This is a genomic window from Levilactobacillus brevis ATCC 14869 = DSM 20054, from assembly GCF_001433855.1.
Lineage (GTDB): Bacteria > Bacillota > Bacilli > Lactobacillales > Lactobacillaceae > Levilactobacillus > Levilactobacillus brevis.
On the sequence record NZ_AZCP01000007.1, the window covers coordinates 1 to 57,671 of the forward strand.

Genomic DNA, 57,671 nt, shown 5'->3' on the forward strand with positions numbered 1-57,671 from the left:
CCGATAGTAGTTGGGGGATCGCCCCCTGCGAGGATAGGACGTTGCCACGCGAGTTGTGGAACCCAGTGATTGGGTTCCACTTTTTTATTGCCATTGTTTTTAAAATCGGTGATAATAGACTTATGCCGCTTTAGCTCAGAAGGTAGAGCGTTTCCATGGTAAGGAAGAGGTCGTTGGTTCAAATCCAATAAGCGGCTTAATGGAAAAACCAGTCTAAATGAAACTGACAGCTGGCAAAGCCAAGTGACAGTTGTTCAGGAGACTAAAGAAAACAACGTAAGTGAAAGGCACCCACACGAACCTAGTGCGAGTGCCTTTTACTTACGTTGTTGCAGATGGGTCCAAGCCCGCTCCAATTCTAAGTGATAATTGTTAAAGCCAATCTGGGTTAAGTGGCGTTCAGCGACATCTGGAGTAAAGTAAGCGATACGTTGTAACTCGGCATGCTGGGGTGTCAGATCGCTAAGTGACTGTGTTGTTTGAAAAGCAAACCACGCCTCGACCCAATGACTGTACGAGCGAATCCAGAAGTTATCCGCAGAAGTAACAGTTCGGTGAAAACCCAATTCTTCCGCCAGTTCACGTTGCATGCCTGCTTCAATCGTTTCGCCCGCCAAAACCGAGCCACCCGCTGAACAGTCCCAATAATTCGGAAAGTTTATTTTATCGGCAACCCGTTGTTGCAAGAGTACCGACCCAGCCGCGTTAAAAATAAAGGCGTCAACCACTAGATGAAACTCACCCGCAGCTAATGTTTCATGGCGCTGGCGGTCATCAATTCGCTGGAACTGGTGATTATAGATATCCCAATGTTCCGTTAACCGATCTGCCACCATACCGCTCATCTCCTACGTTAAGCCTACCACGTTTAGGCTTCATCGTAGCGCGTTATTTCAAATTGATGATTCTCGTATTTAGCCATATAAACGTCACGGATGTTATTGACGCCATGCTGTTTGAGTTGTTGCATTAGCCAATCTTCATCGTGATTCATTAGCTCTAATACATCTGCGTCAATTTGCCCATCCACGATAATGGGATAGCGGATAGATCCATCACCCTGACGTAGAATTGTGAGACTCCCATTCTGCTCGACAATTGCGCGTTTAACGTCATCAATCTGATAAACGCCCGCTGTTCGAAGCTTAAAGTCAATTTCTTTAGCGGATAGGTTTGCTTTTAAACAGTTATGGACGAGCAGGTGACCATTACGAATCACTGTAATCGGGCCACCATCAATGAATTTACCGACGGGGTGCACATGAATTTTGAGATAGCGCATGACTAGAATTAACAGTGACCAAATTAATAGAACAATGACGAACTGAATTAACGTAATTGAACTGTTGTAAATGACCCCACCGATGATTCCCCCTAATACATAGTTCTGAACTTGATCGATCGCTGAAGTTGGGGCTAAATTACCCTTACCAGTGAAGTTGATCAGAACGGTCATAAAAATAAAACCAACCACTAACTTAATGGCAACATCTGAATAATCGAACATGGGCTACTCCTTTACAAGCTTTATTTTAGGTTGATGTAACGTGACTTTCTCTATAAGGTATGCGGAATTATCGGAATTATAATCTAAGCGATAGTACCCGTCCGGCGCCTTAATCAGCAGATTGGTATTACTAGTCGTCGCATTGACTGCTAACTTTTTAGGGCTGACGCGCAGTTGCTGAGCGACATTAGTAACAATTCCCGTGATTTCGCCGGTTTGTTCACTGGCCGATCGCAAGGAGACCAGGCTGTTGATTTGCAATCCCAAAACGAGTAGTAGTAAGGTCCCGGTGATGATACTCAAATCCTTATATTTAACATTCCATCGGTGACGCAAGTAATAGAAGAATAACCCCATGAACGCGACTAACAGGGCAATTAGTAGCGCAATACGTAAATATTGCCACGTGCTGTGCTGTGTCGTGAGGTAATGATACGTATAAAATGTCATTATGTACTCCCTTCAATAGTTTCTAGGATATAGTTTATCACGAATTTTGCGTTTGACGATAGTGCTTGGCTCGAGGAAGCCAGGAGTTGAGCAGGCTATGAATACCTGGTTGGTAGCGAGATAACGGTAATGTTTTAAGGCGGGAGGCTAAGTCGTTGGCTTGTTCAAAGTCTCCAAAGTAGGCATTCCAAATGCATAAGCATAACTGCTGTGCAAGGGCACCGTCAGTGCTGAGATGATTCAGATAGCCAGCCTCGACTTGGTTTCTAAATGCCCGGGCAGCCGCATATTCTTGATGAACCAGTAAAACCTGTAGGGCAACGAGGTCAAAGCTCGAGCGACCATCCATGACATCAAATTGATCGGTGGTTGCGGTCACGTAGCGTTCACACGTGACGTGAAAGCGGCGAATGATTGCGGGCAGTGGTTCGTGTTTAAACCCTGCCAGTGCTAATAACACGGGCCCCATCTTCAGGTCTTGCAGCGTCCACGTTTTGGTGAACGTGAATTGCTGCCAAAGATGCGCCATGGCGGGACTGAGAACGACATGCTCGTGATCGAAAGCCACCAGTAACGTGGCTGCCATCACCGCCATCCGTTGTTCAGTGGGGTTATCACTGGCTTGGTAGCGCTGGGCTAAATGACTGAGCAACGGAAAGTTTTGTTGATCGTAAGCTAACATAATTTGACTGTTGAGATCGGTTGCGGTGTCGGGTTGATAGTCGTTTTGGATGAACCGAAACTCACCGGCACTAACGCCTAGCCGATCTAAGATTAAGAATAACTTGCTGGCCCCCAGATCATGCTGGCCGCTTTCTAAACGAATGGCAAATGATCGTGAAACGATGCCCTGGTAAATTTCCTTTTGCGTGAAGCCCTTAGCTAAACGGATTTGTTTAAGTGTACAACCGATTGTCTGCATCATGCAGTCCTCCTAACGATGGTACGTGGCAAATTTGCCACATATTATACGTCACATTTTTGATAAATACCAATACAATTAACCTTAACTTAAGCGCCAATACCGATTGGGCGGTGTTGACTGAGGAGGCGTATCAGATGGATACACAAGTTTCCAATCGTCAATCGGTTATACAAATTGTTAAGGCTGCCAGCAGTGATATTATGACGACACTAGGTGGAGACACATTTGGTTTTGCACTGGGGCTGATGCTACTACACACAACGCACTCGGCCATGAGTTTTGGGTTAGGCTCGATTATTTATCCGTTGGTCGGCCTATTGTTAGTGATCCCAGTAGGTAACCTAGTCGATCACCAGCCCCACCGACTACTAATTTTAGGGAGTAAATTAGCCGGTATCCTAGCATTCGCGTTATATGCACTACTGGTGCCATGGCTCAGCATGCCAATGTTATTAGCAGTAATGATGTTAACGATCGTTGCTTGTTGTGATAAGGTGACGACAACAGCTTTTACGGCAGCTGTACGGGAGCTAGTTAATCCGGCTCATATTAAGACCTTGGCGACTATTGAGCAGGCGGCGACTGCTACCATTCAGTTGGTTTCACCCATTATTGCAGCTGCTTTATACGCATGGATTGGGTTTGCTGGTATCGTGTGGATAGAATTGGGGATGGAAATTATTTCGGCCTTAATCGTACTAACTATGCGTTTTCATCCGGTTACTCGTTTGCTGGCAGATGACCACGCTAAGTCGCAATGGCAACAATTTCGGGTGGGATTATGCTATATTCGTGATCGCTTCACGTTGCGGACTATTGTTCTAGTGGGTATTTTACTGAATTTCTTATTCAGCTCAATTGATATTGGGTTGCCTTATGCGATTGTGCAAACTCGGCATCTTAGCAGTGCCCAATTAAGTTGGGTACTGAGTGCATTTGCCGCAGGTATCTTATTAGGTAATCTATTGTTAATGGTGCTGCCAACATTCAAACGGATCTTACGGCTGGTCTTAGGACTTGGGGCTGTCATTGGTCTACTCGTTGTTTTATTAGGAAGTGTCTTTTTAAGCGCGCTAAACGGTCAGTGGTTGATTGGACTACTAATCGGGTGGTCACTGCTGGTTGGGATTGTGTTAGCATTCATCAATACACCGATGTCAGTGTACATGCAGCTGACAGTTCCCACGGAGCTACTAGGTCGTGTGGATGCCACCTTTAGTACGCTCATGCAGTTGGCCTTACCACTTGGGACGCTGGTTTACGGTAGCCTATTTCAAGCCTGTGCGGCCGGGCCAGTCTATTTGGTAACGGGACTCGTCATTATCGGCTATCTCAGTTACAACATGTGGCGGATCCATCACAGCGTGGCAACCGAGCAAATTGGTAACGACGAGTGACGGGTCGTGCTAAACTGAACTTATGAAAGTCAAAGAAGGAGGACATTTCGGATGGCAGACTTTGATTGCATTGTGATTGGTGGTGGCCCCGGTGGGTTGGCCGCAGCGTATGGCTTACACGAACGTGGCCTGAAGATTGCTGTGGTTGAAAAAGATTTATGGGGCGGAACATGTCCCAATCGCGGGTGCGACCCGAAGAAAATTTTGATGGCGGCAGTTGAAGCTCAAGGACGAAGTGAAGCGTTGCAAGGTCATGGCTTAACCGGTGTACCACAAATTGACTGGTCGTCGTTGATGGCAACGAAACGGGCGTATACGGAGAAGATTCCAACGGGCACTCAGGGTGGCTTACAATCAGCTGGTATCGCCAACTATCATGGTGAAGCTAGTTTTGAGGCGGATGGTCACCTGACAGTGGGGGACACCCAACTGTCAGCGACGAATTTCATTATCGCAACGGGACAAGCTCCACGTATTCCCAATATTACGGGACAGGAATGGTTGCGTACCAGTAATGATTTCTTGGACCTAGATACACTGCCCGCAGATATTACGTTGATGGGGGCCGGATACGTTGGTATTGAATTGGCGGCCATTGCCAATGCTGCTGGTAGTCAGGTCCATCTAATCCATCATAGTGATCGGCCATTACGGGGGTTCGATGGTGAATTAGTAGCGGCTTTGTTGAAACGCTTAACGGCTGATGGCATAGATGTGCAATTGGACACGGATATCACGGCGGTAACGCCAGCTGATGATCAATATCAAGTGACCACCGCGAGTGGAAAGACCTGGGCAACTGGACTTGTATTTGCCACAGCTGGACGGCTTCCCGTAACGGCGGGATTGCATTTGGAACGTGTGAATGTGACGACCACGGCTCATGGTATTCAGGTGAATGATCATCTACAGACGACTAATCCACGGGTCTTTGCCTTGGGGGATGTCGTGGATCGTCCCCAGCCTAAGCTCACCCCAGTGGCGGGTTTTGAAGGACGTTATTTGACGCAAACGCTGGCCAAACAAGACCAACCAGCCATCACCTATCCTGTGATTCCAGCGGTCGTTTATGGTAAAACGCAATTGGCCCAACTGGGTGTCACACCAGCAACGGCGACTCAGCAGCCAGAGACCTATGCCGTTAGTGATTTGGATCTAACGTCATGGTATAGTTATCGACGAATTCAAGACGCTGATGCGCGAATCAAGATCGTGACAGAACGATCCACCCAACGGATTGTTGGGGCAACAATGTTGAGCAGTGAAGCAGAACAAGTCATCAACTACTTGGATTTTGTGATTCAAAATCAACTCACACCAACGGATATTGAGCAGGCTATTTTGGCTTACCCGACGTTGGCGTCTGACCTCACTTATTTTGGATAGTCATCATTAACTTTGGAGCCTGGGACAAAAGTCTCAGGCTTTTTTGCGTTCCCCAATATTGGATGTCAAAAGGTATGCCAGCTAATCACCAGTTGTCCCACTTATAAGGGCTTTAGTGAGCAAAACAAAAATGATAGGTCTATAATTTTAGTTAACCAGTGATTATCATCTGAATAACGGTAATGACTTTGAGAGGGGATGATATGTTATTCAATTTGATAACTTTAATTATGCTAAGAGAATTAGGCATGTTTCCGGATTACATAAACGTGAGGTCCATCTATGGGGAGAATTAGCTGTGGTTCTGTGTATTTTGATGTATGTCGCGTACATTCCAGAAATCGTGGCGAATTTTATGGGTCATCCAGTATCACCGTTGCAGCCATTTACGGCCGCAATTTGTGCCTTTGCCTGGGTGGAATATGGCTGGCACCGTGCGCATAAGGATTGGCCAATTATTATTTCAAATATTCCCGGAGTTGTTTTGGGGATCATTACGGTGGTAACGGTCTACATACATTAGATTATTTCCGAGAAATTAAAAGCGGTATCGACAAGGTGTCCATCCATTGTCGATGCCGCTTTTAATTTAGATTGACTGCTGGCAACTTGTAATGTCGCTAATACTAGAAGTTATATAAGTGGATGAGGTTACTAGAGTGAATTGAAATGCTCATATAGTAGTTATCTTTAGCTGGTATAAACGATTGATCTTTAATTTTAAAAGTTAGTATTTATGTTTCAGAATGGCTGGTTGTCAGGGGCTTACTGCGTGAAAGCACCTGAAAAATATAACAATATTAGTCCAGGAATTAATAAAATTATTCCCCAAATATATTGTTTAATCATGCTCGTATCACCAAAGAATAATCGAGTTTTTACAAAAAATTTAGCGAAAGTTATGCAGATAAGTGACAGTACCACAAATATTATACCTAATATTCTCATTTTATTTCCCCCTTATTAATAAAGGCAGTATACAGAAATTTGCTAGCGATGTATAACTCTTTTTGTGGAAAATATGGAAAATTACTTTTTAAAATAAGAAACATCGGTTTAGAAATTTTAGGCTGGTTAATTGTCATGTACTCTGTTGTCGGTGTCTGTTTTAGCGTATGATAGAACGTATCAATTTCAAAAGGAGGGGTCCGGATGACATTTCTGGGTGTGTTATGTTTAATTCTGGTGCTAACCACATTGGCAGGCCATTTGGCTAATCGATTGGGTGTGCCGGCGGTTATCGGCGAACTGGTTGTAGGGATCATCTTAGGTCCGGCCATGCTGAATTGGATTCAGCTAAATAGCCTAGTAAGTTTATTTGCCAATATTGGTGTTGTAATTTTAATGTTTCTGGGAGGGCTGGAGAGTAATCTACAGTTATTGATGAAGTATTTGCGCCCAGCAATCATCGTGGCGACCTCCGGTGTTATTTTTCCGGTTGTATTAATGGGAGCGGCCGCCTGGTGGTGGGGCTTTTCACCATTGGAGGCATTGTTCATCGGGGTGATTTTCTCGGCGACGTCCGTTTCGATCTCAGTGGCGGTACTCAAGGAATATCATGCATTGACCAGTCGAGAAGGGGCGACAATTTTAGGGGCCGCAGTGGCTGATGACATCATTGGCGTCGTTTTATTGTCACTGATGATTAGTCTACTGGCCAGTCAGGGTATCCAAACGGCCGGACATCATCCAGCCCTAGCCATTGTGTTGTTAGAGCAGGTGGCCTTTTTCGGTGGCACTTATATTCTCGTAAAATGGTTAGCTCCGTATCTGATGCATTTAAGCGAGCGACTGGTGATGGCGTCCAGTGTGACTATTATGTCGATGGTCATTTGTCTCGGGATGGCTTGGATTGCGGACTTAGTGGGACTAAGTGGCGCAATTGGTGCGTTTTTTGCCGGCATTGCGGTGGCCCACACCCCATATCGAGCGGTGTTGGCCGATCACGTTGAACCCTTGGGAAATGCTATTTTTATTCCAGTTTTTTTCGTCAGTGTAGGGTTGAACATGACCTTGGATCACTTTGCTGAAAATCTGGGACTGATTCTTATTTTGACTTTATTAGCGTGTCTTAGCAAGTTGGTTGGTTGCGGTTTGGGAGCCCGACTCAGCGGATTCACGGGAACGAGTAGTACGGTCATTGGTACGGGGATGATTGCCCGTGGTGAGATGGGGTTAATTACCGCTCAGATTGGTCATCAGGCGGGATTACTACAAGGCAGCGACTATTCCGCAATGATTTTAGTCATCATTTTGGCGACCGTGTTAGCACCGTTATTGTTAAAGCAAACGTTAAAACGATTACCACAGAAACCATTACAATCGATTAACTAATTAGTGATGTAGCTAGAGAGACTCCTATTGGAGGCTCTCTTTTTTTATAGCAAAGTTGTCGACTATTGAAAAAATATTTTTAGGTTAACGTTTTCCCAACCGATACACCGCTGTCAATGGCTTTATGGAACTTCGTTGCTTTTGTTTGCCTTAAAAACGTAATGAAAGCGTTTGACAATTATTGGGAAAACGTTTACCATAACATCGTGAAATCACCAACTGGATTTTAGTGAATGACAGGATGATGGAGGCTTGAAAATGGCAGATAGAACCGTAATTGATGCAGCAGTTTTTGCCCAAGCATTTGCCAGTGCGGCAGCTCAGGCAGGGATTGAGACGAAACAGGTGACTCCCGCGGCTAAAAAATATTTATTAAGTTATCTAACCGCCTTTTACTTGGCTAATGATTTTAATCAAGCGGAAGCTCAAAATTTTGCGACGACTTCAGAGGTTAAATTTAAAGATATGAGTTTTGAACAGCTACTCGAGCGTATCAGTCAGCTTAATCAATATTAGGGGGAAGCTCACATGACAGTTATTTTAAACACATGGATTTTTGAGGCATTGGTCAAACAGGGAATCTCTCAGACAGCACTGATGCAACGGGTCGCTGACCTTGGCGCCGATGGCATTGAGGTACGTCGTGAATATTTCCGGGATTTACCACACGAAACAGCGGCCATTGGTCGGCTAGCACAGCGGCTGGGATTAACGGTGAACTACAGTGTCCCCGATGATGTATTTACGGCTACTGGTGCATTCAATCCACAATTAGCCACTTACTTTGCTGAGGGTCAGACCATGGGAATTAGTAAAATCAAATTCAACACAGGACACTTCGACCGGTTTACTGGAGATTTAGCTGCTGAATTGTCAGCGCTTCCACTCGACCAAATTGAAATGAATGTGGAAAATGACCAGACAACGGTTTCTGGAACGGTACCAGCCATCACAGCTTTTCTCAAAGCAGCGCAGCAGGCAACACCGGCCAATATTGGCTATGTCTATGACTTGGGTAATTGGGCATTCACGCATGGTGATGCCGCAGCTAGCGCCCAGGCTCTAGAGCCATATACGAACTACATTCATTTGAAAAACACCGAGGATCAGGCTGGTCAGTTAGTAACGACGGCGGATTTGGATACGGGAATGTATGATTGGCGACAATTATTGACGCTTTTACCCCATGATGTGCCAGTTGCTTTGGAGTATCCAATGGAGACGGATGCGGCAATTACCCAACAACTCCAGCTACTACGTGCGGAAGTGGGTGATTAAGATGGCCTCCACGATGAGCGCGGTTTTGCTGTTATTGACCTTTGTTGGATTTATTTACTACATCGTCAAAGGGGGAAACCTGATGATTGGTTTCTTCGTGATGGCGATTCTCTGGGCCGTGATTGGTCAAATTCCGGCCGACCAAGTGATTCAAAAAGTTTTTGCCGAGCCAGCCTTAAATTATGGTCCCACGATTATTTACATTATCTTTGGTTCCTGGTTCGGTCGAGTCTTAGTTGATAGTGGCATTGCCCCAGCAATCTCTGAAGCAACGAATAGGGTAGGCAAAAAGCGGCCATTACTTGCCGTCTTATTGGTCTTAATCGTGACGGCTTTTATCTTTGTGAGTGCTTATGGTGTGGGGTCGGTGATTGCTATTGGTGTTATCCTACTGCCGATCATGTTGTCAGTGGGATTGCCACGAGACATTGCACTATCAGCATTTTCGATGGCCATTGGGGCGCCAATGTATTTAAACGTGGTGCTGTATAACCAGATCAAGGCTTTCTTTCCCAAAGCACAATACGGCGGGACCTATTTGATCTTTGGTGTTTGTGCAACATTGGTCCAATTACTGGCGGTGATGCTCTTTATCTTCTGGCATCGTAAAAAAATCGATCCGTCAAAAGCCGATGAGAATCTAAAAATCATTGGTGCCGAAACGCAGCAAGCCACCGATGTTCGGGTGCCTAAGCTCGCTTTTGTTGTGCCGATTATCCCCGTATTGATGAACATGCTATTCAAATGGGATGCGATTCCAGCCTTAACCTTAGCGACGCTACTAGCGATGTTATTAACCGGTAAGTTTAAGGGGTATCAGAAGTTTGTCACTTTTTTAAACGATACGATTAAACAAGCAATCAGCGATATTGCCGGATTGATTATGTTCTTAATGGCGTTAATCATGTTCAGCGGTGCTGCTTCAATGGATGCTGTACGGTTTAGGCCCTTATTTGAGGCTGTCTTACCACACAATATGCTGATTCTCGCGTTGGCCTTTGGTGTCTTGGCGCCGTTGGCCTTATTCCGGGGACCATTTCACGTGTGGGGTGCCGGAGCAGCGACCGCAGCCGTTTTATCTGGAATTGGCTTGTTCTCAGATGCGTTCTTGTTACCGCTACTTTATGTACCAACACTATTAGCGGTCTCAACAGATATTACACAATCTTGGAATGTCTGGGGACTGGATTACATGAAAGTTCAAACCCGGGATTTCTTAAAACACGGGGTACCCATCATGTGGGGCGTGTCGATTATTAATGAACTACTAGTTTATTGCTTCTTTGGTTAAACATGGTAGAAAAGGAGAACACAACGATGAGTGAAATATTAACGATTGGCGAACCGATTGTCACGTTCGCTTCTAAAGAACCGGATGTTTCTTTGCGTGATGCTTTAGAATTCCACAAAATTTTGGGCGGAGCCGAATTAAACGTTGCCATTGGGGCACAACGATTAGGCCATTCCGTCGATTACATTTCTCAAGTGGGTGAAGAACCCCTTGGCGATTACGTCATTAAGACCATTAAGGAGCATCACGTGGGAACGCGCTACATTACTCGGGATGCGGATTACTGGACGGCGTTTCAATTGAAAGATCGAGTGACGCAAGGTAATCCTACGACGCAGAATTATCGACGGGGGTCAGCGGCTGCACATTTAACGCCAGCGGTGGTCGATCAAATTGACTTGACCGATGTGCGGGCAGCCCATATGTCCGGGATTTTCCCAGCTATTTCGGCAACTGCTGAAGCGGCGTTTCGCACATTACTTAAGCGATTAGAGGCGGCTAATATCTTAACCACCTTCGACCCCAATCTCCGACCAACGCTGTGGCCTAGTCGTGACAAGATGGTGACAACGCTAAATGAATTGGCTGGACATGCCGAGATTGTTTTGCCAGGGGTTGAAGAGGGGAAAATCTTGATGGGATCGACCGATCCAGAAAAGATTGCCGACTTTTACCTGCGGGGGGCGCGAACTAAAGTGGTTATTGTCAAGGTGGGCCCAGCCGGAGCCTACGTCAAGCAGCAATCGGGTGAAAGCTATACGGTCACCGGATTTAAGGTTGCTCAGGTTGCTGACACCGTTGGTGCGGGTGATGGGTTTGCCATGGGCGTCTTGACGGCGCTTCTAGAACATAAATCATTACGTTCGGCAGTGATGCGAGGAAACGCAGTAGGTGCCTTACAGGTCCAAACGTATGGTGATAACGATGGCTACCCGACACCAGCTGGCTTACAAGCATTTTATCAACAAGAAGGAGTTGTCGAAGACTAATGGATTTACAAGTTGCAATTGATCGGGTCACGTTGGATAAGGCGATTGACCTGGCTAAACAGTTAGACACACAGGTTGATGTGATTGAGTTTGGCACATCATTGATTAAGGATTATGGTTTGGTACAGATTCACGCGCAGCTCCCTAAGCTCCAGCATGCCAAACTATTACTCGACCTAAAGACCATTGATGAGGGTGAGTATGAATTTGACAAGGGATTTGCAACGGGAGATATTCTCACGGCGATGGGCGCTGCTTCAGCCGATACGCTGACAAAAGTATACGCATTGTCCCAGTCACGAGGAAAGCAATTGTTTATTGATATGATGGAGATTACGGCCGATAAGACGGCTCAGATCGTGAATCATCCGGCGGCAATTTATGGCATTCATCATGCCAAGGATTCTAAAGCGGGGTTTGATGCGGCTGCTACCGTTGCTGCCTTTCATGAAGACTATCCGATGGTTCAGCACATCTCTGTAGCCGGTGGAATTGATTTAGCTATGGCCCAGAAGTTAGCGACTCAAGGAATTGCTGAATCGGTTATTGTGGGAAGCGCGATTGTTAAGACAGCCGATCCAGTGGCTGCCGCGCAAAAATTTATGGAGGTTATGCACAAATGACATTGATTGATCAGGTTACCCAAGAAGTGAATGAAGTTATGGGCATGATTGACGAAAGTCAGTTAGATCAAGCGGAAAAATTGATTCAAAAGGATCGGCGAATCTTTGTGCTGGGGGCCGGTCGCTCTGGCTTAATGGCAAAAGGGTTTGCGATGCGGCTGATGCATATTGGCTATACGGTGTTTGTAATTGGTGAAACGATTACGCCGTCAATTCAAGCTGGGGATGTATTATTGGCAGTTTCCGGTTCCGGGAAGACAGCCAGCATTTTGGAACTGGCTGAAAAGGCTGCCGCGAGTGGCGTGACGGTGATTGCGGTTACCAGCCATGCAGATTCGCCGTTAGGAAAGGTGGGCCAAGCGGTGATTGTGGTTCCCGGTGCAACCAAGACTGGGGACGGTGTTAAATCGATTCAGCTATTGAGCACGTTATTTGATCAGAGTGTTCACTTAACGTTAGATGTTTTATGTTTGAAGTTAAGTCGGCGTGATAAGGTATCTAATGACGCGGCGGCCGCCACACATAGTAATATGGAATAATATCTGACTAACAGGCAACGCATACGGGGGCGTTGCCTGTTTTTTGTCGTTAAGAAACTTTTCCAGCGGCGCCTTTTTCTGGTAGACTAAAACAATAAGCTGATGAACGGTTCAGCTATAAATCCGGGTTAATGGGGCGAATGAAACGATGGCACGTAAAGCGAATAAAAATGCAAATATTAAGGATGTTGCGGCGTTGGCCGGCGTTTCGATTGCGACCGTCTCACGGTTTTTGAATGGCAATCTTGGTCGAATGTCGGCAGCGACAGCCACTAAAGTGCAAGAGGCCATTACGAAGCTCAACTACGTGCCCAACTCAGTGGCGCGACAGATGATTACCCAATCCAGCAAACTGATTGCGGTCATTGTTGCTAACATTGATGATTACTTTTCTACAGAGTTGTTTAAGGGAATTAGTTCTATCTTGGAAAGTAGAGGGTATATTGGGGTATTGTTCGATGCCAATGCCGATATTGAACGGGAAAAGACACTTCTACGGGCGATTGGGTCGCGGGGGTTTGATGGGTTAATCTTACAATCGTTTAGTAATCCCCAGACGGTTCAAGAAATTTTGCATCAGCAGATGCCGGTTGTGAGTGTCGACCGGGAAATGGATGCTTGTCCTTGGCCGCAAGTGGTGACGGATAATTTTGAAGCGGCTAAGGCGGCGACAACGGCCTTTCGACAGCAAGGCTATCAGCACGTGGTCGTGTTGACTTCTGAATTGGAACTTAGTCGCACCCGACAGGAACGGTATCGGGGCATTCTGGCGGCGGCCCAGGATGTGGATGTCTTGGAAGTCTCGGAATCCTCGTACAACCATAGTGAGGTGCATCAGCGGTTAACCCAGTTGATTACTCAAAATGATCAGAAAACAGTGGCATTTGCGCTGAAGGAACGCTGGTTATTGGAATTTTTCCCGAATTTAATTATTTCCGGACTGATTGATAATCAAACTGTGACAGCCACGGGTTTTGCCGATACGGACTTTATTCGGCGAATGGAACCGAAGTTGACGCTGATTACGCAGAATCCCTTTCTCATGGGTGCCAGCTCGGCTGAAATAATGTTGCGACAATTGGCGGGCGAAAAAGTAGCACCAGAAAAAATGGTGATCCCAGCAAAATTACAGTAAAAAAGTTGGCCCTTTCAGCAACAGGAAAAGGCCAACTTTTTTTAAAATGATTTGTTATTTTATTGGGATGATGCCCAGAGAAACTAGCCAGGTAAGGCTGCCAATGACGAGCCAGATAAGATAAAAGATAGCGAGTCCCTGTTGATAGTGAGGAAGCCCCCGCCAGCCATGGGCACGTAAACGGCTGATTGTCAGCCCAGTCATTATGAGGCTGAGCACGCCCATCATTAACAGACCGAAAAGAATAAATACATCTGGATGAAAGGGGTCATTCTGAGCTAATGCCACACTGCCATCGATGATTAAGAACAACGGGAATCCGAGACATAATCCGTTAATTCCCAGTTCCAACCACATCCGTCGCTTAGTTATATGCATCTTGACATCTCCCTCTACAGTCAGTATACCATGGACTTTTTTCGGTAAATAGGACTTGCTTTCGCACTAATAGACGCGTAAATTAAAGCGCAGGGAAGTTATATAGGAGGAAAATCATGCATAAATCTGCTTTTTTGATTGGTCTGGGAGCTTTGGCTTTGGCGTTAGGGGTCACCGATCTGACATCTGCTCAGGCGGCAACGTGGCATGCGGGAACACCTAAGGTCATGCGCCATACGTGGTTTTATAATGGTAAAGGGGATAATAAGGCCTATATCACATACACCAAGACTAAAAGTACCGGAAATCTCTTTGGGTTAGACGCAACAACTGACCGGTATTATCGGTTACCCGGGTATGGGCTGAAGAAGCTGAAATATCAGTCTTTAGGGCATCACATCTACCAACTGTCTGGCATTCAGTATTCGCCAGCTGGACAAACGGTTCAGTTTGATGGTCAGCGAATGACGTATAAAGTTAAGGTGACAGCTAAGCAATTACATTTTTACAAGGGTTATCACAATTATGTTCGTCAGGTAAAGTTTACTACGACGAAGACACCGGCAGCTTTGAAGTAAAGTCGGCTTAGGCTGGCAATAAAAACCCGTCCACTATAACCAATCGAGGTTACAGTGGACGGGTTTAGTGTTGTCCGGGGTCGGAATTATTTCCTGGAAAACGTTCGTAGCAATTAATTCTGAAATTCATGTTCAATCTGTAAGTCTGCTTGCGGAATCTTACCAGAGGCAATCAGAGGGGATGCAGCACCGATGCATAGTAGTGTCAGGTGATGCATGGCTCGTGATGCGATGGTATACAGCGTCCCGGTTAATTGCTCATCTGGGTAATTTTCGGCGGAGACATTGTAGGCGATAACGCTATCGAACTCTAAGCCTTTGGCCAGGTAGATAGGTAAGACCACAACACCCTTAGGCAGTGATCGGTCGGTATCCGTTAACCGGGTTAGATCAAAGTCGGCATGGAGCTTTTGGTACACGAGCTTGGCTTCAGCCGTACTTTTTGTCAGAATGGCGACCGTTCCATTGGTTGCTAATTCTAATTTAAGTTCGTGAGCCAAGGCTTTGAACGCCGCTGCTTCATCGTAGCGAATGACCACTTTGGGCAGGTCGCCCGGCCGGTTAAAGGCTTCAATCTGATCACCATCGGGGAGTAAAGCCTTCGCGAAGGTTGTGATGGGTAACGTTGAGCGGTAGGAGCGTCGCAAGGTGATCAGACGCGAGCGCTTGATATTTAGTGCGGCATTGAGTTTTTTGAGAATACTTTCCGGCGATTCAACGGCTTTGAATAAGGCCTGTTCGCTGTCGCCCAATAAGGTGAGCTTGGCTCGTGGAAAGGCGTGTTGTAAATAAATAAGTTGCGCCATGGAGTAATCTTGCATTTCATCGACAAATAAATGCTGCATGCGGTGATTAGCACCACCGCCAATTAAAATATCACGAAGGTACAATAGTGGGGCAGCATCCGTTAAGGCGAGATGGTGAAATTCGATATCATGTTGGTAACTCGCGATGGCGTCTTGCCAGTCAGTAGAGGTGACATCTTCTGGTAACGGACACTGTTTCAAAAAGGCAGTGTATTGGCTATACGCGTCTAAAAAGTACCCATTATAAATAGCGTCATCGACTTGTCGCAAGCGTCGGCGAACGATTTGCCGAGCGATGTAGTCGATCTCATCGTCGAGCTGTTCAAATTTACCTAAGTGTTTTTCGCCTAAGAGGTTGTGATAGTCCTCGTCACTGAGTTGGTCGATGGTGTCGTGAACCCAGTCGGCCTTGGCTTCTTCAGCGATCCGATGCTTCAAGCGCTTTTCCAATTCATTTTTGGTACGCAAGAAGCGATCAGCTGGTGCTGCCGCAGTTGGAAATTGGCGATAGATATCACGAATTTCTTCTTTTGAAAAGAACACCCGACCATGAAACCGGATATCCGTAAACAGTAAATCATCAGCCGTACATTGATGACAGTACTCGTTGATAGCCGTCATTAAGGCAGCACTTTCTTGGAAGTTTCGTAAGGAGAGGTTTACGGGATGTTGCTGATCAGTTTCGTAACGGTCGAATTGCGTTTGCACCGTTAAGCCTTGGAACCGTTGCGTTAGAAACTCGGCTAAGGTGACTTGGCGCATGTTGCGCTCACCGAGGCTGGGTAGAACATCACTAATGTAGTGGCTGAACAACCGATTGGGCGAGAATAAGACGATCTGATCGGCCTCAAGATCGCGCCGACTGTGATATAACAGGAAGGCAATCCGCTGTAAAATGGCCGATGTCTTACCAGAGCCGGCAACCCCTTGGACCACTAAGAGGTCACTGCGGGTGTCACGAATAATATCGTTTTGTTCCCGTTGGATGGTTGCCACAATATTTTGCATGGTGGCGTCGTTTTGCTCACCCAAGGCGTGCTGCAGCATTTCATCTCCAACGGTTTCGTTGGTGTCAAACATACTTTCAATTTGACCATCTTGAATCAGAAACTGTCGCTTCTTGAGTAGCTTGGTCTGCTGGTCACCAGCTGGGGTGTGATAAGCGACCTGTCCTAAGACCCCATTGTAATAAATACTAGAAATAGGGGCACGCCAGTCATAAACTAAGAAATTTTGATCGTCATCAACGAACGAGGCAGTGCCAATGTAAAGTGACTCGCTGTCGGTTTCACCGGGATCTTGGATATCGATGCGACCAAAGTACGGAGATTTTTGTAAGTTTTTAAACGTATCTAATTGATCTTGAATGATATTTTGATTTTCAGTTAAACGAGAAACTAATGCCCGTTGTTGCTGGAGTTCGGCACTGGTTTCGATTCGGTCATCGACTTCGAACCAGTTAACCGAGGTGTTTTCGCTGTAATTTTGCAACACGTTACGTAGTTCTTGATGGGCCGCTTGGTAGTCCGCATCGGTTTTGGCGATGCGTTGACCAATGGCGTGAGCAACCTGGTCAACACGCTGTTGTTCTTGTGCTTCTTCGCTGGTGGTCAAACTGACCGCCTCCTTTGGATAGGCTAAAGTGCCTAACAAGTTTAGTCATATTTGGGGAGTGTGTCAAACGATTGCGCCTAGTTTATTTTAATAAGTTTTTTGGCATAGGATTGCCTGTCTTAGGACTTACGATAAATGAGTACATTTGTCGAGATTGCCCGCCCTCTGGTCGTAGCAAATGGGCTGGAACGTACCGGACACGACTTTAAGCCAAGAAGATCACTTGTCTCAAAGCTCGGTCTTATCCTAAGCGCGCTAAACCCGCTCACTAAGGATAACGACGGTACTGAGCCCATTTGCCACTTCCCGTCGGGCTACTGTGGCGTGGTGTGGTCACGTTGGTTAAACCTTAAGTCCGATTAGAACAATTATATTTAGCTGTTTTGGAAGTATTAACCTAATTATTTGTGATCGTTGGTATTGTTGTACTGGCAACTACTTGTGGCTGTTATTGATTCCTACTAGTTCTTAGCCTGGAAGTCACGTGGCGGTTGTAACCTACAAAAGTCTCTATGCTTACCGCTCACTGAAATTCGCCAGATTTTGCGACATTATAGTTTACATCCACCCCTAAAACCTCTAAAATGAACCTATGTAAGACTAACGATAAAAGTAGTCCAAATTCAGAGAGGAAATGGCTTGGTGCAACGTTTCCAGTGACGAAGTGGGTCGTTAGATCACTTTAAAATTCGATGATTAGTGTCGCGGGGTCGCCGTTATCGACAAGAGGCAGTCATGAACTGCAAATTAGGTGGTACCGCGCGTTAGCGTCCTTTTAGCAAGTAGCTAAGAGGGCGCTTTTTTGGAAAGGATGAAGATAATGAGTAAACACGTCATTTTAACAGGGGATCGCCCCACTGGTAAGCTACATATTGGTCATTACGTTGGTTCATTGAAAAACCGCGTTGCGTTACAAAACACTGGCGATTATGAGACCTATATCATGATTGCTGACATGCAAGCCCTGACTGATAATGCACGAGATCCAGAAAAAATTCGGCACAGTTTGTTACAAGTTGCCTTAGATTATTTAGCAGTGGGGATTGATCCGGCTAAATCAACGATTTTAGTTCAATCACAAATTCCAGCACTTAATGAATTAACGATGGCTTATTTGAATTTGGTCTCCGTTTCTCGGTTAAATCGCAACCCAACGGTGAAGACTGAAATTAAGCAAAAGGCGTTTGGTGAAAGTGTGCCCGCCGGTTTCTTTATCTACCCAGTGAGTCAGGCCGCTGATATTACCGCTTTTAAAGCAGACACGGTGCCCGTAGGTGAAGACCAAGAACCCATGTTGGAACAAACTCGTGAAATTGTGCGGAGTTTCAACAATATTTATGACCAACAAATTTTAGTTGAACCAGAAGGGTATTTCCCACCTAAAGGCCAAGGCCGAATTCCTGGACTAGATGGCAACGCTAAAATGAGTAAGTCTTTGGATAATGCCATCTACTTGGGCGATAGCGCCGACACGATTCAAAAGAAGATCATGTCGATGTACACCGATCCCGAACATATCCACGTGGAAGATCCCGGTCATGTTGAGGGCAATACGGTTTTCACGTATCTGGATATTTTTGCCGATGATACAGCCAAAGTTGCTGATTTAAAGGCCCAATACCAACATGGCGGCTTGGGTGACGTGAAGATCAAACGGTATCTCAATGAGGTCTTGCAGGCAAAGCTAGAACCTATTCGGCATCGGCGCGAACAATTTGCCGCTGATGAAACCGGTGTTTATGATATCTTGAAGCAAGGTAGTGAACGGGCAAACCAAGTGGCTGCTCAGACCTTACATGAAGTGCGTCACGCGATTGGAATTGACTACTTCGGGTAACCGGGAATGGGGGATGTGCGATGCAAAATTTAGCCATAGTTGATCTAGGTTCTAATTCCGTGCGGATGGCTGTTAATGAGCTTCACGACGATGGCACTTATCGTGAAGTGAACCGTATCAAAGCCGATAGCCGGCTATCCGAGGGGATGGGCCCAGAAAAGATCTTGCAACCCAAGGCCATGGATCGCACGATTGCGGCACTAAAATCGTTTCGACCGTATTACGAGCAATTGCCACACCTCATTGTTCGGGGTATTGCCACGGCAGCAGTTCGCCAGGCACGCAACCGTGAAGAATTTTTGAAACGGGTCGCGGCTGCTACAGACATTGACTTAGAAGTTTTGTCCGGTGATCAAGAAGCCTACTATGATTATTTAGGCGCTGTTAATCGGTTGAAGATTAAGGATTGCTTGCTACTAGATACTGGTGGGGCCAGCTGTGAGTTAGTTCACGTCAAAGACGGTAAAGCAGCCAGCTTAATCAGTGTGCCATTTGGGGCTGTTAATCTCTCAGAACAATTCCGATTAGATGATCGGGTAACGGCCGTCGATTTATTCTCCGCGCAGGTCTTTTTGCGGGAACGACTACAAGATATTTGGTGGCTAAACGACGCCAAGCACTTACCCTTGGTTCTACTGGGAGGTGCCAATCGCACATTGGCCCGGATGAACCGTCAACAACAAAAGATTTTACACGTTGAAAACATTCACGGCTACCGGTTAACCACTGGTCAAGTCATGAAAACCTTTGAACGCCTGTTACGGGTGCCATTAGCCGAGCGTAAACGTATCTCGGGGTTGGAACCTGAACGGGCCGATATTATTATTGGTGGGATGCTCCCATTAGTCACGCTACTGCAAATGTTAGATTCTGACCGGGTGATTTTCTCGGAAAGTGGCGTGCGTGAGGGGATTATCTCTGAGTACCTGAGCCAACGATAGGAGGTCCGATTGTGATGCTAATGCCATTTTATCGATTATCATATGCAGCTAGGCGGGATCATTTAGCACAACGCGCTCACTTAACCGTGGCGCAGTTAGCGTTAATTGCCGCACGACGGCAAGCGACTGATGATCAACTCATTGAGAACTATTTGACGACTTACGGGATACCCGAGGGCGTGGCAGTGAATCTGCGCGTTGATGGGCATGACGTGATGGTTCCCATGGTAACTGAAGAACCATCCGTCATCGCTGCCGCTAGTAATGGTGGTCGCTTATTGATGAGTGAGGTGGGCATTACCACCACAGTCAAACAACGTGAATTGATGGGTCAGATTGTTTTTAGTCATGTAACCGATCAGGCACATTTACGTGACTGGCTAATGGCTCATGAGTCCCGACTCTTGGAAGTGGCGAATGCCGCTCATCCGAGCCTGTTAACCCATGGCGGTGGTGCACGATCAATTCGTGTGCGGTGTCTACCACCAGATTGGGTGTCACTTGATTTATTCATTGATGTCGGTGAGGCGATGGGGGCTAACTTGGTAAACACGTTAGCTGAGGCAGTTGCTACCGAGATTCGAACACAACTTGACGTTGATATTTTAATGAGCATTTTAAGTAATTATGCGACCCATAGTTTAGCCACCGCTACTTGTGCAGTGCCAGTGGCCCAATTAGCCACCAGAACACTCACGGGCCAGCAGGTGGCCGAACGAATCTGTCAGGCCAGCGCGTTAGCCCAAGTTGATCCTTATCGTGCTGTGACGCACAATAAAGGCATTATGAATGGGATTGATGCGGTTGTTCTCGCGATGGGGAATGACTGGCGATCGGTTGAAAGTGGTGCGCACGCTTATGCGAGTCGCAGTGGTCAGTATCAGGGGCTCAGTCGCTGGTGGTTAGCGGATGGGCAACTCCATGGTGAATTGACGTTGCCGTTGGCCTTGGGGGTTGTTGGCGGTGCCACACGAGTTTTACCACTCGTACGGGTCAATCAACAACTCGCTCAGATCACGACAGCCCGGCAGTTAATGGGACTTACGGCCGCCGTTGGCCTTGCGCAAAATGTTGCGGCACTGCGCGCTTTAGTGAGCGATGGCATTCAACGGGGGCACATGGCACTACAGCGCAAATCACTGGCCTTATCGGTGGGTGCGACGCCAGCTGAGTTACCAGCGGTGCTCGATCGGTTGAAAACCATTACCCAGCCGACCACAACACAGGCACAAGCAGCCTTGGCTGCCATTCGACAAGAAAATTTAAAGAAATAGGTGAATAGACAAACATGCAAGCAAAAGATGTGCAACTCAATACGGAGGTGCAGGGCCTGTTAGACCAAGTTAACGCCTTGTATCCGGGTAAGGTGTCGGTATCTTTTATTAGTGATCAACGAGTGGGGTTTGTACGCCACGATCAGGCTCAGCAAGTTAAAGTGGGCGATGATATTGTCATTCAGGTTGCTGATCTGACCGCACCAAACTACACAGCAGCTCATGAGCTGGTCCATTTACTCATGGTACTGTCTGGCTTTCCCCAAGTTTTCTTCTCCTTAACCACGGGGCAACCGCAGTTGGATGAACAACTTATGATTATGGGGACGGAACTATATGACATCGTTAGCCATATGGTAGTCGTTAAAGAGCAGCAAAAACATCAGCTGATCACTGACGAGATTAAACAGCTTTACTTAAACGGGATCACGGCAACGTTGAAGCCAGAACCAACACCAGTTGATGACGAAATGACGTTACGAACGTTGACACTATTGGATGCGCTGGTCTTCTTCGGGACGGACGATCAAGCGGTCATGGACCAGTTTGAACGAGACTATCCGATTAGTTTAGCGGCTGCAAAAAAGCTTTACGCAATTATCACCGAAAAGCCAGTGACGTCACCATTCTCTTTACGTCGCAATGTCGTCAAACTCTTCAAAGCCTTTGATGAACAGCTGGAGGCTTGGCACTTGCCAGCCCTGCACAATACAGAGTTCACGACGCTATCGAGTGTATTATCTCAGCGTCAACTGAGCCTAGAAGTGAAGCAAGTCTTTGAATTTTATCACTCAGATATGCACGAAAAGACAACCCAACGCCGGGCATATGTTGGAATCAATCGAACGGATCAACAAAATGCGTTTGTTCTGCCAGCACCGGCGCCTAAAGAAGACTCACCAGAGTACTTTACTAAGTATTATAATTTGACAGTTGAGGAGCTCTTTAAGCAATTGAAGATGCCATATATTTTACGGTAACCATAGCGTTATGAAGGGATGATGGGGATGGCAGCAACTTTACAACAGGCATTCGATGCAGCTAAACACATTGTTTTCTTAACGGGTGCTGGGGTATCAACACCGTCAGGGATTCCGGATTACCGCTCAAAAAATGGCTTGTATACCGGTCATCGCAACGCGGAATACTATTTGAGCCACACGTGTTTGGCTCAGGAACCCGAGACGTTCTACGATTATGTCAAACAAAATTTATATTATCCGCAGGCGCAACCCAATGTCATTCATACTAAGCAGGCGGCGCTAACCCAACAAGGACGGGCGACAGTCATCACGCAAAATATTGACAACCTGTATCGATTGGCGAAAACGCAACATCTGATCGAGTTTCATGGGAATCTATATCGGGTATATTGCCAGATCTGTGGGCAAGAGGTTGCTTGGCAAGACTATTTGCAGTCACCTTATCATGAGAGTGATGGCGGTTGGTTACGGCCAGATGTCGTCCTTTACGAAGAGGGACTGAATCAAGTCAATGTTCAGCGAGCGGTTGCTGCTATGCAGACGGCCGATCTCGTTGTAATTGTCGGCACGTCAATGCGTGTTTATCCGTTTGCTGGTTTATTAGATTATCGGGCGCCACAGGCCCAAGTTGTGGCGATTAATCAAGAGTCGCTGAATTTGGGAATTGATTATCAAATGATTCAGACAGATGCAACGAGTTTCTTTGAAACGTTAACCGTATAGGGGGGTCTAGCAATGAGCCATCAGGAGATTATCCAAGAGCTGCGCCAACTGGTGCGCCGATTACGTTGGCTAAATGTGCTGCAATTGATTCCCGATACGTTGATTATCTATGGCATTTTACAATTGGCTTTTGGCGGGCAGATTGTGACGTTGTTCAATCAGAGTTTTGCGCGGCAACAGGCGGTCTTAATAACGGTTCTGTTTGCTTTAATTGATTTATGCGTGACGGGCATTCGGTATAACGACCGTTTAGCTGGTAAACGCCTGATTAGTCAGTTAAATGGGCGTTTGACAACACCGGAGGCTGAACTAATTAAGCAATTTGAACGGTTTAAGTGAGGGGGGATTGGATGATTACCATTGGATTGACCACTTGGAAAGAACATCCCGCTTTGATTGGCGGTGAGGAGCGCCCCGTAACCCTGACTGAATACGCAGGACGTTTACCTGTCGTTGAGTTAGATACGCCCTTTTACGGTATCCCTCGCCAAAGTACGGTGGCGAATTGGCAAGCGGCAGTACCTGATGGGTTTCAATACATTTTGAAAGCCAATCAGGTCATGACACGTCATGATCGGCAACACCCTCTGGATGAAGCAGGGATTACAGCGGCTTTTGACCAGTTCATTATGGCCATTCAGCCCATGGTAACGGCCGGAAAACTCATGACGGTGCTGTTCCAGTTTCCACCGTTCTTCAATCGGACGACGGCGAATATTCAATATTTACGCGATGTTCGGCTGAAAATGGGAAAACTGCCGGTAGCCGTCGAATTCCGGAGTCCCAGTTGGTTTGAGACACCGGGTATGACTGCGGATGTCATGGCCTATCTCCAGTCGTTGAAGTTAACCAATGTGACAACTGATGAGCCCCACAACTTAAATGATGGGATTCCGTTAGTCGAAACGGTCACGACACCGGAGTTAGCAGTGGTGCGGCTTCATGGTCGCAATGCACAAGGCTGGTTCAACCAGGGCGCTGATTGGCGGAAGACCCGTACGCTTTATCGTTATAGTGAACCCGAATTGCAAGACATTGCTGTATTGGTGAAACGGGTCGCACAGCACGCCCAACAGGTGTGTGTGATTTTTAACAACAATTCAGCTAAGGACGCGGCACCTAATGCGTTACGGCTACAGGAAATTTTAGGCTTACATTGGCAGAATCTGGCGCCACAACAGCTAGACTTGTTTTGAAGTAGTAACGGTTAGTTCTATGGCTCACTGGTGGTTTAAATTGCCCGTCCACTGGCCGCGTCAAATGGGCTGGAATAACCACTAATATGAGATGTTTGTGACGGCCGAGAAAAATCAGCGTCTACAGTTGCCTGCAAAAGACACTAGCAGATTTATCCATAAAACCCCGGTTGTCTGCTATGGCTCAACCGGGGTTTATGCTATACTTGGTTAGAATTTACATTAAAATCTAACCTGAAAATTACGAAATAATTTAGAGCGAGGGAAGGCTTTTATTTTATGGCAGACAAACCAAGTTTTTACATTACCACGCCGATTTACTACCCATCTGGACGGTTACATATCGGTAATTCTTATACGACAATTGCGTGTGACACGGTTGCTCGTTACAAGCGGAGCAATGGGTATGATGTGTTCTTCTTAACCGGGACAGATGAACATGGCCTGAAGATTGAAGATAAGGCCAAGGCCCAAAACCAAACGCCTCAAGAATATGTGGACGGCATGGCGACGGGCATCAAGCAGTTGTGGAAGACGTTAGAGATTTCCAATGACAAGTTCATTCGGACAACAGACCATGAACACGTGGCCGCTGTTCAGGCGATCTTTGACCGGTTACTCAAACAGGGTGATATTTACTTGGGTGAGTATGAAGGCTGGTACTCCGAAGATGATGAAGAATACTTTACGGAAACCCAATTGGCCAAAGTCTATCGGGATGCCGATGGCAAAATGATCGGTGGGCAAGCGCCTTCTGGTCATGATGTCTCTCTAGTAAAGGAACAATCCTACTTCTTCAAAATGAGTAAGTATGCTGACTGGTTGTTGGATTTCTACCACAGCCATCCGCACTTTATCCAACCAGAATCACGAATGACAGAAATGATTAATAACTTCATCAAGCCTGGATTGGAAGACCTCGCTGTTTCGCGGACAACTTTCAGCTGGGGGGTACCAGTCAAGAGTGATCCTAAGCACGTTGTTTACGTGTGGATTGACGCTCTTTTAAACTATATCACCGCGTTGGGTTACACCAGTGATGATGATGGCCTCTTTAAGAAGTTCTGGCCCGCTGATGTGCAAATGGTGGGTAAAGAAATTGTTCGTTTCCATTCCATCTATTGGCCAATTGTGCTCCATGCCTTAGGGCTAGAAATGCCCAAGGAATTATTTGCCCACGGTTGGTTATTGATGAAAGACGGCAAGATGTCTAAATCTAAGGGTAACGTGATTTATCCAGAAACCTTGGTTGATCGATATGGGCTGGATGCGTTGCGGTACTACCTGATGCGAGCAATGCCTTACGGTAATGATGGGGTCTTTTCACCAGAAGACTTTGTTGATCGGCTAAACTATGATTTGGCTAATGATTTGGGGAATTTATTGAACCGGACCGTTGCAATGATTAACAAATATGAGGGTGGCCAATTACCACAATATCAAGCTGGAGTTACCGAGTTTGATGCTGATTTGGAAGCCACAGCAGCCACAGTCATCACGAACTATCATGACTTGATGAACCAAATGCATTTTGCTGATGCTTTGGCAGAAATTTGGAAGTTAGTAGCGCGGAGCAATAAGTATATCGATGAAACGGAACCTTGGAAGTTAGCCAAAGATGATAGCAAGGCTACAGAATTGGCTGCTGTTATGGCTCATTTGGCTGCTAGCTTGCGGGTCATTGCCACGCTTATCAGTCCAGTTATGACGCATGCCCCTAAGGAAATCTTTGACCAATTGGGCTTAGACGTTGCCACCTTAACGATGACGGACTTGATGTTAGCTGACCTACCAGCAGGTAAGCAAGTCGTCGCTAAGGGAACCCCTATTTTCCCACGGATTGATGTGCAAGAAGAAGTCGACTTTATTCAGGGTAAGATGACCAAGTCAGAAAAGACGAAGGGACGGGCAGCCATGGCCGCTAAAGCAGAAGCCCAACAGGCCGCTAATGAACCAGCAGCTGAAGACTTAACTTTAAACAAGCCGAAAATTCGGTTTGATAAGTTCGAAAAAATTGAATTACGAGTCGCTGAAATCAAAGCCGTTGACCATGTTGACGGGGCTGATAAATTACTGAAGTTCCAATTAGATGCTGGCGATCAGGGGACCCGGCAAATTCTTTCCGGAATTGCTGAGTGGTATCCAGAACCACAAGAACTAGTGGGCAAGAAGGTCGTCATTGTGGCGAACTTGAAGCCACGAAAGATGAGAGGACAAGTTAGTCAAGGGATGTTATTGTCTGCCGAACATGATGGACAAGTGACCTTGCTGACCTTACCTGACAGTCTGGTTAACGGTTCTGACGTTAGCTAGAATGGTGTCGGGCACACCTGTCTGACCGATGATTGTTGTATGTCTAACATAAAACGTGGACGGTAGAGGCGTTAAGCCGTCCGTCCACGTTTTTTAACTTACGGAAAAGGAGACCCATGATGAAAATCTTTGATTCGCATACCCATCTCAATAGCGAAGAATTTCTGGATGACGTGCCGGGGTATCTCAAACGCGCGGCCGAGCTGGGCGTGGTTAAGATGACCAATATTGGCTCCAACACGCAGTTGAATGCGGATGCCATTAAGCTGGCTCACCAATATGACCAGTTATTCGCCGCAGTTGGTTGGCATCCCGAGGACTCAAAGAATTATGATGACGGGGCTGAAAAATTACTTGAAGAACAATTGACAGATAGTCGCGTAGTCGCACTGGGTGAAATTGGCCTAGATTATCACTGGGATACGTCACCCCAAGACGTGCAACGGCGGGTATTTGCTCGGCAAATTGCGATTGCTAAAGAAGTTGGTAAACCGATCGTGGTTCATAATCGGGATGCTTTTGCCGACACGTACCGCATCATTAAAGAAGCTGACATTCGCGACATCGGCGGTGTGATGCATAGCTTTAATGGTGACCCCGAGTGGCTGAAGAAGTTTCTTGATTTAGGGATGCACATTTCTTATTCAGGTGTCGCTAGTTTTAAGAATGCCCACGAGGTCCACGATGCCGTTCGCGCGACACCATTAGACGTGATGATGGTCGAGACGGATGCGCCATATTTGACACCTGAACCGCATCGTGGTGAGCAAAATGAACCGGGCTTTACGCGTTACACGGTGGAAGCGATCGCTAAAGAACGTGAGACGACACCGGAAGTAATTGCGGCCGCCACGTTTAAAAACGCAGAGGAGTTTTATAAGATTGAAGAAGATTAAAGAAGTCCTAGTGGTTGAAGGCAAGGACGATACGAAGCAAATTAATCGCGCGGTGAATGCTGATACGATTGAAACACGGGGGTCCGCTATTGACGATGATACGTTGACGTTAATTCAAAAATTGGCGGATCAGCGTGGCGTGATCATTTTTACAGATCCTGACTTCTCAGGTGAAAAAATTCGCAAGATTGTGGCTGAAGCCGTTCCGAATGCCAAGCACGCGTTTTTACCTAAAGCGGCGGGACGTCCGGAAAAAGCGGGTGGTTCACTAGGCGTCGAACATGCCAGTCCAGCCGCTATTCGCGCGGCTCTCGATCACGTTTATACGGAGACAACGGCAGCCCCTACCTTGATTACGCATGATGATTTGCTGGCGGCAGGGTTAATTGGTGGTGCTGGCGCTAAAGCACGACGTGAACAATTAGGAGAGATTCTCCAGATTGGCTACGTTAATGGCAAACAACTTGAAAAACGACTACGGATGTTTGGTATTCAGCCAGCCGATTTTGCCGCTGCCTTACAGCAGGTCCGTGAAAAGGAGCAATCACATGACAAATGAACTTCCTGAAATTGGATCACCAGCCCGTACCAAGGCAATTTTGAACCGCTATCGCCTGGTAGCTAAAAAGAGTCTCGGGCAAAACTTCCTGTCTGACCTCAATATTTTACGTAATATTGTGGCTGCGGGTGATGTGAATGATCACGATAATGTGATTGAAATTGGGCCCGGGATTGGGGCGTTGACCGAGCAGATTGCCAAACGGGCCCACAAGGTGGTGGCGTTTGAGATTGATGAGAACCTCTTGCCGGTCTTAGATGAAACCTTGATGGATTATAAAAATGTTAAAATCATCAATGAAGATATCTTAAAGGCCAATTTACCAGCAGTGGTAGCAGATGAATTCGAAGCAGATCGGCCTTTGAAGTTAGTGGCCAACTTGCCGTATTACATTACGACACCAATCTTGATGGGTGTTTTGCAGAGTACGGTTAGGTTTGAGGCAATTGTGGTTATGATGCAGGCTGAAGTGGCCGAACGACTAGTTGCCGAGCCAGGAACGAAAGCCTATGGCTCTTTATCAGTGATTATGCAGTACCGGGCGCACGTGGAGATTGCTTTCAATGTTCCTCGAACAGCGTTCATTCCCCAACCTAACGTGGATTCAGCCATTATTCGCTTGACGCCACGCGAAGCGCTACCAGTGAATCCGTACGAAGACAAGGCTTTATTTAGTTTTGTTAAGGGGTGCTTTGCACATCGTCGAAAATCGTTGTGGAACAATCTTCAGGGGATTTTTGGTAAACAGCCAGAGGTTCGTGAACGAATTGAAACAGTTTTGAATCAAACGGGTATTTCGCGTCAGCTGCGGCCAGAACGCTTAACGCTACTTAATTTTATCGAATTAACGAACGCTTTCCACAATGAGGGATTGATGTAACCCTTACCAACTATGGATTCTTGCGGTTTTGAGGGTGTTGTGGTATAATTTGCAATTTTTGTGAAACGATGATATAATTGTTTCACAGAGGTGAAGTGCATGCCAACAAGTTTAGCGAACATTAAGAACAAACTGGACGATCGCATTGGCGAAAAGCTCATGGTGATTGCTCAGGCCGGTCGTAAAAAAACGACAGAGCGGCATGGAATTCTTCGGGAAACTTACCCAGCAGTTTTTGTGGTTGATTTAGACCAAGATGAAAACTCGTTCGAACGGGTTTCCTACAGTTATACCGATATTTTAACCAAGAACATCGAAGTTGACTTTGATGAATAAATAATTGGGCCGGATAAGGCCTTTTTATTTTGCCGTCAACCATAGTATAATGGGCTTAATCAGATTCACGAGAACAGTAGACGATGCGTCTACTTGAGAAGTAAGGTGGAGCTCATGCAACTGATCGAAAAGGCGCCAGCCAAGATAAACCTCGGGCTCGACACGCCTTACCATCACCAAGATGGGGCGGAAGAGTGGAATATGGTTATGACGTCCGTTGACTTGGCTGACTATGTGGAAATTCAAACGTTGACGAAGCATAAGCGGATTCGTGTGGCTTCGGATAGCGGCTTTTTGCCGAATGATCAACGGAACCTCGCTTTTCAGGCGGCCCATTTATTACAGACAAACTATGGTATTGACGAAGGGGTCAATATTCGCATTAAAAAAAATATTCCCGTAGCGGCTGGCTTGGGTGGTGGTTCTTCCGATGCTGCGGCTGTCTTACGGGGACTAAACCAATTGTGGTCGTTGGGACTTAGCTGGCAAGAGTTGGCGGAGTTGGGGTTACAAATTGACTCCGATGTACCTTACTGTGTGTATGGTCGGACAGCACATGTACGAGGTCGAGGCGAACGGATCACACCACTATCAAAGCTTCCGGCAGCGTGGGTAGTTTTAGCTAAACCCAAGGTGAGTGTATCAACGCCCAGCATCTTACAGCAGATTCAGTATGATCATTTGGAACATCCGGACATTGATGGCTTGTTACGCGCGATCCGCGAGCAGGATATTCAAGGGATGTGTGCGGTGATGGGCAATGCGCTGGAACCCTTGACGGCTCACCGCTATCCGGAGATCACCCAAATTAAACAACAAATGATGAAATTTGGTGCGGATGCAGCGCAAATGAGTGGCACGGGGCCCACAGTCTTTGGGCTATGTAGTAAGCAGTCTCGAGCACAACGGGTGTTTAATGGAATGAAGGGGTTCTGTCGCGAGGTGTATTTGGTGCGGCCATTGCCTTAGAGGAGAGCTGACAAATGACGGCAGATGAAGTTTTTCAAGCGATTCAGGCAGATCCAGAAAACCAAGCTTTCACGGCGCAAGGTATTTTGCCGTTGTATCATATAGAGGAAAATGCCGAGATCCTGCTGATTAGTCAAGCGCCCAGTCGACAGGCGCAGGCATCAATGACGTTTTGGGATGATCCCAGTGGAGATCGATTGCGTAGCTGGATGGGCGTGACGAAAGACCAATTTTATCATTCCGGCAAGATTGGTGTGTTGCCGTTAGACTTTTACTATCCGGGCAAACACGCTCACGGTGGTGATTTACCACCACGGAAGGGCTTTGCGGAAAAATGGCATGCACCGTTATTAGCGTTGATGCCTAAAGTAAAGTTGACCTTATTAATTGGTCAATATGCGCAAAAAGCTTACTTGTCTAATCGGCAAAAGACGTTGACCGCCACGGTGGCCCATTTTCAAGACTATCTACCGGCGTATTTTCCGTTAGTTCACCCGTCACCGTTGAATTATGGGTGGCAAAATCAACACCCGTGGTTTATGACGGATGTGGTCCCCGTGTTGCAACAGCGAATTCAATCAATTATAAAATAAAGATCTTCCTGTAGCGGGGGATTGATCAAAAAAACAGTTCTCCCAACGACTCACTGGTCGTTAGGGGAACTGTTTTTAGTTTGTCAGATTACAGCTTAATCGTTGTAGCTGCACCATCCAGGGTGACCTGAGTGGTCTTACCGTTTTCGTGAATATAGATGGTAGCATTACCGTTTAAACCAGTGGTTGTGACCTTGAGTTCGTTACCAGTTCGGTCAACCGTGACCTTACCAGCATCTTTGCCTTTTTGATCCACAACCGCAACACTGGTGGTACCTTCGTGCATGTCGTATAAGTGAATATCCAAGTCCTTGGTGAAATCATAGTCGGCATGAACGGCCTTAGGATTCCGTAAGAGAATGGTATTTTCACGGGCGAGAACAGGGAGGTCTAACTCACTGTAGTTTTGACTGAGCCACTTACCATCTTTGACATCGTAGAATTCGTTGTCATCGATAATGCTGGTCCATTTGCCAGCTGGTAGATAGAGATTGACGTGACCTTCATGATTGAAGACCGGTGCCACCAGAATTTGACTTCCCAACATATATTGGTTATCCAACGTGTGCGCCGTGAGGTCTTGGGTAAAGTCGAACCACATTGGCCGCATTAGTGGGTTACCATAAGCGGCGTTATGAGCTGCTTGGGTGTACAGGTAGGGCATTAAGGATAGTTTCAAATTGACATACTTGCGCGTATTTTCCACGGCTTCGTCATCGAAGTTCCATGGGACCCGGTAAACGTTACTACCGTGATAACGACTGTGAGAAGATAGCAAGCCAAATTGCGTCCACCGCTTGTACAGATCAGCCGTTGGTGTATCGGGGCCATCCTCGAAACCACCAATGTCATGACTCCAAAAGGCAAAGCCAGAACTCAAGAATGACAGCCCACCATGTAAGGTGTCGGCCATGTTCTTGAAAGTGGACAAGGCATCGCCACCCCAGTGAACCGGGTACTTTTGAGAACCGACTGTTGCGGAACGGGCAAAGACAACAGCTTCACCTTTCCCCTTGGCTTCTTCAATGGTTTCAAAGACCGCTTGGTTGTATTGCAGGGTGTAGTAATTGTGTTCTCGTTTCGGATCGGAGCCATCAAAGAAGACGGCATCGTCGACTGGAATCCGTTCACCAAAGTCGGTCTTAAAGCAATCAACCCCCATATCAAGTAGGGCTTGAAGCTTGCTCTTGTACCACTTCACGGCGTCAGGGTTGGTAAAGTCCACGAAGGCGTTACCGGCCTGCCAGAGATCCCATTGCCAAATGGTGCCATTTTCACGCTTGACGAAGTAACCTTTTTCTTTACCTTCTTCAAACATCTTCCCTTTTTGGGCGATGTACGGGTTGATCCAAACACAGACCTTAATACCGCGGTCGTGAATCTTCTTAATTAGGCTAGCGGGATCTGGGAACTCGTCACGATCCCATTCCATGTTGCTCCATTCGAAGCCCTTTTGCCAGAAGCAGTCAAAGTGGAAGACATCTAGTGGAATATTGCGTTCCTTCATGCCATCGATGAATTTCATAACTGTTTTTTCACTGTAGTCTGTGGTAAATGAGGTGGTCAACCACAAGCCGAAAGACCATGCTGGTGGTAATTGCATTTGACCGGTCAGTTGGGTGTACCGGTGCAAGATTTCTTGTGGCGTTGGCCCATAGATGACATAGTATTGCAGTGATTGACCTTCAGTACTGAATTGTACCCGGTCAACATTTTCAGAGGTAATCTCGAAATCGACCGTTTGTGGTTGGTCAACGAAGACACCGTAGCCAGCATCCGTTAAATAGAAGGGGATGTTCTTGTAAGATTGTTCAGAAGCTGTCCCACCATCTTGATTGGTGATTTTGACTTCTTGACCATTCTTAATGAAGTTACCAAACCGTTCACCGAGACCATAAACCTTGTCGTCTACGCCCACGTTCAGTTGTTCGCGCATGTAATCCTTATTAGTTGAGGAATCATGGATGACCCCTTGGGCCTTGTCTAAGGATTGGGTCAACAAATGATCCCCATTTAAGAAGTCTAATTGGAACGCCTGCTTAAAGGGAATCCGGGCCGTTAGTCCGCCAGAGGTAAAGGTCAATTCATCATCGCCCGTGGTAATGGCAACATCTGGGTTTTGATTGTTGATATGGTAGGCGGGGCCTTTTTCGTTTTGATCGAAGTGCGTCAGCTTAACACCAATCACCCCTTCAACGGGTGAGGTTAGGTCGATCGTACTCATGCCTAGGTTAAGTTCGTCGCCGCGTTCATTGATAAACTTGAATGGCGCGTACAGCGTTAACTTGTTATCAGTTTGCTTGTAGTCAAAGACTTCTCGTGGGGATTCAATTTGGTATTGTGGTCGGGTTAACCAGTAGCCGTTCGTAAACTTCATGGAAGAACACCTCTCAAAATTTTTAGAAAATTGAATTTCTTAATCGACAAACTCAGTGTACTTGTGATTTTTGCAAATGTCAACGCTTTCATTTAGCCAAAAGCATGAAATAGTGACGACTCATGTAGTAAATTGGTTTACTAAACCAACTGGGTATTGACAAGTGTAAGCGGTTCCAGTATGCTTAGTTTCGAAAATTGAATTTTCTTGAATGTCGACGATTCAGCATTAATTTTCAGTATCACATAATGGATTCATAAACTATAGAGGTGTTTAATATGAGTGAAAATGCTGCTAAAGCCGAGCCAGCCATGAAAAATATGGTTCCTTGGAACGAGCGAATTGCCTATAGCTTTAGTGACTTCGCCTGCAACCTGTCCTTCCAAATGGTGGGGACATACTTAATGATTTTCTATACCGATACCTTTGGCCTAAGTGCTGCGGCTGTCGGAACGTTATTCTTAGCTGCTCGGATTGTGGATGCCTTTGATGGGCCTTTCTGGGGGATCATGATTGACCACACCCACACCAAATGGGGGAAGAGTCGACCGTACTGGTTATGGTTCTCAATTCCATTTGCAGTCTTCTGTGTGTTAGTCTTTACGACACCAAATATGAGTTTAACCGGCAAATTAGTCTGGGCTTACGTCACTTATATTGGGGTCGATGTGCTTTACTCGGCGGTTAATATTCCTATTACCTCAATTCTGCCATCATTAACGAGTAACCCACAAGAACGGGTCACGTTATCGACTATTCGACAATTTATGGGAACTGCTGGTGCCACGTTAATCACTGGAATTACCTTGACGATGGTCGCTTTCTTCGGTCATGGGTCTACGACAAGTCCTCGTGGCTGGTTCATCTGGGCCTTGATTGTTGCTGTGATTGTGGTTGTTATTTTTGGATTTGTCTTCAAGTACACGACTGAACGGGTTCAAACCAAGAGTTCTCGTAAGTCGATTCCAATCAAAGACTCCTTGAAAGCCTTGAAGCGTAACTGGCCATGGGCTATCATTATCTTTATCAACTTTATTTACTGGATGGGGATGCAAACGCGGTCACAAGTGACGGTTTACTTCTTCAAGTACAACATGCATGATGCCACGTTAGCTTCTCTTGTATTGAGCTTACAATTGGTGGCCTTGGTTGCCGTGGTTCTGACACCATGGACGGCTAGCCGAATTGGTAAGCGAAACACGATGCTCGGTGGGATGATCTTGGCCGTGATTGGTCAATTACTCTTGAGCTTGGGCGCTAACAATCTGAGTGTGCCAATGATTATCTTTGCGACGGTTATTGGCTACTTAGGAACGGGTTATGTTTCTGGTTTAATTGCCGTTATGTTGGCCGACGCCGTGGATTACGGTGAGTGGATCAACGGTGTACGGGCCGAAGGAATTGTAACGTCATTTTCTAGCTTCAGTGCCAAACTGGGGATGGGAATTGGTGGTGTGATCACTGGTTGGATTTTGACTGGGACCGGTTACGTTGCCAACAAGACCCAAACGGCTGGTGCCTTACACGGGATCGAATTAAACTACATTTGGGTGCCACTCTTGGGCTTTGCCTTATCCGGAATTGCGTTGATGTTCTACCATGTTGATGGCATCGAAAAGAAGATGCAAAGCGACTTGGCTGAAAAGCACGCTCGTGAAAACGCCGAAGACGGTGAATAAATCAAAAAGTGAGTGACCCAAGATGATTATCAATAAGGACGTCATGCGGGACCATAATGAACGGTCCGTTCTTCAAGCAATTGTGAATCACGGTCCCATTTCAAGAACTGAGGTTTCTAAGCTCTTAGGGCTTAATAAAGTCACAGTTTCTGACATTATTGGGTCGTTAACTGAACGCAAATTGGTGACCAGTCAGGGTGAGGCCCGAGCTGCCGCTTCAGGCAGCGGTCGCCGGCCGGAATTAGTGGCTTACAATGTGACTTATGGTTACGTGATTAATTTCAGCATTTCAGGGTTAACCTTAGAGATGCTGGTGACACAATTAGATGGACGGGCACTCGAATATGGTGAGAGTCCGATTGATAATTTAACGGTGCATCAAATCGTTGCCAAAATGGAAGAGATGATTCGGCAGCTACCTAAATTCAAGGTGGACAATGGCTTACAGGCGATATCCATTGCGATTTTTGGGGTGGTTTATCAAAATGAAATTATCAGTTCACCCTTCGTGGACTTTGAAGATGTTGATTTGGTGGGCTACTTTAAGCAGCGCTATCATGTTCCAGTGATTATGGAAAATGAAGCGAACTTGTCAGCAATCTTTGAACAGGATTACAGCAAGCAGGAGTTACAAAGCTTGGTGTCAATTAGTATTCACGAAGGCGTTGGGGCCGGGATCTTGCTGAATAAACAATTGTATACTGGAAACTACGGTCGAGCTGGTGAAGTTGGGCAAATGCTGTTAACTGAACCGGACAAGCCACGGCAGCGACTGGCTAAGCTGACGAATTTCGATCAGGAATGGTCGCAATCTGCTTTGTTAGCTAAAGCTGCTCACCTGAAAGGGCGACCGACATACACGCTAGCAGACTTGGTGCGGGCTAATGAACAAGGGGATGCGCAAATCACACGTCTAATTGAGGACTTTTGCTATCAATTGGCCGTGGTGACGAGCAATCTGATTATTGCGTACGATCCACAACTGATTTTCTTCAATTCCCCATTGATTGACCAGTTACCGGAAATTTTAAAAAATGTTCAAATGAAATTGAGTTTTATGCCACTAGTGCCACCACTGGTTATGTCTAAGGACGTTAAGTATGCCACGCTGTTAGGTGGGGCCTCCTTAGCCATTCACAAGGTGCTGGACATGACTGGCACGCGGTTAATTCTGCATCATTAGTGCCACCGAAAAAATACGATACGGCCAGCTCGCGGTGAGCAGGGCAGTATCGTATTTTTTACAAAATGGATTGTTGTGGTATGACAACGCAGTTGGATTCAGCTATGACAATTACTTTTGGTGGGACTTGCCCGCCCTCTGGTCGCGGTAAATGGGCTGGAACGTACCGGACAAGGCTAGAGGGTGTCACAGCGACTGAAAAATAAGTAAGGATAAATCCTAAGGAGGATGTATTGTGACTAAAAAAACATTACCAGCAGATTTTTTATGGGGTGGTGCTGTAGCAGCACACCAAGTTGAAGGCGCTTACGACGTCGGTGGTAAGGGATTAAGCGTGGCCGATGTTATGACGGCCGCCGGGACGCACGATGAACGGCGGATTACCGCCGGTGTTCAACCCAATGAGTTCTATCCTAACCATGAAGCTGTGGATTTTTATCATCAGTATCCCGCGGATGTCAAACTCTTTGCCGAAATGGGCTTCAAGTGTTTTCGAACGTCGATTGCGTGGTCCCGAATTTTTCCACAAGGTGATGAGGTCGAACCCAATGAAGCCGGACTCGCCTTCTATGATCGTCTGTTTGATGAGTGTCATAAATATCACATTGAACCGGTCGTGACGTTGTCCCATTTTGAGATGCCCTATCACTTAGTGACCAAATACGGTGGTTTCCGAAGTCGGCAAACGATTAAGTTCTTTACCCGCTTTGCTCAAACGGTCTTTGAACGATACCACGACAAGGTGACCTACTGGTTGACCTTTAACGAAATTAATAATCAAATTAACTACGATCGGGCCTTCACGCTCTTTACCAATTCAGGTATTCAAGTACAGCCGGGAGAAAATGCCGAAGCAGTGATGTATCAAGCCAGCCATTACGAGGTTGTTGCCAGTGCGATTGCGGTTCAAATCGCCCACACAATTAATCCTGATTTTCAGGTTGGGGCGATGGTCGCATTTTCACCAGTTTATCCCGCCACGGATAAGCCCCGTGATGTCTTCAAGGCACAACGGGCTATGCAGGCGCGCTTCTGGTATTCCGATGTTCAAGTTGAAGGTCAGTATCCGACTTGGTTGACCAACTACTTTGAAACCAAGGGGTTTGATCTGGACATCACCGCAGCTGACTTAGCTAATTTGCGGCAAGGTACGGTCGATTACTTGGGCTTTAGCTACTACATGTCTTTTGCCACCGCGGCGACTGACGATGAGGATGACCAATTCTCTTATAACGAAACTGATGATTTGGTGACCAACCAATTTGTTCCGCAATCCGCTTGGGGCTGGCAAGTTGATCCACAAGGACTGCGGTATGGTTTGAACTGGATGAACGACCGCTACCACTTGCCTTTGTTCATTGTGGAAAATGGCATTGGCGCGATTGACCAGTTGACGGCAACTCATGAGGTCCATGATCAATACCGGATTGACTATCTGCATGACCATATTGAACAAATGGAGTTGGCGATGACCGAAGATGGCGTGCCAGTAATGGGATATACTCCGTGGAGTGCCATTGACATTGTTTCTGCCAGCACGGGTCAATTATCCAAACGGTATGGGTTCATCTATGTCGATCGGAACGATGATGGCAGTGGGAGCCTCGCTCGCTACCGTAAGGATTCATTTTATTGGTATCAACGGGTAATTGCCTCGAATGGGGCTGACTTAACGCCGACTGGTGGTGAACATGATGGCAGTAAAGCGTGATCCCTTATTAGTGATTGATATCGGCGGTACCACGGTTAAATATGGTGTGTGGCAGGCAGAACAGCTCACCGATAAAGGAAAATTCATGACCCCCGCTACGTGGCCGGAGTTATTAGCGGCGTTGACACAGTTAAAAGTGAGACAGACCAGCGCTATTACGGGGGTCGCCATCAGCTTACCTGGAAGTGTTGATCCAGTAGCTGGTAAAATTTCAGGGACGAGTGCCGTGAGTTATTTGAATAATTTTCCGATTAAGGCCGTCTTGACCCGTGCCTTAGGTGTTCCGGTAAGTATTCAAAATGATGCGAATTGTGCGGCATTAGCGGAGTTATGGCAAGGAAATGCTCAAGGGCTCGACAGTGCGGTCTTCATGATTATCGGAACCGGGATTGGGGGTGCGGTAGTGATGAACGGACAGCTCATGACCGGCCCGCAGCAGTTTTCCGGTGAGTTTGGTTACATGGTGATGAACGAGCAGGGAGCAACGCTGAGCGAAATTGGGAGTCCGGTAAAAATGGCCACCCGGTTTACCCAATTGAAACACTTGGCGACGTCGGTATCTGCCCAGACAGTCTTTCAGGCGGCCCAAGCCGGTGATCCCGTTGCCCAGACTTGTGTGACCGAGATGACCCATTGGTTGAGTTGTGGGGCCTTCAATCTGTCTGTTGGGTTGAATCCCCAACGGGTATTAATTGGCGGAGGAATCTCGGCACGGCCGGGCTTTGTCGCTGACTTACAGGATCAGGTTCAACAGTTAATGGTGGCGCACCACTCACCATTAACCGTTGATCTACAGCCCTGCCGCTTCTTAAATGATGCCAACTTGATTGGCGCAGCTGCTCAGTTTTATACGGAACATCCGGCCAATGCCGCATTAAGCGCTAATGGAAACGAGTAATGACATGTGATAAATGGAGCCTGGGAAAAAAACTCAGACTCTTTTTTGTGTTAGGTTGGTGAAAAAATTTATTATGAGAGAACATAGCAATTTGTTGACTTTTTCTCATTTGATTTTAATATTACAAGTAACGGCTGAGAGTTAGACGAGGGGATAAAATGGAGGTGGGACAATGATGAGCATGCAAGTTCGGACGGTGGGAGCGTATCTTTGGTCATTAGCCCAAGGCACCCTGGTCCTAGGAGCTTTGCTGGCAATTGCTGGTGAAGGTGGTGACGGTCACTGGTCATTTCAAGTCACTCCGTTTGTTAGCTGGGTGATGCTAAGCTGGCTGGTCTGTTACCCGATATTACGAAAAACTTATCGCCGACTGTATCAGCAGAATAATCAGGAAATGGCGTCCTATAAGAAGCGATCATTAGATTTACACCATCAGGATATGGCCAATAGCCATCAGGGGTATCGGTGGTCACCTAATGGGGTGTCAACCAATCCCTGGGAATATAACTTGGCAAATACGCAAAGTACTGATGAAATTTTGAATCCGATTTATATTTTTTGTGTCCATCAGTGGATCACTTTTTTATTGTTGATGTTTGGCCCATTGTTAGTGTTAGGTGTCTGGCTGGTTAAAGGCATTAAGTGGGTCGTCAAGCCAAAGTAGGGGTAAGGGGATGACGACATGGCACAGGTCATTGGGGAATACGGATTACTTGGATTCATATCAATAGTGGGGATTGTGACAATTGTGAATGGGTCCAGCTATCGAAAAGAAAGTCTGTGGTTGCAGCTTTCAGGCTGGCTGAACGTGGGATGCCTGTTGATAGGGTGGCTGAGCTTTTTTCTACTCCGGCCGTTGTTTAGCGATATTATCGCTGTGTTGGCCGGTATCATTTGGTTGGCGGCGTTGGAACATGGTTGGGCAATGGGGCGGATTCACTGGCAACATCATGTTGCTCGGTTAGCAGTGTTACTGATTCTAGTTAGCCTAGCAATTGATTAATTTATAAAAGGGGGAACGTGGTCATTGGCGACCAGGTTCTCCCTTTTGAAAGTAGTTTAAGATTAATCGCTATCCAGACCATTACGGCGATAAGCGTAAAGAAACAGGCCCACGCCGATAACTAGCCAAATAAGTAGCACGGCAATATCTTGGAAATCCCAGTGATAGCCCTGATCCAAGGTTTGATCGACCAATCGAGTGAGGATCCCCGAATAGGTTAGGTTGGCAAGCATCTCAAGCGTGTGGTTGAGAACGCGGAAGAAGGGCAGCATGGTGAAGATAAATAGCAACGGCATGCTGACGATCCCAGCCTGTGTTTGATTTTTTGACAAGATTCCCGTCATGTAACCCAGTAACATGCTGATGAGCGCACAGATGGTAGATATTAACAGAAAGCTGCCCCAGGGAATGACGGACCACGCCACCCCAGCAATAGGGATCATTAGAACGTTAACTACTTCAATAATTACCAGTACTGGTAAAGCACTGCCAATGAAGAAATCTAATCCGCTGACAGAAGCAGTCATCAAGACGCGTAGGGTGTGTTTTTCCTTTTCTTCGGCCAATGGACCACTGCACATCATAATACCACCCATAACGGTATTGAATAGCAGGCCGAAACTAAGCAAGTAGGCGCCACCCATGGCACTCGCAGCGTCGGCGGCAGTTGATTGGTCGTGAATAATTAGACGTAATAGATAGACCATTAACATCGAAAAGGCGGGGATAAATGAAATGGATAAGTTATGAATAATCATGTGAAGCTTGAGTTGTGCAATTGCCTGAATTTTTTGCCAGTGGCGGTTCATTCTAAATTCCTCCCGGTAACTTCTAAGAAAACGTCTTCTAGTGTGGGCTCTCCTGAGTGAATGGTCACAATATGACCAGCGGTTATTTCCCGGGCAATAATCGTCTGCCCAGCTGGACCACTGAGGGTTTGTGCGGCAGTCTCTCCCTGAAATAAGACACGATAATTTTGATGCCGGTTATATTTTAACCGTAAGGCTTGTGGTGTACCCAACTCAACGATTTGACCGTCGTTAAGTAAAGCGACTTGGTCACAAAGTTTAGTGGCTTCGGTCATGTTGTGCGTGGTGAGAAAGATAGCAGTTCCTTGATCTCGAAGATCTCGGATTAAGTGATGAATCGCCAGTGCCGTGCTGGGATCTAAACCACTAGTTGGTTCGTCTAGAAATAGGACTGCTGGGGCATGCAACACGGCGCGCGCTAAGATTAATCGTTGTCGCTGTCCTTGTGACAGCTTTCCTGCCAATTGCTGCTGTTGTTCGCTGAGGCCGACGCGGGCTAGTAGCGGGGTAACCTTCGTCGTAGCAACGCCCAATAATTTGGCAAAGAAACGAAGGTTGGCGGTAACCGATAATCGGTCGTACAGGCCACTATTGTGGGTAACGATCCCCACATGTTCATAAATGGCGGGTGTTAGTTGGGTGACGTCGTGTCCTAAGACAGTGGCCGTTCCGGCACTGGGAGCGAGTTGCCCAGTTAAAATTTTAAGGGTCGTTGTTTTACCAGCACCCGAGGGGCCGAGAAAACCGAAGATCTCTCCTTGATGAACGGTAAAGGAAAGATCACGTAACGCACTAGTGGTTTTAAAATGTTTTGCTAGATGCTGAACCTGAATGGCAGTGGTTGTCATGTGTCGTTGCTCCTTTGAGGTTTAAAATAGATTAGGTCACAGGACTTAATCGCTGCCTCTAATTTAGCAGCATCGGGACGATATGTCGTTAAAATCGGGCCAATTGTGCTGAATGATTGGCGAGTAGTGACCACAGTAAGGTGGGTGGTACCACTAAAAAGAGATCAAAGTGCGTAATTCTTCCAACCGGGTGCGTGATAAAGGAAGTTTTGGTGCTGGATGGCCCTTGAGAATAAGGGTATAGCTGTTGCGTGAATAGCTAATCAGTTCGGCGATTCGCTGTAAATTAACTAAGTAGGAACGGTGACACCGAAAGAAACCAAAGCGTTGAAGTTTGGCTTCCAGTTCTGTCAGCGTCAAGGTAGAGGAAAAGGTATCATTGCCAACGTGGACCGTACTGATGGAATTGATGCTTTCGATGAAGTCAATTTCGTCAGGACTAAAGAAGATGGTTTTATCGTCTTGTTTGCAGGCAATCTTAAAGACTTGTGTGGGGTGAATAGCGGGACCGGTCGTGTCAGGCGTATCTGGTTTTAAATCGACGCTTTCTAATCCCGTTGGGCTGTATCGATAAATGGTGTCACTGACTAGGAGGAGTTCTTCCAAGTAAGGAGCGGTGCAGATAACGGTCACACCCGATTGTCGTAGGTATGCGAGTCCTTGAAGGTACAGCTGAATCCCGTCATCGCTGAGTTCATTTAAGGGATTTTCTAAGAAGGCTAAATCAGGATGTAAAACAACCAGGCGTAAAAGGACAACGCGCTGTTGTTGGTCTTGACTCAGCCGTTTTAGTGGTAGATGCCAGACCTCATGAAGGGCTAGTGCTTCTTGGGCAGCCGCAAGGTCGATTGGATGAGCACTAAGCTTCAGAAATAGGTGGGCGTATTGACTTACGGTAAGCTGGGGGTACCCCGCATCCGTCGTTAAATTAGCCATGATTGTGGTATCGTTTCGGACAAGTTGACCACTGGTGGGTCGGGTTTTTCCAGTCAATAAATTAAAAAAGCAACGACTTTCTTGGTGCGTGACTTTAAGCCCAATTTGGCTGCCTGCAGGGATGGTCAAGGTAATATTTTTGAGCAGCGTCCCTTGCGACGTTTGTTTTAAGACTTTTTCGAAGATAATGGGTGTCACATTATTCACGCTCCTAGTCAGTTTTCTTCATTATCTCTAACCGATTAAACCTTGTCAAAATGGTCAGGGAATTAGTGGCACGATTAGCAGTTTTTCGGTACAGTGAAGGTAATACAAAAAGAAATGGGGTAATCGTGATGAAGACTTGGCAAAAAGTAGTGAGTGGGGCTGCTGCACTTTCTGCGGTGGGTGCTGTTAGCGTACTGGGTGCCGCGGCCGGATTGTATTTAGCGGCGACAAAGTCTTATGCTCGCAGTCGCCAACAATCCAAAGAACGGGCGATTAGTGAGAATACAGCTGCTGATAATGCCTGGTATTTGCGCCATCATCCGGTTGAATGGACACAAATGACGGCAGATGGGTTATGCTTACGCGCAAGCTGGTTAGCTGCTAAGCAACCAACAACGAAAGTGGTCATCTTAGCCCATGGCCTAGGTCATGCTCGCGAGCAAATGATTCCATGGGCCCGGGTTTTTCATGATTGGGGCTATGCCGTATTGATGCCCGATGCTCGCGCTCACGGTGAAAGCGATGGTCATACGATTGGCTATGGGTGGCCAGATCGGCACGATTACCAGGGCTGGATTACGCAGGTTATTGACCAAAACGGTGCGGACAGCCAGATTGTACTGCTAGGAATTTCCATGGGTGCCGCGACTGTGATGGCGACGGCTGGTGAGGACTTACCAACGAATGTTAAAGCAATTATTGCCGATTCAGGATATGCCAGTGTCTTGGGCGAGGCGCGTTATCGCATGTGGCATAATTTTCATGTTCCAGCCCGGCCAACCTTAACGATTGCTGACCAATACTCACGGTGGGGCGATTACCGTTTGGCGGATGGTGACATTGCGGGACAATTGAAGAAAAGCCAGATCCCATTATTACTGATTCACGGGGCCAAGGATACGACGGTTCCGGTGGAAAACTTAGATATTTTGTACCAAGCGGCGGCCGGACCGAAACAAAAATATTGTGATCCTAACGCCGAACATATTGCTACGCGGGATGCGGACCCCGTCAAATATGATCAACTTGTCGCGGATTTTTTGTCAACGATCATTGCGTAATCGAGTGAAACGCTGGTTGACAAGTTTTCAATATCTGGTAAACTACTAAACGGTAATCATTACTGTTTACATTTAATTTTTGAAGGATTGGGATGACGGACGTGCAGCGAAAGAAGTGGCTAAATGGGCATCAGATAGGGTTATTAGGTGTGATGGTCATGGTATTGGTCACACTAACCACACTAACAGGGTGTCAGCCGACTTCGACAGCTAAGCAGTCCCGACAAATTAATGTGGTTGCTACATTGGGATTTTATGGTGAAGCGGCGCAGGCAATTCTCGGCCATAGTGGTCACGTGACGACTGTGATTAATAGCCCCAGCATTGATGCTGAAAGTTATGAACCGGATATCAAAACGGCCAAACAAGTTGCCCACGCTGATGTGGTAGTTGAAAATGGCCTGGGATATGACAGCTGGATGGATCGGGTGGTTGCCGCTAATCAAGATGCCGGTACCAAAACATTAACGATTGGTAAGTTGATGGGAAAAAAGACCGGTGACAATCCGCATTTATGGTCCGATCCCACCGTGATGATGACGGTAACTCAGCGACTAGTGACCCAATTCAGCCGACTGAATCCCAGTCAAGCAGCAACCTATCGTCGCCGCGGTGCCGCCTATGAGCGTCAGCTAGCAGTATTACCTAAGTTGGCGCGGCAGATCAAGCGACAGGCGAAAGGCCAGCAAGTGGCGGTTAGTGAACCTGTTTTCGATCTTGCCTTGACGGCCATGGGGTATCGTGTGAGTGACGGGCACTTTGCCCAGGCCATCGAAGAGGACAGCGATCCGACTCCGGCCGATATTACCCACCTTCAAGCGCAAATCAAACATCATCGCATCGCATTTTTTGTAGAAAATACCCAAAATTCCAGCAAGAATGTGACGGCCATGGTGCAACTCGCACGACGGTATCATGTGCCGGTAGTCAAGGTCACAGAGACTATGCCGGCCCATCAAAGCTATCGTACGTGGATGCTTAGTCAGTACCAGCAAGTCAAACGGATTCAGGAGGACAGTCACTCATGACGACAACGCCAATTTTAAAATTAGATCATTTAGGCGTGACCTTCCCCAATCACCCCGTTTTCACCGATCTGAACTTAACGATCCATCAAGGAGAATTTTGGAGTATCGTTGGTAAAAATGGGGTGGGAAAGACCACGTTAATGCGCACGATCCTACACCAACTGCGGCCAACACACGGACAGGTGCAATACTTACCGCATACCGCGGATGTCAAGATCGGGTATGTTCCCCAATTTCGTAACATCGATGCCGATTATCCGCTGACCATTCAAGATTTTGTCGGTTTAAACCTCACGGGGTGGAAATGGCCCTGGTTATCGCGGTCAGAGCGGAAAAAAATTGAGCGAATTTTGACGGAAACTGGGCTAACCACGCTGGCTAAGCGGCCGATTGGTCAAGCCTCCGGTGGAGAACGACAAAAGGCCTATCTCGCCCAAGCCTTAGTGGAGGCGCCTAACTTGTTGATTCTCGATGAATCGACGGCGAGCTTAGACCCAGTAACCAAGACCGAATTACTGGATTTAGTCGTTGAGTTAAATCAACGCCTGAAGTTAACGGTGCTATTTGTCACCCATGATATTCCGATGGCCCGTAAGTACAGTTCACGTTACCTCATGTTGACCCCCCAAGGTACCGAGCAAGGACCGATTGCGGGGCTAACGCAAGAGAAGGTGTGGGAGGGCGAACATGTTTAATTATGAATTTATGCGTAACGCCTTTGCGGCGGGAACCATTATTGCGATTATCTGTGGCATTATGGGGGTCTTCGTGATTGCCCGGAATATGTCATTTTTGACCCATACCTTGTCGGAAATTGGGTTTTCCGGGGCCGCTTTCGGGGTCTTCGCTGGCTGGGCGCCGCTGAACGGAATGCTCCTGTTTACCGTTGTTAGTTCGGTCATTGTTGGTCAGTTGAGTGCGCGGAGTGAACGGCGGGAGGCTGCCACTAGTGCGATCTCGGCATTATTTATTGGGTTGGGAATTTTATTCTTGTCATTAGCCAATAAGAATGCCAGTTACGCAACCAGTATTTTATTTGGGAGCGTCATTGGCATCAGTGCCAGTGATGTGCGCCAGATGTTGTGGCTATCCATCTTAGTTCTAATCGTGGTCTTTGTGATCTATCGATTCTTAAAATTTGATTCTTTTGACCATACGGGTGCCCGGGTTAAGGGGTTATGGACCAATACCTTATCCATCACCTTCCTGGTTTTAGTCGCCTTGAGTGTGAGTGTGGCGGCCCAAATTGTGGGGTCGTTACTGATCTTCATTTTATTAACGCTTCCTGCGGCCACAGCCAAATACTTTGCCCATACCGTGAGTGGCATGATGATCCTGGCGATTGGTTTGGCGCTGATTGGGGTCTGGGCCGGCTTAACGCTAAGCTATGTCACTAATTATCCCGTGTCGTTTTTTATCGCGGCAATTGAGGCAATTTTCTACTTTATTGCGTTGGGATGGCAACGACTTCAAACAGCAGAATAGATAATAATAGTAAACGGGACGTAGGCCAGTGATGGTCTGCGTCCCGTTTATTAGTTCTTGCAAAGTCTGATATATTTGAAACAGAAATATTCCGGAAAAATAAACCTAAAGATAATCCTAACGCAACTATTACATATTGTTTTTTCATGCGCCTTTTCTCCTAAAGTATAGTGAAAGTGTCAGAACTGGCAGAATGATTGGCATAGCAATCATTTCTATGAACAGCATAGCTACTTGGATATCTAAGAAATCTTTTTCTCTATCATAAATAGGAAGTTGCAAAACACTTGAGAAAAATATGGGGTCTTTTCTTGAGAAATTAAAATGATCATGTGTTGTTAATCTGAATGTTAGTTCGCGCTTGGCGATGAGAATTTGGGCAATTGGTAATAGGCTATAGCAAAGAGTGAAGTACCAAGAGGTAGCATCCCAATTGAAAATAAAGTAACCAGGGATAAACCGGCAGTTTACGAGAATGAGTAATACGAAGATTGGCAGACCTTGCAGATAGGAAACAACGTAGTTTAGTGGCCGACTAAAATCAGCAGTCACTTGCATGCGAAGTGCCAGTATATTGTGGTGCATACGATTCCCTCCCCATTGTTATAATTATTATACGTGATGACAAAGAAAGCACAGTTATGAGGTGCTGAGGTGGGATTGTTTTTAAATTGGTCAAACTTTGGTTAGTAGTGACGAGATGAGATTTATTCCTTCAATACGGTGGTGAATGTGCAAACTGGGGGTCTAGAACGTTTACTTAATTTGATGAATTAATAGCACCGAGTCATGATGCTGGCACATTAGAAATTACTCGTGGTTGTCTCCTTTACCACAAAGCCTGGCCCAACATTCACAGCGACTTACATGAGACGCGTGTCTGGAAGGCGGATCAGCAAGGGAGAGCATGCGGAACTGACCGATTTTTACAGCGAATAAGCTGTGAGTAATGGTTGGTTTTCTTAAAATTCCGCAAGTTTTCAGATTTCTCATGGAAATATAGCGAAAAACCCGAACAATTATGCTAAAATTGGCCTTACATATCATTGATAGAAAATAGTTGAGGTGAAGTAGTTGAAAGTCAGAAGAAGTGACCGATTGGTCGATATGACCCGGTATTTGCTAGAACGGCCCCATCAATTGGTCTCATTGACCTTTTTTGCGGCCCGTTACGAATCAGCCAAGTCCTCGATTAGCGAAGACTTAACGATTCTGAAACGGACATTTCAGAACCGCGGTACCGGCTTGTTAGAAACGGTTCCCGGGGCGGCTGGCGGGGCACGGTTTATTCCTTATATTCTCCGTGAAGAAGCCGAACGTTTTGTGGAAGACATGATTGATGAGTTGTCTGCAGCCGACCGGTATTTGCCCGGTGGTTACGTCTACATGTCAGATATCCTCGGCCGGCCAGCAGCATTACGGCAGATTGGGCGGATTTTAGCCACCCAGTATTTGAACCAAAACGTGGACGTCGTCGTCACTGTCGCCACCAAGGGGATTCCATTGGCCCAGAGTGTGGCTAATTACCTGAACGTCCCATTTGTGATTGTCCGGCACGACTCACAGATTACAGAAGGCTCGACGGTCAGTGTGAACTATGTTTCTGGTTCGACTAAACGTATTGAACGGATGGCACTCTCTAAGCGAAGTGTGAAACCCGGTTCACGTGTATTAATTGTGGATGATTATATGAAGGGTGGCGGGACAGTCGGTGGTCTGCGCTCCCTCGTTGATGAGTTTGATTCCCAGTTGGCAGGTGTCGCCGTCTTTGCTGAAGGGGATTTTGCTGGGCAACGAACGGTTAGCAAATATACGTCTCTGGTCAAGATTCAAACGCAAGATGAACAGATCAAGGTTGCGCCCGGAAACTATTTAACGCAAATTTTTGGTGACGAAACTACTCAATTAAATTAGCTAGGAGATCGTTAAATGACAACGAGAAATACTATTATCCTTGCTGCTGGTAAGGGCACTCGGATGAAGTCAAAACTGTATAAGGTACTGCACAAAGTTTGTGGCAAAGCGATGGTCGACCACGTATTAACGCAAGTGGAAAAGACAGATATGTCCAAGATTGTCACGGTTGTGGGCTACGGAGCCGATGAGGTTAAGTCAACGTTAGGTGACCGGACACAATACGCGTTACAAGCCGAACAACTGGGGACGGGGCATGCGGTCCTACAGACCGAACCCATGCTAAAGGATGAAGCCGGCACAACATTAATTGTGAGTGGTGATACGCCACTATTCCGGGCAGAGACGTTTGAAGATTTATTTGCTTATCATGAAGCCAAACATGCCGCTGCCACGATTTTAACGTCAATGGCGCCAGACCCCACCGGTTACGGTCGGATTGTTCGGAATAATATTGGTATCGTGGAAAAGATTGTTGAACAAAAGGATGCCAATTCTGAAGAACAAGAAATCCACGAAATTAATACCGGCGTGTACGTGTTTGATAATCAAAAGTTATTTAAAGCGCTCCATGAGACGTCAAATGATAACGCTCAAGGAGAATATTACCTGACAGACGTCATCGAAATTTTGAAGCATCAAGGAGATATTGTGGCCGCTTATCAAATGGCTAATTTTGATGAGTCGATGGGAGTTAATGATCGGGTCGCCCTGTCTGCGGCAACCAAAATCATGCGTGACCGCATTAACGAAGCCCACATGCGTGATGGTGTGACGTTAATCGATCCCGCGACAACCTACATTGATGCAGGTGTCAAGATTGGTGCAGATACTATCATTGAACCTGGTGTTTTACTGAAAGGAAACACAGTAATTGGGGAGGACTGCTACATTGGTGCCCACTCTGAATTACGGAATGCGGTACTGGCTGACCACGTCACGGTAACCTCGTCCTTATTGGAAGATTCCGATATGGCCAGTGGGTCGAACATTGGACCCAATAGTCATTTACGGCCAGAATCTCACATTGGACCTAAAGTTCATTTGGGGAACTTTGTTGAAGTTAAGAAGGCGACGATTGGTGAAGGCACCAAAGTGGGTCATTTGACTTATGTGGGTAACGCTAAATTAGGTCAGAACATCAACGTGGGTTGTGGCGTGGTCTTCGTCAACTATGACGGTAAGAACAAGCATGAAACTGTCGTGGGGGATGATGCCTTTATCGGCTCAAACTCTAATTTGGTTGCGCCACTAGACGTTGCCGACCATAGTTTTATTGCAGCCGGCTCTACAATTACCGATGCCGTAAACCGCTACGATATGGCAATTGCTCGTCAGCGCCAAACGAATAAACCCAATTATTATCAGAAACTACCTTATCGCGGTGAAGATTAAGCGGAAGGTCTTGTGTTTCCCGACGCGATAGCATAAAATTATTGTAGGAAATTCAGGCAGACTAATGCTATTGGAGGAAATTATGGCTACGCAATATTTTGACCCTAAATTAAAGATTTTTGCGTTGAACTCCAACAAACCGTTGGCACAAAAGATTGCTGACGAGGTTGGTGTTGAGTTAGGGAAAACGTCGGTGGACCGTTTCAGTGATGGTGAAATTCGGATCAACATTGAACAAAGTGTCCGGGGATGTCACGTGTACGTGATTCAATCAACGTCAGCTCCCGTTAACGATAACTTAATGGAACTGTTGATTATGATTGATGCGTTACGGCGGGCCAGTGCGGCAACCATTAACGTGGTCATTCCGTACTACGGGTACGCTCGTCAAGACCGGAAAGCCCGGTCACGAGAACCAATTACGGCTAAGCTGGTCGCAAATATGTTGCAAACGGCCGGGGTTACCCGGGTCTTGGCACTTGATTTGCATGCAGCTCAAATTCAAGGGTTCTTCGATGTACCAGTGGATCATTTGATGGGTGCGCCGCTCCTGGCCGACTACTTCATTAACAGTGGTTTGGCTGAAAATGCGGTCGTGGTTTCACCTGACCATGGTGGTGTGACGCGGGCCCGGGCGTTAGCCGAATTCTTGAAGGCGCCAATTGCGATTATCGATAAGCGGCGGCCTAAGGCTAATGTGGCTGAAATCATGAATATTATTGGAGACGTCAAAGGTAAGCGGTGTATCATGATTGATGACATGATTGATACAGCCGGAACGATTACATTAGGGTCACAAGCTCTAATGGATGCCGGTGCCTTGGAAGTGTATGCTAGTTGTACTCATCCGGTCTTATCTGGGCCAGCTATTGAACGGATTAAGAAGTCGCCAATCAAGAAGTTAGTGGTGACGGATTCGATTCAGTTAACTGCTGACAAGATGATTGATAAGGTTGAACAGATCTCTGTGGGTCCATTGATGGGTCAAGCTATCAAGCGGATTAATGAGAATCGCCCAGTCAGTCCATTGTTCAAGAATCGGTTTCACAGTCAAGAACAATAAAGTCATCTAAAAACTTGAGCGGCGCGGTGCGTTGGCTCAAGTTTTTTCATTAAGTGATGGACAATAGATGGGATTAGGTTTGGCTACGAGAGTGAGGAATGACAATATGAAGAAATGGCAACGAGCAGCGACCGGAACGGTTGGTGCAGGCTTATTGGTGGCCTTAGTGATGAAGATTTTAGGCCAGTCATTGTTAACCATTGGTAATTTATTATTCATGGTTGGTCTAGCCTTAATTGTTTTTGGTGCTATCTGTGTGTTGCTACGCGGGCATCTATTGACGGGGACTCGGCGATTGTTCCGCCGCGCCTTTAGACAAAAGGTGGAGCCATTGCCAGATGAGAAAGTACCCGTGCGCCACGTGGCGAGCGTAAAAAACAGCCCCATTGTCATCAATGCCCCTGCCCGTTTTGGGTTAGTCGCAGGTGTCTGCTACGTGATTTTGGGAATCGTTTTTACCATTTAAATTTGACTTAAAGACAGTCGTTGACGACTGCCTTTTTTATACTCAAAAAGGCCGGGGGTTCCCCCAGCCATAATTTCCAGCGTAACAGGTTATCTTAGATGACTTGATCATCCAGTTCACCGATTGCTTCAATCATCCGTTCTACTTCGCTACGAGAGACGGTCGAACGGGTGAGGGCGGCTGAGAGTTGGTCAGTGAGTCCGGATAACGCCGTGTAAAAGTGCTGATCGGCAATAAATTGGCTGTGTTTGCCCATGATAAACCGCAGTGTATCTGCCGAACACGTGGCATTAACATCTGCCGATCGGAGTTGAAGAATATGGTGAATATCACTTAATGGTAAGCCCGCCCGCCGTAGGCTATGAATAATGCGATAGGTTGCTAGGTCGGCTATTGTATAGTTGCGGTGATTCGTAGCAGTTCGTTGGGGAATCAACAAATCCGCCCGTTCATAAGTCCGCAGGGTGCTACAATTACAGCCGACCTTACCAGCGAAATCTCTGGTGTTCATCGCACGTCACCTCCTCTCGATTGCGAATAGGTTACCACGTTAAGGAACTGAGGGGGTCAAGGACTACTGAAAATAATCAAAATTCAGGGTGGTTAGGCCAGTTATTTAAAAAATCGGGTAAATTGCTAAAGGGTGAAGTTACGTTTGCCCATGATAGTTAGCCAAGACGCTTCTGGGGAAGAACCGCTGCGACTACTCAGAAAAATCTGGTATACTGAACGCAAATAATGTGAACGTGTGAGTTAGTTTTTAGGAGAGTTATTTGTATGGTAGATAGCGTATCAAAACGGGTCGTTCATGATCTGAAACAGCGAATTCTGGCTGGAGATTTTGCCACTAAAAGACTGCCAGATGAACAGCAATTAAGCGAATGGTATCAAGTCAGTCGTAGCACAGTAAAGCGGGCTGTGAATCGATTGGCTGAGCAGGGCATTGTTTTTAGAAAACGTGGGGCGGGGACCTTTATTAACCCCTTCTTTTTGAAGAATAAATCGGCCTTTCACTATGAAGGGAAAAATTTGGGTGTGACGGATAGCTTTCAGGTCGGGGATAGCCAACCGAAGAGTGAATTACTAGACTACCAAGTGATTGTAGCCACCCCAGAGTTACAGCAGGATCTATTTTTAGAAAGCACTGATTTTGTTTACCAGATTAAACGTCTGCGGTTATTTGATCAGCGACCTATTATTATTGAGACAGGATATATTCCAATTAAGATTTTGCCGGCATTAACGCCGACAGTTGCCCAGCACTCAATCTTTAATTATTTACAAGAGATTAAGGGACAGTCTGTCAGTCGTTCTTTTTTGTCAATTTCGGCTGAGCCGTCAACCAGAGAAGATCAGCAGTTATTAAATCTTTCTAAAACTGAACCGGTTGGCGTCATGGCGGGCATTTTCTTCTTAGATGACGGTACTCCCTTTGAAGTTTCCAATATGCGCTTGCATTATCAGTATCTGAAATATAATACGTTTGTGAATCTGGATCAGGACTAGAATACCTGTCAGACTAGCGGGTTGGCCCCTACACAATCAAGCACCCCTTGAAGAAAATTGCCGGAAGTTGAGCAGTTTACTTGAAGGGGTGTTTGTGAAATGGCATAATGAGAATCGAATTATTTGGAATTGGACCGTATCAATTTCAGATAATGTTGACTTTTTGAAAAAAGTCAGTATCATAGGTAGTGTAAATTGACCTCTTGTGATTTACGTTGATGGTTTTTTGACGTTATGTTACTTGAAGAAGGAGTGTAAAAATTCATGGCAGTAGATTACGATTCCAAGTCTTACTTGGAAAAAGTTGACGCTTGGTGGCGTGCCACGACTTACCTTTCCGGTGGTATGATTTTTCTGAAGAGCAACCCATTGTTCTCAGTTACAAACACACCCATCCAAAAGGATGATGTTAAGGTTAAGCCTATTGGACACTGGGGGACTATCTCCGGCCAAACTTTCCTGTACGCACATGCTAACCGTTTGATCAACAAGTACGGCTTGAACATGTTCTACATTGGTGGTCCTGGTCACGGTGGCCAAGTAATGGTAACCAACTCTTACTTGGATGGCACCTACACGGATGCTTACCCTGAAATTACCCAAGACCTCGAAGGGATGTCCCGTTTGTACAAGCGGTTCTCATTCCCAGGTGGGATTGGTTCTCACATGACTGCTCAAACTCCAGGTTCTCTCCACGAAGGTGGCGAACTTGGTTACTCACTTTCCCACGCAACTGGTGCTGTCTTAGACAACCCAGACCAAATTGCCTTCACGGTTGTTGGTGATGGGGAAGTTGAAACGGGCCCTGCAATGACTGCATGGAACTCCATCAAGTTCTTGAACCCTAAGAACGACGGTGCTGTGTTGCCAATTCTTGACCTTAACGGGTTCAAGATTTCTAACCCAACTATCTTCTCACGGATGAGCGATGACAAGATCGCTAAGTTCTTTGAAGGTTTGGGCTGGTCACCTCGTTTCCTCGAAAACGATGACATTCATGATTACATGACTTACCACGAAAAAGCGGCTAAGTTATTTGATCAAGCAATTGCTGATATTAAGCAAATCCAAAAAGACGCTCGTGAAAACGGCAAGTACGAAGATGGGACTATCCCAGCTTGGCCAGTTGTTATTGCGCGCTTACCAAAGGGTTGGGGCGGTCCTAAGCACAACCCAGCCGGCGAACCAATCGAAGGTTCATTCCGTGCTCACCAAGTTCCACTTGGTTTAAGCCAAAACAACTTCGAAGAACTTCCTGAATTCGAAGAATGGATGAACTCATACAAGCCAGCTGAATTATTCAATGCTGACGGTTCATTGAAGGCAGAAGTCGCTGACTTTGCCCCTAAGGGTGACAAGCGGATGGCTGCTAACCCAGTTGCTAATGGTGGCCGTGCTCGTGGCGAAAAGCCAGAAACACTCGACTTACCAAACTGGAAAGACTACGCTAACGACATCAACGAATCTAACCGTGGGACTCAGTTGCCAGATGGTAACAAGAACATGGATATGAACGTTCTGTCAACCTTCTTTGCTGGCGTTGCCACAAAGAACCCAACATCATTCCGGATCTTCGGACCTGATGAAACGATGTCTAACCGTCTTTGGGAAATGTTCAAGATTACGAACCGTCAATGGATGAGTAAGGTCAAGGAACCAAATGACCAATACGAAGCTCCAGAAGGCCGTATCTTGGATGCCCAATTATCAGAACACCAAGCTGAAGGTTGGCTTGAAGGTTACACCTTAACTGGTCGTACCGGTGTGTTCACTTCTTACGAATCATTCTTGCGGGTTGTTGACTCAATGACCACGCAACACTTCAAGTGGATTCGTCAAGCCGCTGCAGAACCATGGCGGAATGATTACCCATCCTTGAACTTGGTTTCAACATCCACTGTGTTCCAACAAGACCACAATGGTTACACTCACCAAGATCCAGGTATGTTAACCCACTTGGCTGAAAAGAAGTCTGACTTTATCCGTCAATACCTTCCAGCTGATGGGAACACATTGTTAGCTGTCTTTGACCGGGCCTTCAAGGACCGTCAAAAGGTTAACCACATTGTTGCTTCTAAGCAACCTCGTCAACAATGGTTCTCAATCGACGAAGCCGAAGAATTGGCTACGAAGGGTCTTAAGACCATCGACTGGGCTTCTACTGTTGCTGAAGGTGAAGATGCTGATATCGTCTTTGCTTCTGCTGGTGTTGAACCAACCATCGAAACGTTGGCAGCTGTTGACTTGATCAACGATGCTTTCCCAGCTGTTAAGATGCGTTACGTGAACGTTGTTGAACTAGAACGTCTGCAAAAGAAGAACGGCCCATTGAACGATGACCGTGCACTTAGCGACAGCGAATTCAGTTCATTCTTCGGCGAATCTGGTACGCCAGTTGTCTTTGGCTTCCATGGTTACGAAGACTTGATCGAATCCTTCTTCTACGAACGTCAACACCTTGGTTTACACGTTCATGGTTACCGTGAAGATGGTGATATCACGACTGCTTACGACATGCGTGTATACTCCGAATTGGATCGGTTCCACCAAGCTAAAGATGCTGTTAACACCTTGATTGCCAAGGGCGTTATCGACGAAGCTGCCGGCAAGGCCTTCGACAAGAAGATGGACGACATCTTAGCTAAGCACTTTAAGATTACCCGTGACGAAGGTCGCGATATTGAAGAATTCACTAAGTGGCAATGGACGCCATTGAAGAAGTAATTCTTTGATTAACTAAAATTGAAACGCCACAAGTTGGTGTGAACATTTTGAACCGTTACTCAAGCGTGAAAGCGCCTGGGTAACGGTTTTTTGTGTATAATAACAGCCGCTGAGAATACCGAATGTTTAGGATTCTCAGCGACTATTTTTAAAGTATTAGGGGTAGCGTTAATAAATATTTGGTAATTAAATCAATGGGAACACATTGAAGGTATTGGCTGTGTGTTGATTGGGGTCAAAATAAAAACGGTCAACGCCGGATTATCCAAGCGTTGACCGAAGTTATATAGGCGGGAGTTTTTGAAAACTAGGCTAAAAGCAGGCTAGTTTTCGTTCAAAGCATACTTACGAATTGCGGCGGCCACACCATTTTCCGCGTTGGTTAAGGTGACAGCCTGTGCGGCTTCTTTTACTTCGTCAATCGCGTTGCCCATTGCGACCCCTAGACCGGCATATTTAATCATGGTTAAATCATTGCCTTGATCGCCGAGGGTCATCACGTCATCCGCGGTCAAACCAAGTTGATCGACCAGTTCGCTCAGAGTGCCCCCTTTGCTAGCCCGCCGATTCATGACTTCGATGAAGTAGGGTGCACTTTGGACGACACTGAATCGGTCCTTGAAGTCTTGTGGCATATTAGCTTTAACCTGTTCGATAACTTGGGGATAGTCGACAAACATGGCCTTTGAAATCGTTAAGTCACGAGGTGTTTCGCTGACTTCGCGGTACCGAATGAGCATCCGGACCAGATAACTTTCGGCAATGGTATACGCACTGATATCTTTATTGGCCGTGTAGATGTAATCGGGTGTCTCAATTTGGAAATGTGCGCGTACTTTGCGGGCCCAAGCTTCCAGATCAATGTAGTCCTCGTAAGTTAGTGAGTGATTGGTGAGGACTTTGCCAGAGATCGTTTGGGCAACGGACCCATTAAAGGTGATGGCATATTGGTCATCGCCACTGATACCCATGGCATCAAGGTACGGTTGCACGCCAGTTAAAGGTCGGCCGGTGCAGAGTACCACCTTGATACCTTGGGCCTTAGCTGCTTGTACGGCGTCAATGGTTTCTTGAGCCAGTTCGTTTTTTTCATTGAGTAGGGTGCCGTCGATGTCAATTGCGATGAGTTTGATGGTCATAGAAGATTCTCCTTTTAATGTGAAATGAAAGTGGTTATTTGGGTTGAATCAGTTGGTTATTTTGAATATAGCTGCTGAACTCGTCATAGATTGGCTGGAAGATTTCCGGGGCGTCATCGCCGGGATTGAGTAATTCCTTGGGGAAGAAGAAGCGTTGATCGCCAGTGAACTTACCCCGAATGGCGTTGACCAAATCTGAGACCGTCGATAATTCCAACAAGGTGCCATCGGGTTCTTGAAGTTCGATTTGTGTCAGCGGGTGCGTGATCCGGGGATCATAGGCATCGTCATAAGGCAAATCATAGCTATTGTCCGTGGCCGTATAGTAGTCGGTATTGAAGCCAACCGAGCGAATTAGTTGCCGCAGTTGCGGTAATAGAGCTTGCGTTGCCTCATTATATTCGACACTCTTGAGGGGTTTGCGGTCTAAGAAGCGATGGGCGAGGTCAGCCAAGATTTTATCTGGCGACTGCCGCCAGTGGGTGAAGTAAGTGGTTAACACACCGTCGTCCAAATTCAGATAATCTTGTAAGTCAAACTGCCGATTAAAGAATGGTAACAGTAAGTGGGGAATAAAACTTTCATCCGTTTGATCCGCTTGATACAGTTCATTGGCGCGGCCCAGTAAGTGATCTAAGATGACTTCCATTGCCCGAGAAACGGGGTGAAAATAAACTTGTTGATACATCTGGAAGCGACTGACAATATAGTCTTCGACGGCATGCATGCCGTTCATGGCAAACGCAATGCCCCCTTGGTAGGGACGCATCACCCGCAAAATCCGGGTTAAGTCAAAGGTCCCGTATTGAGTGGCGGTGAAGTAGGCGTCCCGTAACAAGTAGTCCATGCGGTCCGCGTCAATTTGACTCGAGATCATTTGGACCACTTGGGGGTTAGGGTACGTTTTTTGAATAACACTGGCCACTGCTTCGGGAAAGTTGGGACTGACCCGACGGAGAACTTGGTTAACCTCGGTTTCCGGTGAAGTCAAGATTTCAACTGTAATGGCTTCATGATTGGTATGGAAGATGTGTTCAAATGTATGAGAATACGGCCCATGCCCGATGTCATGTAAGAGTGCCGCACATAATGCTGTTAAGCGTTCACGATCATCCCAGCCACCGTCACCGGGGGTCTTCATAGGATAGTTCCGTTGGAAATTATCGCAAATCTGGCGGGTAATTTCGTAGACGCCCAATGAATGACCAAAACGGGAATGTTCGGCACCATGGAAAATTAACGAGGCGGTTCCGAGTTGTTTAATCCGCCGGAGTCGTTGAAATTCACGGGTATTGATGAGATCTAAAATCACTTGATGTTGGACGTAAATATAATTGTGAACCGGGTCCCGGAGAACTTTTTCTCGGGGAAGTCGTTGTTGTGCGTAAGTCACAGAGAGTCCTCCTTATTAAGCTGTGGTTGGCGGCGTGCCATTTGGGCGGTAGCGTGGTCCAGGTGGGCGCCGAATTCGGGAGTTGCCATCGCCTGTGCGAGTAGTGTTCGCCCAAC

At 46.5% G+C, this 57,671-nt stretch carries 57 protein-coding genes and 1 tRNA gene (1 of these 58 running past the window's edge); 43 read left to right on the forward strand and 15 right to left on the reverse strand.

Going from position 1 to position 57,671, the window contains the following annotated elements:
• Positions 1-124 precede the first annotated feature (124 nt).
• Positions 125-197 (forward strand) — tRNA-Thr (locus FC61_RS11455).
• A gap of 120 nt (positions 198-317) precedes the next feature.
• Here the strand turns inward: FC61_RS11455 and FC61_RS11460 are convergent.
• The 4 genes from FC61_RS11460 to FC61_RS11475 are packed head-to-tail and all read right to left on the reverse strand — an operon-like array spanning position 318 to position 2,882.
• Positions 318-836 (reverse strand): NUDIX hydrolase, encoded by a 519-nt coding sequence (locus FC61_RS11460; protein WP_035463994.1) that lies wholly within the window; start codon positions 834-836, stop codon positions 318-320.
• Between the two features lie 32 nt (positions 837-868).
• The gene (locus tag FC61_RS11465) at positions 869-1,507 is read right to left on the reverse strand and encodes a DUF421 domain-containing protein (protein ID WP_021740878.1); all 639 of its coding nucleotides are present in this window, start codon (positions 1,505-1,507) and stop codon (positions 869-871) included.
• A 3-nt stretch (positions 1,508-1,510) separates the two neighbouring features.
• Complete coding sequence (locus tag FC61_RS11470) at positions 1,511-1,957, reverse strand: DUF3290 domain-containing protein (RefSeq protein WP_011667215.1); 447 nt, start codon at positions 1,955-1,957, stop codon at positions 1,511-1,513.
• Positions 1,958-1,994: 37 nt separating this feature from the next.
• Positions 1,995-2,882: a helix-turn-helix domain-containing protein gene (locus tag FC61_RS11475; protein ID WP_021740879.1), complete on the reverse strand. Its 888-nt coding sequence runs from the start codon at positions 2,880-2,882 to the stop codon at positions 1,995-1,997.
• A gap of 134 nt (positions 2,883-3,016) precedes the next feature.
• Between FC61_RS11475 and FC61_RS11480 the strand changes: the two genes are divergently transcribed.
• The 11 genes from FC61_RS11480 to FC61_RS11535 all read left to right on the forward strand — a co-directional run bounded on the left by FC61_RS11480 (position 3,017) and on the right by FC61_RS11535 (position 13,854).
• Complete coding sequence (locus FC61_RS11480; RefSeq protein WP_035463998.1) at positions 3,017-4,279, forward strand: MFS transporter; 1,263 nt, start codon at positions 3,017-3,019, stop codon at positions 4,277-4,279.
• Positions 4,280-4,330: 51 nt separating this feature from the next.
• On the forward strand, positions 4,331-5,665 hold the full coding sequence (locus FC61_RS11485) for a dihydrolipoyl dehydrogenase family protein (RefSeq protein WP_021740881.1): 1,335 nt from the start codon (positions 4,331-4,333) through the stop codon (positions 5,663-5,665).
• Positions 5,666-5,906: 241 nt separating this feature from the next.
• Complete coding sequence (locus FC61_RS11490; protein ID WP_035464000.1) at positions 5,907-6,188, forward strand: membrane protein; 282 nt, start codon at positions 5,907-5,909, stop codon at positions 6,186-6,188.
• A gap of 629 nt (positions 6,189-6,817) precedes the next feature.
• Positions 6,818-7,999 carry a cation:proton antiporter gene (locus tag FC61_RS11500; RefSeq protein WP_011667221.1) on the forward strand — a complete coding sequence of 394 codons (1,182 nt, stop codon included), beginning with the start codon at positions 6,818-6,820 and terminating at the stop codon, positions 7,997-7,999.
• 258 nt (positions 8,000-8,257) lie between these two features.
• Positions 8,258-8,515, forward strand: coding sequence for a hypothetical protein (locus FC61_RS11505; RefSeq protein ID WP_021740885.1), 258 nt, complete (start codon positions 8,258-8,260; stop codon positions 8,513-8,515).
• A 12-nt stretch (positions 8,516-8,527) separates the two neighbouring features.
• Entirely contained in the window at positions 8,528-9,277 is a 750-nt protein-coding gene (locus FC61_RS11510; protein WP_021740886.1) for a sugar phosphate isomerase/epimerase family protein, read from the forward strand.
• A 1-nt stretch (position 9,278) separates the two neighbouring features.
• The gene (locus tag FC61_RS11515; protein WP_035464002.1) at positions 9,279-10,568 is read left to right on the forward strand and encodes a hypothetical protein; all 1,290 of its coding nucleotides are present in this window, start codon (positions 9,279-9,281) and stop codon (positions 10,566-10,568) included.
• 26 nt (positions 10,569-10,594) lie between these two features.
• Positions 10,595-11,557: a sugar kinase gene (locus FC61_RS11520; protein ID WP_035464004.1), complete on the forward strand. Its 963-nt coding sequence runs from the start codon at positions 10,595-10,597 to the stop codon at positions 11,555-11,557.
• Positions 11,557-12,180 (forward strand): orotidine 5'-phosphate decarboxylase / HUMPS family protein, encoded by a 624-nt coding sequence (locus FC61_RS11525; RefSeq protein ID WP_021740889.1) that lies wholly within the window; start codon positions 11,557-11,559, stop codon positions 12,178-12,180. Before FC61_RS11520 ends, FC61_RS11525 begins: the two co-directional genes overlap by 1 nt.
• Positions 12,177-12,719, forward strand: coding sequence for a 6-phospho-3-hexuloisomerase (gene hxlB / locus FC61_RS11530; RefSeq protein ID WP_021740890.1), 543 nt, complete (start codon positions 12,177-12,179; stop codon positions 12,717-12,719). Before FC61_RS11525 ends, hxlB begins: the two co-directional genes overlap by 4 nt.
• Positions 12,720-12,867: 148 nt before the next feature.
• Entirely contained in the window at positions 12,868-13,854 is a 987-nt protein-coding gene (locus FC61_RS11535) for a LacI family DNA-binding transcriptional regulator (protein WP_011667228.1), read from the forward strand.
• A 54-nt stretch (positions 13,855-13,908) separates the two neighbouring features.
• Here the strand turns inward: FC61_RS11535 and FC61_RS11540 are convergent, their stop codons facing one another.
• The gene (locus FC61_RS11540) at positions 13,909-14,232 is read right to left on the reverse strand and encodes a hypothetical protein (protein WP_011667229.1); all 324 of its coding nucleotides are present in this window, start codon (positions 14,230-14,232) and stop codon (positions 13,909-13,911) included.
• A 116-nt stretch (positions 14,233-14,348) separates the two neighbouring features.
• On the opposite strand from FC61_RS11540, the gene FC61_RS11545 reads away from it, so the two are divergent.
• Positions 14,349-14,810, forward strand: coding sequence for a hypothetical protein (locus FC61_RS11545; protein WP_021740892.1), 462 nt, complete (start codon positions 14,349-14,351; stop codon positions 14,808-14,810).
• 113 nt (positions 14,811-14,923) lie between these two features.
• On the opposite strand, the gene helD is transcribed toward FC61_RS11545, so the two are convergent.
• The gene (gene helD, locus FC61_RS11550; protein ID WP_035464006.1) at positions 14,924-17,230 is read right to left on the reverse strand and encodes an RNA polymerase recycling motor HelD; all 2,307 of its coding nucleotides are present in this window, start codon (positions 17,228-17,230) and stop codon (positions 14,924-14,926) included.
• An 820-nt stretch (positions 17,231-18,050) separates the two neighbouring features.
• Here helD and trpS point away from each other — a divergent pair.
• The 14 genes from trpS (at position 18,051) to FC61_RS11620 (ending at position 30,730) form a co-directional block, all read left to right on the forward strand.
• Positions 18,051-19,067 (forward strand): tryptophan--tRNA ligase, encoded by a 1,017-nt coding sequence (trpS, locus tag FC61_RS11555; RefSeq protein ID WP_035464008.1) that lies wholly within the window; start codon positions 18,051-18,053, stop codon positions 19,065-19,067.
• A gap of 20 nt (positions 19,068-19,087) precedes the next feature.
• Positions 19,088-20,008 (forward strand): Ppx/GppA family phosphatase, encoded by a 921-nt coding sequence (locus tag FC61_RS11560; protein ID WP_021740896.1) that lies wholly within the window; start codon positions 19,088-19,090, stop codon positions 20,006-20,008.
• 11 nt (positions 20,009-20,019) lie between these two features.
• Complete coding sequence (locus FC61_RS11565; protein WP_042516671.1) at positions 20,020-21,282, forward strand: hydroxymethylglutaryl-CoA reductase, degradative; 1,263 nt, start codon at positions 20,020-20,022, stop codon at positions 21,280-21,282.
• Positions 21,283-21,296: 14 nt separating this feature from the next.
• A complete protein-coding gene (locus tag FC61_RS11570) occupies positions 21,297-22,262 on the forward strand; it encodes a hypothetical protein (protein ID WP_021741013.1) in 966 nt (321 codons plus the stop codon).
• A gap of 27 nt (positions 22,263-22,289) precedes the next feature.
• Positions 22,290-22,988: an NAD-dependent protein deacylase gene (locus FC61_RS11575; RefSeq protein WP_024525723.1), complete on the forward strand. Its 699-nt coding sequence runs from the start codon at positions 22,290-22,292 to the stop codon at positions 22,986-22,988.
• 12 nt (positions 22,989-23,000) lie between these two features.
• A complete protein-coding gene (locus FC61_RS11580; protein ID WP_011667237.1) occupies positions 23,001-23,327 on the forward strand; it encodes a hypothetical protein in 327 nt (108 codons plus the stop codon).
• Positions 23,328-23,338: 11 nt separating this feature from the next.
• Entirely contained in the window at positions 23,339-24,184 is an 846-nt protein-coding gene (locus FC61_RS11585) for a DUF72 domain-containing protein (protein WP_035464091.1), read from the forward strand.
• A 279-nt stretch (positions 24,185-24,463) separates the two neighbouring features.
• Complete coding sequence (gene metG / locus FC61_RS11590) at positions 24,464-26,497, forward strand: methionine--tRNA ligase (RefSeq protein WP_021741009.1); 2,034 nt, start codon at positions 24,464-24,466, stop codon at positions 26,495-26,497.
• Between the two features lie 119 nt (positions 26,498-26,616).
• Positions 26,617-27,393 (forward strand): TatD family hydrolase, encoded by a 777-nt coding sequence (locus FC61_RS11595; protein ID WP_035464088.1) that lies wholly within the window; start codon positions 26,617-26,619, stop codon positions 27,391-27,393.
• On the forward strand, positions 27,380-27,952 hold the full coding sequence (gene rnmV / locus FC61_RS11600) for a ribonuclease M5 (RefSeq protein ID WP_021741007.1): 573 nt from the start codon (positions 27,380-27,382) through the stop codon (positions 27,950-27,952). The genes FC61_RS11595 and rnmV overlap by 14 nt, the downstream gene beginning before the upstream one ends.
• The gene (rsmA, locus tag FC61_RS11605) at positions 27,942-28,832 is read left to right on the forward strand and encodes a 16S rRNA (adenine(1518)-N(6)/adenine(1519)-N(6))-dimethyltransferase RsmA (protein WP_011667242.1); all 891 of its coding nucleotides are present in this window, start codon (positions 27,942-27,944) and stop codon (positions 28,830-28,832) included. The genes rnmV and rsmA overlap by 11 nt, the downstream gene beginning before the upstream one ends.
• 99 nt (positions 28,833-28,931) lie before the next feature.
• Positions 28,932-29,168 carry a Veg family protein gene (locus FC61_RS11610; protein WP_011667243.1) on the forward strand — a complete coding sequence of 79 codons (237 nt, stop codon included), beginning with the start codon at positions 28,932-28,934 and terminating at the stop codon, positions 29,166-29,168.
• A gap of 114 nt (positions 29,169-29,282) precedes the next feature.
• The gene (ispE, locus tag FC61_RS11615) at positions 29,283-30,137 is read left to right on the forward strand and encodes a 4-(cytidine 5'-diphospho)-2-C-methyl-D-erythritol kinase (protein WP_011667244.1); all 855 of its coding nucleotides are present in this window, start codon (positions 29,283-29,285) and stop codon (positions 30,135-30,137) included.
• 14 nt (positions 30,138-30,151) lie between these two features.
• The gene (locus FC61_RS11620; protein WP_011667245.1) at positions 30,152-30,730 is read left to right on the forward strand and encodes a uracil-DNA glycosylase family protein; all 579 of its coding nucleotides are present in this window, start codon (positions 30,152-30,154) and stop codon (positions 30,728-30,730) included.
• Between the two features lie 88 nt (positions 30,731-30,818).
• Here the strand turns inward: FC61_RS11620 and yicI are convergent, their stop codons facing one another.
• Positions 30,819-33,107, reverse strand: coding sequence for an alpha-xylosidase (gene yicI, locus FC61_RS11625; RefSeq protein WP_021741006.1), 2,289 nt, complete (start codon positions 33,105-33,107; stop codon positions 30,819-30,821).
• Between the two features lie 278 nt (positions 33,108-33,385).
• On the opposite strand from yicI, the gene FC61_RS11630 reads away from it, so the two are divergent.
• The 6 genes from FC61_RS11630 to FC61_RS11655 all read left to right on the forward strand — a co-directional run bounded on the left by FC61_RS11630 (position 33,386) and on the right by FC61_RS11655 (position 39,581).
• A complete protein-coding gene (locus tag FC61_RS11630; RefSeq protein ID WP_021741005.1) occupies positions 33,386-34,786 on the forward strand; it encodes a glycoside-pentoside-hexuronide (GPH):cation symporter in 1,401 nt (466 codons plus the stop codon).
• A gap of 22 nt (positions 34,787-34,808) precedes the next feature.
• A complete protein-coding gene (locus FC61_RS11635; protein ID WP_021741004.1) occupies positions 34,809-35,969 on the forward strand; it encodes an ROK family transcriptional regulator in 1,161 nt (386 codons plus the stop codon).
• Between the two features lie 235 nt (positions 35,970-36,204).
• Positions 36,205-37,680, forward strand: coding sequence for a 6-phospho-beta-glucosidase (locus FC61_RS11640; protein WP_042516670.1), 1,476 nt, complete (start codon positions 36,205-36,207; stop codon positions 37,678-37,680).
• Positions 37,664-38,578: an ROK family protein gene (locus tag FC61_RS11645; RefSeq protein WP_035464084.1), complete on the forward strand. Its 915-nt coding sequence runs from the start codon at positions 37,664-37,666 to the stop codon at positions 38,576-38,578. Before FC61_RS11640 ends, FC61_RS11645 begins: the two co-directional genes overlap by 17 nt.
• Positions 38,579-38,750: 172 nt before the next feature.
• Complete coding sequence (locus FC61_RS11650) at positions 38,751-39,242, forward strand: hypothetical protein (RefSeq protein WP_021740999.1); 492 nt, start codon at positions 38,751-38,753, stop codon at positions 39,240-39,242.
• Between the two features lie 18 nt (positions 39,243-39,260).
• Complete coding sequence (locus FC61_RS11655) at positions 39,261-39,581, forward strand: hypothetical protein (RefSeq protein WP_021740998.1); 321 nt, start codon at positions 39,261-39,263, stop codon at positions 39,579-39,581.
• 62 nt (positions 39,582-39,643) lie between these two features.
• Here FC61_RS11655 and FC61_RS11660 read toward each other — a convergent pair whose 3' ends face one another.
• The 3 genes from FC61_RS11660 to FC61_RS11670 all read right to left on the reverse strand — a co-directional run bounded on the left by FC61_RS11660 (position 39,644) and on the right by FC61_RS11670 (position 42,372).
• Positions 39,644-40,390, reverse strand: coding sequence for an ABC transporter permease (locus FC61_RS11660; protein WP_021740997.1), 747 nt, complete (start codon positions 40,388-40,390; stop codon positions 39,644-39,646).
• A complete protein-coding gene (locus FC61_RS11665; protein ID WP_021740996.1) occupies positions 40,387-41,238 on the reverse strand; it encodes an ABC transporter ATP-binding protein in 852 nt (283 codons plus the stop codon). Before FC61_RS11665 ends, FC61_RS11660 begins: the two co-directional genes overlap by 4 nt.
• Before the next feature lie 153 nt (positions 41,239-41,391).
• Entirely contained in the window at positions 41,392-42,372 is a 981-nt protein-coding gene (locus tag FC61_RS11670) for a LytTR family transcriptional regulator DNA-binding domain-containing protein (protein WP_035464082.1), read from the reverse strand.
• Positions 42,373-42,509: 137 nt separating this feature from the next.
• Here FC61_RS11670 and FC61_RS11675 point away from each other — a divergent pair, with 137 nt between their 5' ends.
• From FC61_RS11675 to FC61_RS11690, 4 genes are all read left to right on the forward strand, one after another.
• A complete protein-coding gene (locus FC61_RS11675) occupies positions 42,510-43,442 on the forward strand; it encodes an alpha/beta hydrolase (protein WP_024855176.1) in 933 nt (310 codons plus the stop codon).
• A gap of 92 nt (positions 43,443-43,534) precedes the next feature.
• On the forward strand, positions 43,535-44,470 hold the full coding sequence (locus FC61_RS11680; RefSeq protein ID WP_021740994.1) for a metal ABC transporter solute-binding protein, Zn/Mn family: 936 nt from the start codon (positions 43,535-43,537) through the stop codon (positions 44,468-44,470).
• The gene (locus tag FC61_RS11685) at positions 44,467-45,165 is read left to right on the forward strand and encodes a metal ABC transporter ATP-binding protein (protein WP_011667255.1); all 699 of its coding nucleotides are present in this window, start codon (positions 44,467-44,469) and stop codon (positions 45,163-45,165) included. Before FC61_RS11680 ends, FC61_RS11685 begins: the two co-directional genes overlap by 4 nt.
• Positions 45,158-45,955: a metal ABC transporter permease gene (locus FC61_RS11690; protein WP_021740993.1), complete on the forward strand. Its 798-nt coding sequence runs from the start codon at positions 45,158-45,160 to the stop codon at positions 45,953-45,955. Before FC61_RS11685 ends, FC61_RS11690 begins: the two co-directional genes overlap by 8 nt.
• Positions 45,956-46,099: 144 nt before the next feature.
• On the opposite strand, the gene FC61_RS11695 is transcribed toward FC61_RS11690, so the two are convergent.
• Positions 46,100-46,540 carry a hypothetical protein gene (locus FC61_RS11695; RefSeq protein WP_021740992.1) on the reverse strand — a complete coding sequence of 147 codons (441 nt, stop codon included), beginning with the start codon at positions 46,538-46,540 and terminating at the stop codon, positions 46,100-46,102.
• A 489-nt stretch (positions 46,541-47,029) separates the two neighbouring features.
• Between FC61_RS11695 and purR the strand changes: the two genes are divergently transcribed.
• The 4 genes from purR to FC61_RS11715 all read left to right on the forward strand — a co-directional run bounded on the left by purR (position 47,030) and on the right by FC61_RS11715 (position 50,793).
• On the forward strand, positions 47,030-47,869 hold the full coding sequence (gene purR / locus FC61_RS11700; protein ID WP_024525705.1) for a pur operon repressor: 840 nt from the start codon (positions 47,030-47,032) through the stop codon (positions 47,867-47,869).
• Positions 47,870-47,884: 15 nt separating this feature from the next.
• Positions 47,885-49,264, forward strand: coding sequence for a bifunctional UDP-N-acetylglucosamine diphosphorylase/glucosamine-1-phosphate N-acetyltransferase GlmU (glmU, locus tag FC61_RS11705; RefSeq protein ID WP_021740990.1), 1,380 nt, complete (start codon positions 47,885-47,887; stop codon positions 49,262-49,264).
• A gap of 82 nt (positions 49,265-49,346) precedes the next feature.
• Positions 49,347-50,327, forward strand: coding sequence for a ribose-phosphate diphosphokinase (locus FC61_RS11710; RefSeq protein ID WP_011667260.1), 981 nt, complete (start codon positions 49,347-49,349; stop codon positions 50,325-50,327).
• A 106-nt stretch (positions 50,328-50,433) separates the two neighbouring features.
• On the forward strand, positions 50,434-50,793 hold the full coding sequence (locus FC61_RS11715; protein ID WP_011667261.1) for a DUF3899 domain-containing protein: 360 nt from the start codon (positions 50,434-50,436) through the stop codon (positions 50,791-50,793).
• A 94-nt stretch (positions 50,794-50,887) separates the two neighbouring features.
• Here the strand turns inward: FC61_RS11715 and FC61_RS11720 are convergent, their stop codons facing one another.
• Positions 50,888-51,304 (reverse strand): MerR family transcriptional regulator, encoded by a 417-nt coding sequence (locus FC61_RS11720; protein ID WP_021740987.1) that lies wholly within the window; start codon positions 51,302-51,304, stop codon positions 50,888-50,890.
• Between the two features lie 266 nt (positions 51,305-51,570).
• Here FC61_RS11720 and FC61_RS11725 point away from each other — a divergent pair, with 266 nt between their 5' ends.
• Together FC61_RS11725 and FC61_RS11730 are read left to right on the forward strand one after the other, a co-directional pair.
• A complete protein-coding gene (locus FC61_RS11725) occupies positions 51,571-52,299 on the forward strand; it encodes a GntR family transcriptional regulator (RefSeq protein WP_021740985.1) in 729 nt (242 codons plus the stop codon).
• Positions 52,300-52,563: 264 nt separating this feature from the next.
• Positions 52,564-55,023, forward strand: coding sequence for a phosphoketolase family protein (locus tag FC61_RS11730; protein ID WP_021740984.1), 2,460 nt, complete (start codon positions 52,564-52,566; stop codon positions 55,021-55,023).
• A gap of 323 nt (positions 55,024-55,346) precedes the next feature.
• Here FC61_RS11730 and yidA read toward each other — a convergent pair whose 3' ends face one another.
• The 3 genes in view from yidA to FC61_RS11745 are tightly spaced (at most 34 nt apart) and all read right to left on the reverse strand, a layout consistent with a single transcriptional unit that may run on beyond the window.
• Complete coding sequence (gene yidA, locus FC61_RS11735; RefSeq protein ID WP_021740983.1) at positions 55,347-56,162, reverse strand: sugar-phosphatase; 816 nt, start codon at positions 56,160-56,162, stop codon at positions 55,347-55,349.
• A 34-nt stretch (positions 56,163-56,196) separates the two neighbouring features.
• The gene (locus tag FC61_RS11740; RefSeq protein WP_021740982.1) at positions 56,197-57,555 is read right to left on the reverse strand and encodes an HD domain-containing protein; all 1,359 of its coding nucleotides are present in this window, start codon (positions 57,553-57,555) and stop codon (positions 56,197-56,199) included.
• A protein-coding gene (locus FC61_RS11745) for a lipoate--protein ligase family protein (RefSeq protein ID WP_021740981.1) crosses the window boundary here: on the reverse strand, positions 57,552-57,671 show its 3' end. It continues 720 nt past the right edge of the window; 120 of the gene's 840 nt are visible here — the last part of the coding sequence; its start codon lies beyond the right edge, outside the window; the stop codon is at positions 57,552-57,554. The genes FC61_RS11740 and FC61_RS11745 overlap by 4 nt, the downstream gene beginning before the upstream one ends.

Bases quoted from the DNA above. Each gene is read 5' to 3' on its own strand.
- FC61_RS11460 (WP_035463994.1), bottom strand. From the start codon at position 836: ATGGTGGCAGATCGGTTAACGGAACATTGGGATATCTATAATCACCAG.
- FC61_RS11465 (WP_021740878.1), bottom strand. From the start codon at position 1,507: ATGTTCGATTATTCAGATGTTGCCATTAAGTTAGTGGTTGGTTTTATT.
- FC61_RS11470 (WP_011667215.1), bottom strand. From the start codon at position 1,957: ATGACATTTTATACGTATCATTACCTCACGACACAGCACAGCACGTGG.
- FC61_RS11475 (WP_021740879.1), bottom strand. From the start codon at position 2,882: ATGATGCAGACAATCGGTTGTACACTTAAACAAATCCGTTTAGCTAAG.
- FC61_RS11480 (WP_035463998.1), top strand. From the start codon at position 3,017: ATGGATACACAAGTTTCCAATCGTCAATCGGTTATACAAATTGTTAAG.
- FC61_RS11485 (WP_021740881.1), top strand. From the start codon at position 4,331: ATGGCAGACTTTGATTGCATTGTGATTGGTGGTGGCCCCGGTGGGTTG.
- FC61_RS11500 (WP_011667221.1), top strand. From the start codon at position 6,818: ATGACATTTCTGGGTGTGTTATGTTTAATTCTGGTGCTAACCACATTG.
- FC61_RS11505 (WP_021740885.1), top strand. From the start codon at position 8,258: ATGGCAGATAGAACCGTAATTGATGCAGCAGTTTTTGCCCAAGCATTT.
- FC61_RS11510 (WP_021740886.1), top strand. From the start codon at position 8,528: ATGACAGTTATTTTAAACACATGGATTTTTGAGGCATTGGTCAAACAG.
- FC61_RS11515 (WP_035464002.1), top strand. From the start codon at position 9,279: ATGGCCTCCACGATGAGCGCGGTTTTGCTGTTATTGACCTTTGTTGGA.
- FC61_RS11520 (WP_035464004.1), top strand. From the start codon at position 10,595: ATGAGTGAAATATTAACGATTGGCGAACCGATTGTCACGTTCGCTTCT.
- FC61_RS11525 (WP_021740889.1), top strand. From the start codon at position 11,557: ATGGATTTACAAGTTGCAATTGATCGGGTCACGTTGGATAAGGCGATT.
- hxlB (WP_021740890.1), top strand. From the start codon at position 12,177: ATGACATTGATTGATCAGGTTACCCAAGAAGTGAATGAAGTTATGGGC.
- FC61_RS11535 (WP_011667228.1), top strand. From the start codon at position 12,868: ATGGCACGTAAAGCGAATAAAAATGCAAATATTAAGGATGTTGCGGCG.
- FC61_RS11540 (WP_011667229.1), bottom strand. From the start codon at position 14,232: ATGCATATAACTAAGCGACGGATGTGGTTGGAACTGGGAATTAACGGA.
- FC61_RS11545 (WP_021740892.1), top strand. From the start codon at position 14,349: ATGCATAAATCTGCTTTTTTGATTGGTCTGGGAGCTTTGGCTTTGGCG.
- trpS (WP_035464008.1), top strand. From the start codon at position 18,051: ATGAGTAAACACGTCATTTTAACAGGGGATCGCCCCACTGGTAAGCTA.
- FC61_RS11560 (WP_021740896.1), top strand. From the start codon at position 19,088: ATGCAAAATTTAGCCATAGTTGATCTAGGTTCTAATTCCGTGCGGATG.
- FC61_RS11570 (WP_021741013.1), top strand. From the start codon at position 21,297: ATGCAAGCAAAAGATGTGCAACTCAATACGGAGGTGCAGGGCCTGTTA.
- FC61_RS11575 (WP_024525723.1), top strand. From the start codon at position 22,290: ATGGCAGCAACTTTACAACAGGCATTCGATGCAGCTAAACACATTGTT.
- FC61_RS11580 (WP_011667237.1), top strand. From the start codon at position 23,001: ATGAGCCATCAGGAGATTATCCAAGAGCTGCGCCAACTGGTGCGCCGA.
- FC61_RS11585 (WP_035464091.1), top strand. From the start codon at position 23,339: ATGATTACCATTGGATTGACCACTTGGAAAGAACATCCCGCTTTGATT.
- metG (WP_021741009.1), top strand. From the start codon at position 24,464: ATGGCAGACAAACCAAGTTTTTACATTACCACGCCGATTTACTACCCA.
- FC61_RS11595 (WP_035464088.1), top strand. From the start codon at position 26,617: ATGAAAATCTTTGATTCGCATACCCATCTCAATAGCGAAGAATTTCTG.
- rsmA (WP_011667242.1), top strand. From the start codon at position 27,942: ATGACAAATGAACTTCCTGAAATTGGATCACCAGCCCGTACCAAGGCA.
- FC61_RS11610 (WP_011667243.1), top strand. From the start codon at position 28,932: ATGCCAACAAGTTTAGCGAACATTAAGAACAAACTGGACGATCGCATT.
- ispE (WP_011667244.1), top strand. From the start codon at position 29,283: ATGCAACTGATCGAAAAGGCGCCAGCCAAGATAAACCTCGGGCTCGAC.
- FC61_RS11620 (WP_011667245.1), top strand. From the start codon at position 30,152: ATGACGGCAGATGAAGTTTTTCAAGCGATTCAGGCAGATCCAGAAAAC.
- yicI (WP_021741006.1), bottom strand. From the start codon at position 33,107: ATGAAGTTTACGAACGGCTACTGGTTAACCCGACCACAATACCAAATT.
- FC61_RS11630 (WP_021741005.1), top strand. From the start codon at position 33,386: ATGAGTGAAAATGCTGCTAAAGCCGAGCCAGCCATGAAAAATATGGTT.
- FC61_RS11635 (WP_021741004.1), top strand. From the start codon at position 34,809: ATGATTATCAATAAGGACGTCATGCGGGACCATAATGAACGGTCCGTT.
- FC61_RS11645 (WP_035464084.1), top strand. From the start codon at position 37,664: ATGGCAGTAAAGCGTGATCCCTTATTAGTGATTGATATCGGCGGTACC.
- FC61_RS11650 (WP_021740999.1), top strand. From the start codon at position 38,751: ATGATGAGCATGCAAGTTCGGACGGTGGGAGCGTATCTTTGGTCATTA.
- FC61_RS11655 (WP_021740998.1), top strand. From the start codon at position 39,261: ATGGCACAGGTCATTGGGGAATACGGATTACTTGGATTCATATCAATA.
- FC61_RS11660 (WP_021740997.1), bottom strand. From the start codon at position 40,390: ATGAACCGCCACTGGCAAAAAATTCAGGCAATTGCACAACTCAAGCTT.
- FC61_RS11665 (WP_021740996.1), bottom strand. From the start codon at position 41,238: ATGACAACCACTGCCATTCAGGTTCAGCATCTAGCAAAACATTTTAAA.
- FC61_RS11675 (WP_024855176.1), top strand. From the start codon at position 42,510: ATGAAGACTTGGCAAAAAGTAGTGAGTGGGGCTGCTGCACTTTCTGCG.
- FC61_RS11680 (WP_021740994.1), top strand. From the start codon at position 43,535: ATGACGGACGTGCAGCGAAAGAAGTGGCTAAATGGGCATCAGATAGGG.
- FC61_RS11685 (WP_011667255.1), top strand. From the start codon at position 44,467: ATGACGACAACGCCAATTTTAAAATTAGATCATTTAGGCGTGACCTTC.
- FC61_RS11690 (WP_021740993.1), top strand. From the start codon at position 45,158: ATGTTTAATTATGAATTTATGCGTAACGCCTTTGCGGCGGGAACCATT.
- FC61_RS11695 (WP_021740992.1), bottom strand. From the start codon at position 46,540: ATGCACCACAATATACTGGCACTTCGCATGCAAGTGACTGCTGATTTT.
- glmU (WP_021740990.1), top strand. From the start codon at position 47,885: ATGACAACGAGAAATACTATTATCCTTGCTGCTGGTAAGGGCACTCGG.
- FC61_RS11710 (WP_011667260.1), top strand. From the start codon at position 49,347: ATGGCTACGCAATATTTTGACCCTAAATTAAAGATTTTTGCGTTGAAC.
- FC61_RS11715 (WP_011667261.1), top strand. From the start codon at position 50,434: ATGAAGAAATGGCAACGAGCAGCGACCGGAACGGTTGGTGCAGGCTTA.
- FC61_RS11720 (WP_021740987.1), bottom strand. From the start codon at position 51,304: ATGAACACCAGAGATTTCGCTGGTAAGGTCGGCTGTAATTGTAGCACC.
- FC61_RS11725 (WP_021740985.1), top strand. From the start codon at position 51,571: ATGGTAGATAGCGTATCAAAACGGGTCGTTCATGATCTGAAACAGCGA.
- FC61_RS11730 (WP_021740984.1), top strand. From the start codon at position 52,564: ATGGCAGTAGATTACGATTCCAAGTCTTACTTGGAAAAAGTTGACGCT.
- yidA (WP_021740983.1), bottom strand. From the start codon at position 56,162: ATGACCATCAAACTCATCGCAATTGACATCGACGGCACCCTACTCAAT.